The sequence below is a fragment of the Sphingopyxis sp. HIX genome (genome assembly GCF_001468285.1).
Lineage (GTDB): Bacteria > Pseudomonadota > Alphaproteobacteria > Sphingomonadales > Sphingomonadaceae > Sphingopyxis.
This window is the reverse complement of record NZ_LNSB01000035.1, coordinates 1-54,849: the sequence shown is the minus strand read 5'-3', so window position 1 is coordinate 54,849 and position 54,849 is coordinate 1. Positions and strand designations below refer to the sequence as shown.

The 54,849-nt window shown below is 67.2% G+C and carries 51 protein-coding genes, 1 tRNA gene and 1 riboswitch; of the genes, 31 read left to right on the top strand and 21 right to left on the bottom strand.

Annotated features, from left to right (window positions below):
- Positions 1–160: 160 nt before the first annotated feature.
- Complete coding sequence (locus ATE62_RS16290; RefSeq protein ID WP_058809703.1) at positions 161–1,063, top strand: DMT family transporter; 903 nt, start codon at positions 161–163, stop codon at positions 1,061–1,063.
- 160 nt (positions 1,064–1,223) lie between these two features.
- Here ATE62_RS16290 and ATE62_RS16285 read toward each other — a convergent pair whose 3' ends face one another.
- A complete protein-coding gene (locus tag ATE62_RS16285) occupies positions 1,224–2,183 on the bottom strand; it encodes an L-threonylcarbamoyladenylate synthase (RefSeq protein WP_058809704.1) in 960 nt (319 codons plus the stop codon).
- A 54-nt stretch (positions 2,184–2,237) separates the two neighbouring features.
- Between ATE62_RS16285 and ATE62_RS16280 the strand changes: the two genes are divergently transcribed.
- From ATE62_RS16280 to ATE62_RS16270, 3 genes are all read left to right on the top strand, one after another.
- On the top strand, positions 2,238–3,971 hold the full coding sequence (locus ATE62_RS16280) for an acyl-CoA dehydrogenase (RefSeq protein WP_058809705.1): 1,734 nt from the start codon (positions 2,238–2,240) through the stop codon (positions 3,969–3,971).
- Positions 3,972–4,085: 114 nt separating this feature from the next.
- Positions 4,086–6,356 (top strand): EAL domain-containing protein, encoded by a 2,271-nt coding sequence (locus ATE62_RS16275; protein WP_231736294.1) that lies wholly within the window; start codon positions 4,086–4,088, stop codon positions 6,354–6,356.
- 348 nt (positions 6,357–6,704) lie between these two features.
- The gene (locus ATE62_RS16270) at positions 6,705–7,568 is read left to right on the top strand and encodes an FRG domain-containing protein (RefSeq protein WP_058809707.1); all 864 of its coding nucleotides are present in this window, start codon (positions 6,705–6,707) and stop codon (positions 7,566–7,568) included.
- A gap of 49 nt (positions 7,569–7,617) precedes the next feature.
- Here ATE62_RS16270 and ATE62_RS16265 read toward each other — a convergent pair.
- A tRNA-Gln gene (locus tag ATE62_RS16265) sits at positions 7,618–7,692 on the bottom strand.
- A gap of 57 nt (positions 7,693–7,749) precedes the next feature.
- Positions 7,750–8,835, bottom strand: a complete 1,086-nt coding sequence (locus ATE62_RS16260; protein ID WP_058809708.1) for a branched-chain amino acid aminotransferase — start codon at positions 8,833–8,835, stop codon at positions 7,750–7,752.
- A 79-nt stretch (positions 8,836–8,914) separates the two neighbouring features.
- Between ATE62_RS16260 and ATE62_RS16255 the strand changes: the two genes are divergently transcribed.
- Positions 8,915–9,421 (top strand): MarR family winged helix-turn-helix transcriptional regulator, encoded by a 507-nt coding sequence (locus ATE62_RS16255; protein WP_058809709.1) that lies wholly within the window; start codon positions 8,915–8,917, stop codon positions 9,419–9,421.
- On the opposite strand, the gene proC is transcribed toward ATE62_RS16255, so the two are convergent.
- Both proC and ATE62_RS16245 read right to left on the bottom strand, forming a co-directional pair.
- Positions 9,418–10,248 (bottom strand): pyrroline-5-carboxylate reductase, encoded by an 831-nt coding sequence (gene proC, locus ATE62_RS16250; protein WP_058809710.1) that lies wholly within the window; start codon positions 10,246–10,248, stop codon positions 9,418–9,420. The genes ATE62_RS16255 and proC overlap by 4 nt on opposite strands.
- Before the next feature lie 16 nt (positions 10,249–10,264).
- A complete protein-coding gene (locus ATE62_RS16245) occupies positions 10,265–11,944 on the bottom strand; it encodes an alkaline phosphatase family protein (protein WP_443028869.1) in 1,680 nt (559 codons plus the stop codon).
- A 99-nt stretch (positions 11,945–12,043) separates the two neighbouring features.
- Here ATE62_RS16245 and ATE62_RS16240 point away from each other — a divergent pair, with 99 nt between their 5' ends.
- The 5 genes from ATE62_RS16240 to ATE62_RS16220 all read left to right on the top strand — a co-directional run bounded on the left by ATE62_RS16240 (position 12,044) and on the right by ATE62_RS16220 (position 16,466).
- Positions 12,044–14,107 (top strand): protein-disulfide reductase DsbD family protein, encoded by a 2,064-nt coding sequence (locus ATE62_RS16240; RefSeq protein ID WP_058809711.1) that lies wholly within the window; start codon positions 12,044–12,046, stop codon positions 14,105–14,107.
- Positions 14,107–14,847, top strand: a complete 741-nt coding sequence (locus ATE62_RS16235) for a TlyA family RNA methyltransferase (protein ID WP_058809712.1) — start codon at positions 14,107–14,109, stop codon at positions 14,845–14,847. The genes ATE62_RS16240 and ATE62_RS16235 overlap by 1 nt, the downstream gene beginning before the upstream one ends.
- Positions 14,848–14,908: 61 nt before the next feature.
- Positions 14,909–15,460 (top strand): TspO/MBR family protein, encoded by a 552-nt coding sequence (locus tag ATE62_RS16230; RefSeq protein ID WP_058809713.1) that lies wholly within the window; start codon positions 14,909–14,911, stop codon positions 15,458–15,460.
- 43 nt (positions 15,461–15,503) lie between these two features.
- Positions 15,504–15,824 carry an accessory factor UbiK family protein gene (locus ATE62_RS16225; RefSeq protein ID WP_058809714.1) on the top strand — a complete coding sequence of 107 codons (321 nt, stop codon included), beginning with the start codon at positions 15,504–15,506 and terminating at the stop codon, positions 15,822–15,824.
- Positions 15,825–15,959: 135 nt separating this feature from the next.
- On the top strand, positions 15,960–16,466 hold the full coding sequence (locus ATE62_RS16220) for a YbjN domain-containing protein (RefSeq protein ID WP_058809715.1): 507 nt from the start codon (positions 15,960–15,962) through the stop codon (positions 16,464–16,466).
- Positions 16,467–16,470: 4 nt separating this feature from the next.
- Here ATE62_RS16220 and ATE62_RS16215 read toward each other — a convergent pair whose 3' ends face one another.
- The 3 genes from ATE62_RS16215 to lptF form a co-directional block, all read right to left on the bottom strand.
- Positions 16,471–17,418 (bottom strand): hypothetical protein, encoded by a 948-nt coding sequence (locus ATE62_RS16215; protein ID WP_058809716.1) that lies wholly within the window; start codon positions 17,416–17,418, stop codon positions 16,471–16,473.
- 104 nt (positions 17,419–17,522) lie between these two features.
- Positions 17,523–18,620 (bottom strand): LPS export ABC transporter permease LptG, encoded by a 1,098-nt coding sequence (gene lptG, locus ATE62_RS16210; RefSeq protein WP_058809717.1) that lies wholly within the window; start codon positions 18,618–18,620, stop codon positions 17,523–17,525.
- Positions 18,620–19,789: an LPS export ABC transporter permease LptF gene (gene lptF, locus ATE62_RS16205; protein ID WP_058809728.1), complete on the bottom strand. Its 1,170-nt coding sequence runs from the start codon at positions 19,787–19,789 to the stop codon at positions 18,620–18,622. The genes lptG and lptF overlap by 1 nt, the downstream gene beginning before the upstream one ends.
- A gap of 174 nt (positions 19,790–19,963) precedes the next feature.
- Here lptF and ATE62_RS16200 point away from each other — a divergent pair, with 174 nt between their 5' ends.
- From ATE62_RS16200 to ATE62_RS16185, 4 genes are read left to right on the top strand one after another with little or no spacing between them, the layout of a single operon-like run.
- Positions 19,964–20,437, top strand: a complete 474-nt coding sequence (locus tag ATE62_RS16200; protein ID WP_058809718.1) for a DUF2141 domain-containing protein — start codon at positions 19,964–19,966, stop codon at positions 20,435–20,437.
- 6 nt (positions 20,438–20,443) lie between these two features.
- Positions 20,444–21,418 (top strand): diacylglycerol/lipid kinase family protein, encoded by a 975-nt coding sequence (locus ATE62_RS16195; RefSeq protein WP_058809719.1) that lies wholly within the window; start codon positions 20,444–20,446, stop codon positions 21,416–21,418.
- A 10-nt stretch (positions 21,419–21,428) separates the two neighbouring features.
- Positions 21,429–22,292, top strand: coding sequence for a hypothetical protein (locus ATE62_RS16190; RefSeq protein WP_058809720.1), 864 nt, complete (start codon positions 21,429–21,431; stop codon positions 22,290–22,292).
- Positions 22,293–22,298: 6 nt separating this feature from the next.
- Positions 22,299–22,742: a hypothetical protein gene (locus ATE62_RS16185; RefSeq protein ID WP_058809721.1), complete on the top strand. Its 444-nt coding sequence runs from the start codon at positions 22,299–22,301 to the stop codon at positions 22,740–22,742.
- Here ATE62_RS16185 and ATE62_RS16180 read toward each other — a convergent pair.
- From ATE62_RS16180 to ATE62_RS16170, 3 genes are all read right to left on the bottom strand, one after another.
- On the bottom strand, positions 22,739–24,697 hold the full coding sequence (locus ATE62_RS16180; RefSeq protein WP_058809722.1) for an ATP-binding protein: 1,959 nt from the start codon (positions 24,695–24,697) through the stop codon (positions 22,739–22,741). The genes ATE62_RS16185 and ATE62_RS16180 overlap by 4 nt on opposite strands.
- Before the next feature lie 113 nt (positions 24,698–24,810).
- Entirely contained in the window at positions 24,811–26,013 is a 1,203-nt protein-coding gene (gene spt / locus ATE62_RS16175) for a serine palmitoyltransferase (protein ID WP_058809723.1), read from the bottom strand.
- A gap of 7 nt (positions 26,014–26,020) precedes the next feature.
- On the bottom strand, positions 26,021–26,254 hold the full coding sequence (locus tag ATE62_RS16170; RefSeq protein WP_058809724.1) for an acyl carrier protein: 234 nt from the start codon (positions 26,252–26,254) through the stop codon (positions 26,021–26,023).
- A gap of 165 nt (positions 26,255–26,419) precedes the next feature.
- On the opposite strand from ATE62_RS16170, the gene ATE62_RS16165 reads away from it, so the two are divergent.
- The 7 genes from ATE62_RS16165 to ATE62_RS16135 all read left to right on the top strand — a co-directional run bounded on the left by ATE62_RS16165 (position 26,420) and on the right by ATE62_RS16135 (position 34,003).
- Positions 26,420–26,980 carry a Pycsar system effector family protein gene (locus ATE62_RS16165; RefSeq protein ID WP_058809725.1) on the top strand — a complete coding sequence of 187 codons (561 nt, stop codon included), beginning with the start codon at positions 26,420–26,422 and terminating at the stop codon, positions 26,978–26,980.
- A 4-nt stretch (positions 26,981–26,984) separates the two neighbouring features.
- The gene (locus ATE62_RS16160; RefSeq protein ID WP_058809726.1) at positions 26,985–28,283 is read left to right on the top strand and encodes a TIR domain-containing protein; all 1,299 of its coding nucleotides are present in this window, start codon (positions 26,985–26,987) and stop codon (positions 28,281–28,283) included.
- A gap of 133 nt (positions 28,284–28,416) precedes the next feature.
- Positions 28,417–29,814, top strand: coding sequence for an MATE family efflux transporter (locus ATE62_RS16155; RefSeq protein ID WP_156420638.1), 1,398 nt, complete (start codon positions 28,417–28,419; stop codon positions 29,812–29,814).
- A gap of 123 nt (positions 29,815–29,937) precedes the next feature.
- Positions 29,938–30,225, top strand: coding sequence for a co-chaperone GroES (gene groES, locus ATE62_RS16150; RefSeq protein ID WP_037554105.1), 288 nt, complete (start codon positions 29,938–29,940; stop codon positions 30,223–30,225).
- Between the two features lie 63 nt (positions 30,226–30,288).
- Positions 30,289–31,932 carry a chaperonin GroEL gene (gene groL / locus ATE62_RS16145; RefSeq protein ID WP_058809778.1) on the top strand — a complete coding sequence of 548 codons (1,644 nt, stop codon included), beginning with the start codon at positions 30,289–30,291 and terminating at the stop codon, positions 31,930–31,932.
- Positions 31,933–32,039: 107 nt separating this feature from the next.
- Positions 32,040–33,242 (top strand): aspartyl beta-hydroxylase, encoded by a 1,203-nt coding sequence (locus ATE62_RS16140; protein ID WP_156420639.1) that lies wholly within the window; start codon positions 32,040–32,042, stop codon positions 33,240–33,242.
- Complete coding sequence (locus tag ATE62_RS16135) at positions 33,239–34,003, top strand: glutaminyl-peptide cyclotransferase (protein WP_058809780.1); 765 nt, start codon at positions 33,239–33,241, stop codon at positions 34,001–34,003. The genes ATE62_RS16140 and ATE62_RS16135 overlap by 4 nt, the downstream gene beginning before the upstream one ends.
- Before the next feature lie 95 nt (positions 34,004–34,098).
- On the opposite strand, the gene ATE62_RS16130 is transcribed toward ATE62_RS16135, so the two are convergent.
- From ATE62_RS16130 to ATE62_RS16115, 4 genes are all read right to left on the bottom strand, one after another.
- Entirely contained in the window at positions 34,099–34,779 is a 681-nt protein-coding gene (locus ATE62_RS16130) for a DJ-1/PfpI family protein (RefSeq protein WP_058809781.1), read from the bottom strand.
- A 20-nt stretch (positions 34,780–34,799) separates the two neighbouring features.
- A riboswitch (ZMP/ZTP riboswitch) is annotated at positions 34,800–34,891 on the bottom strand.
- 33 nt (positions 34,892–34,924) lie between these two features.
- The gene (locus tag ATE62_RS16125; RefSeq protein WP_058809782.1) at positions 34,925–35,128 is read right to left on the bottom strand and encodes a hypothetical protein; all 204 of its coding nucleotides are present in this window, start codon (positions 35,126–35,128) and stop codon (positions 34,925–34,927) included.
- Between the two features lie 79 nt (positions 35,129–35,207).
- Entirely contained in the window at positions 35,208–35,507 is a 300-nt protein-coding gene (locus ATE62_RS16120) for a hypothetical protein (protein ID WP_058809783.1), read from the bottom strand.
- Positions 35,508–35,692: 185 nt separating this feature from the next.
- Positions 35,693–36,007 carry a hypothetical protein gene (locus ATE62_RS16115; protein WP_058809784.1) on the bottom strand — a complete coding sequence of 105 codons (315 nt, stop codon included), beginning with the start codon at positions 36,005–36,007 and terminating at the stop codon, positions 35,693–35,695.
- Between the two features lie 223 nt (positions 36,008–36,230).
- On the opposite strand from ATE62_RS16115, the gene ATE62_RS16110 reads away from it, so the two are divergent.
- The 5 genes from ATE62_RS16110 (at position 36,231) to ATE62_RS16090 (ending at position 42,902) form a co-directional block, all read left to right on the top strand.
- Positions 36,231–37,217: an ArsR/SmtB family transcription factor gene (locus ATE62_RS16110; RefSeq protein WP_058809785.1), complete on the top strand. Its 987-nt coding sequence runs from the start codon at positions 36,231–36,233 to the stop codon at positions 37,215–37,217.
- Positions 37,214–38,155: a methylenetetrahydrofolate reductase [NAD(P)H] gene (gene metF / locus ATE62_RS16105; RefSeq protein ID WP_058809786.1), complete on the top strand. Its 942-nt coding sequence runs from the start codon at positions 37,214–37,216 to the stop codon at positions 38,153–38,155. Before ATE62_RS16110 ends, metF begins: the two co-directional genes overlap by 4 nt.
- Complete coding sequence (locus tag ATE62_RS16100) at positions 38,152–39,201, top strand: homocysteine S-methyltransferase family protein (RefSeq protein WP_058809787.1); 1,050 nt, start codon at positions 38,152–38,154, stop codon at positions 39,199–39,201. The genes metF and ATE62_RS16100 overlap by 4 nt, the downstream gene beginning before the upstream one ends.
- 99 nt (positions 39,202–39,300) lie before the next feature.
- The gene (gene metH / locus ATE62_RS16095; RefSeq protein ID WP_058809788.1) at positions 39,301–41,922 is read left to right on the top strand and encodes a methionine synthase; all 2,622 of its coding nucleotides are present in this window, start codon (positions 39,301–39,303) and stop codon (positions 41,920–41,922) included.
- Between the two features lie 11 nt (positions 41,923–41,933).
- Positions 41,934–42,902, top strand: a complete 969-nt coding sequence (locus ATE62_RS16090; protein WP_058809789.1) for a phytanoyl-CoA dioxygenase family protein — start codon at positions 41,934–41,936, stop codon at positions 42,900–42,902.
- A 32-nt stretch (positions 42,903–42,934) separates the two neighbouring features.
- Here ATE62_RS16090 and ATE62_RS16085 read toward each other — a convergent pair whose 3' ends face one another.
- The gene (locus tag ATE62_RS16085; protein ID WP_082662856.1) at positions 42,935–44,071 is read right to left on the bottom strand and encodes a fatty acid desaturase family protein; all 1,137 of its coding nucleotides are present in this window, start codon (positions 44,069–44,071) and stop codon (positions 42,935–42,937) included.
- 119 nt (positions 44,072–44,190) lie between these two features.
- On the opposite strand from ATE62_RS16085, the gene ATE62_RS16080 reads away from it, so the two are divergent.
- The 4 genes from ATE62_RS16080 to ATE62_RS16065 all read left to right on the top strand — a co-directional run bounded on the left by ATE62_RS16080 (position 44,191) and on the right by ATE62_RS16065 (position 49,132).
- Positions 44,191–45,360, top strand: coding sequence for a hypothetical protein (locus tag ATE62_RS16080; protein ID WP_058809790.1), 1,170 nt, complete (start codon positions 44,191–44,193; stop codon positions 45,358–45,360).
- A gap of 75 nt (positions 45,361–45,435) precedes the next feature.
- Positions 45,436–46,866, top strand: coding sequence for a DUF1800 domain-containing protein (locus tag ATE62_RS16075; protein ID WP_058809791.1), 1,431 nt, complete (start codon positions 45,436–45,438; stop codon positions 46,864–46,866).
- 3 nt (positions 46,867–46,869) lie between these two features.
- The gene (locus ATE62_RS16070; protein WP_058809792.1) at positions 46,870–47,997 is read left to right on the top strand and encodes a DUF1501 domain-containing protein; all 1,128 of its coding nucleotides are present in this window, start codon (positions 46,870–46,872) and stop codon (positions 47,995–47,997) included.
- Positions 47,998–48,205: 208 nt separating this feature from the next.
- Positions 48,206–49,132, top strand: a complete 927-nt coding sequence (locus tag ATE62_RS16065; protein WP_197411741.1) for a class II glutamine amidotransferase — start codon at positions 48,206–48,208, stop codon at positions 49,130–49,132.
- A gap of 280 nt (positions 49,133–49,412) precedes the next feature.
- Here the strand turns inward: ATE62_RS16065 and ATE62_RS16060 are convergent, their stop codons facing one another.
- The 5 genes from ATE62_RS16060 to ATE62_RS16040 all read right to left on the bottom strand — a co-directional run bounded on the left by ATE62_RS16060 (position 49,413) and on the right by ATE62_RS16040 (position 54,257).
- Positions 49,413–50,144, bottom strand: coding sequence for a peptidase (locus tag ATE62_RS16060; protein ID WP_058809794.1), 732 nt, complete (start codon positions 50,142–50,144; stop codon positions 49,413–49,415).
- A gap of 48 nt (positions 50,145–50,192) precedes the next feature.
- Positions 50,193–50,996 carry a transglutaminase family protein gene (locus ATE62_RS16055; RefSeq protein WP_058809795.1) on the bottom strand — a complete coding sequence of 268 codons (804 nt, stop codon included), beginning with the start codon at positions 50,994–50,996 and terminating at the stop codon, positions 50,193–50,195.
- Positions 50,997–50,998: 2 nt separating this feature from the next.
- Entirely contained in the window at positions 50,999–51,943 is a 945-nt protein-coding gene (locus ATE62_RS16050) for an alpha-E domain-containing protein (protein WP_058809796.1), read from the bottom strand.
- On the bottom strand, positions 51,943–53,340 hold the full coding sequence (locus ATE62_RS16045; RefSeq protein ID WP_058809797.1) for a circularly permuted type 2 ATP-grasp protein: 1,398 nt from the start codon (positions 53,338–53,340) through the stop codon (positions 51,943–51,945). Before ATE62_RS16045 ends, ATE62_RS16050 begins: the two co-directional genes overlap by 1 nt.
- A gap of 173 nt (positions 53,341–53,513) precedes the next feature.
- Positions 53,514–54,257 (bottom strand): sulfite exporter TauE/SafE family protein, encoded by a 744-nt coding sequence (locus ATE62_RS16040; protein ID WP_231736293.1) that lies wholly within the window; start codon positions 54,255–54,257, stop codon positions 53,514–53,516.
- Positions 54,258–54,327: 70 nt separating this feature from the next.
- On the opposite strand from ATE62_RS16040, the gene ATE62_RS16035 reads away from it, so the two are divergent.
- Positions 54,328–54,771 carry a hypothetical protein gene (locus ATE62_RS16035; protein WP_058809799.1) on the top strand — a complete coding sequence of 148 codons (444 nt, stop codon included), beginning with the start codon at positions 54,328–54,330 and terminating at the stop codon, positions 54,769–54,771.
- The last annotated feature ends 78 nt before the right edge of the window (positions 54,772–54,849 follow it).

Here is a 54,849-nt window from a genome sequence, read left to right as displayed (position 1 = left end):
ACCCCTCCACCATGCTTCGCATGGTCCCCCTCCCCATCGCTTCGCGACAGGGAGGATTAGGAAAGTCCGCTCCCCACCCCAAACCCGCCACTCCAACTCCCACCGCGGCCCCCAAAACCAAAACGCGATCCTCGCATCATTCTCCGCTACAGCCCTCGCCATGCGCCCCGATTCGCCCTCGCCGCTTGCCCCCTTCCTGATCGCCTGCGCGGGCATCGCGACCTTTTCGGCGATGGACGTGCTGATGAAGGGGCTGTCGATCGAGCTCGGCGCGTATAACGCGGTGCTCTGGCGCACCGGCTGCGGCACGCTCGTCAGCGGCGCGATCTATTTCTCGCTGCGCCCCCTCTGGCCCGACCGCGCGACGATGATCATCCACGCCTGGCGCTCCTTGTTCGTCGCGGCGATGGCGCTTTGCTTCTTCTGGGCGCTCGCGCGGCTGCCGATCGCCGAGGCGATCGCGCTCGCCTTCGTCGCGCCGCTGATGGCACTCTACATGGCGGCGATCTTCCTGGGCGAGAAGATCGGCCCGCGCTCGGTCGCCGCCTCGCTGCTCGGGCTCGGCGGGGTGCTCGTCATCGTCGCGGGCAAGATCGGCGGCAGCGACTATGATCCCGAGGCCCTTTGGGCGGTCGGCGCGGTGTTCCTCTCGGCGGTCTTTTACGCGTACAACCTGATCCTCGCGCGGCGCCAGGCGAAGATGGCCGAGCCGCTGGAGATCGCCTTTTTCCAGAATTTCTTCGTCGCCGCGATCCTCGCGCTCGGCGCGCCCTGGTTCGCGGTGGTGCCGAGCTTCGACCACGCCCCGCACATCCTCGGTGCCGCGATCCTCGCGACGACCTCGCTGCTGCTGCTGAGCTGGGCCTATGCCCGCGCCGAGACGCAGATCCTCGCGACCACCGAATATACCGGCTTCCTCTGGGCGATGCTCTTCGGCTGGTATTTCTTTAACGAGCCGGTGACGCTGCCCACGATTGCCGGCGCGGTGCTGATCGTCGCGGCTTGCCTGATCGTGGCGCGCAAGGTGCCGCACGACGATCCAGTCGAGCCGGCGGCGGCTTAGGAAATATTTCGCGCAAAGACGCAAAGACGCGAAGAAGAAGGCTCTGGGCCGATAGGCCCCACCCTATTCACGCGTTGCGGATGACGCTCCGTCGAAGTCGAAGGCCGCTTCGCGGCAAACGCAACATCTTCGCGTCTTTGCGTCTTTGCGCGAAACAAATTCATACCGCGGCACGCATCAGCCGATCGTTGATCGCAGCGCCCAGCCCAGCCTGCGGAATAGCCGCCACCGCGATCCTCGTCTTCGCGCTCGCCGCCCCCGCGTGCAGCGCATCGAACAGTCGCGCCGCCGCCTCGGTCAAATCGCCCGCCGCGCTCAGCTGGTAGTCGCCCAAAACCCGGCCGAAGCCGATTCCATATTCGTCCGGTCCGAAGCCCGTCGCCCCCAGTCGCACCGGCTTCCCCGGCGCATAATGGCTCGCGAGCATCCCCGGCGCGACGATCTCAGAACCCTCGACCCCGGTCACCGCCAGCCCCGAAGCCTCGGCCAACATGTCGGCCGTCACCGGCCCCGGCCGCAATATCTCGACCGCGCCGCCCTTCACCCGCACGATAGTGGATTCCACCCCCGCGCTCGTCGGCCCGTCGTCGATCACCAGCGCGATCCGCCCGTCGAGCGTCGCCAGCACATGCTCCGCCCGCGTCGGGCTTACCCCGCCGCTCGCATTGGCGCTCGGCGCTGCGAGCGGGGCGCCGCTCGCAGCGAGCAAGGCCTGCATCGCGCGGTGCCCCGGCACGCGCAGCGCGACCGTGTCGAGCCCCGCGGTCGCGATACTCGCCACCGGGCAATCGGCCGTCCGCGGCACCACCAGGGTCAGCGGCCCCGGCCAGAAACGCGCCGCCAACGCCCGCTCGACCGCGCCGAAAACCCCGAGCTTTTCCGCCGCTTCCAGTCCCGGCACATGCACGATCAAGGGATTGAAATCGGGCCGGCCCTTCGCCGCGTAGATGCGCGCCACCGCCGCGGCGTTGCGCGCATCCGCCGCGAGCCCGTAGACCGTCTCGGTCGGCACCGCGACCGGCCACCCCTCCCCGACGAGCCCCCCGGCGCGCACGATTGCCTCCGCCGAGAAAGCGCGGGTATCGGTCGCGAAAAGCGGTGTTGTTTGACCCTCGGCCATGCCGCGCTATAGCGCCGCCACCTGTGGAATCATCCCTAAAAGGGGAGCCGTGCCTTGACCTATACGCCGCCGACCACCGAACAGCTCTTCGTCCTCGACCATATCGCGCGCATCGACGCGATGGCGCAGCACGAGCGCTTCGCCGACGCGACCCCCGACATGGTCGAGGCGATCGTCACCGGCATCGGCGAATTCGCAGCGGAGGTTTACGCGCCGCTCAACCGCGTCGGCGACGTCAACAACCCCAAATGGGCCGACGGCAAGGTCACCATGCCCCCGGGCTTCAGGGAAGCCTATCAGGCGTTCGTCGATGCCGGCTGGGGCAGCATCGACGGTCCCACCGAATATGGCGGCCAGGGCCTGCCCTTCACCCTCGCGACGGTGATCATCGAGGCGCTCGGCACCGCCGACATGGGCTTCACCCTGTGCAACATCCTGACCCCCGGCGCGATCCACGCGCTGATGGCCTATGGCACCGAGGAGCAGCGCCAGACCTGGCTGCCCAAGCTCATCTCGGGCGCCTGGAACGGCACGATGAACCTGACCGAGCCCGCCGCGGGCAGCGACGTCGGCGCGCTCCGCTCGACCGCGGAGAAGGTGACCGAGGGCGACAACGCCGGTCTCTACAAGATCAGGGGCCAGAAGATCTTCATCACCTTCGGCGAGCATGATCTCACCGACAATATCGTCCACCTCGTCCTTGCGCGCACCGCCGGCGCGCCCGAGGGGACGCGCGGCATCTCGCTCTTCCTCGTCCCCAAATATCGCCTCGACGAGGGCGGCAACCCGACGATCAGCAACGGCGTCCACTGCGCCTCGATCGAGCACAAGCTCGGCATCCACGGCTCGCCCACCGCAGTGATGGTCTATGGGGAAAACGAAGACTGCCTCGGCGAGATCGTCGGCGCCGAAATGGGCGGCATGCGCGCGATGTTCGTGATGATGAACAACGCGCGCCTCATGGTCGGCTGCCAGGGCGTCCAGATCGCCGAGCGCGCGACGCAGCAGGCACAGAGCTTCGCCGCCGAGCGCATCCAGTCGTCGCTCGCGGGCTCGCCCGACCGCACCCCGGTGACGATCGACCGGCACCCCGACGTGCGCCGCATGCTGTGGCGGATGCGCGCCCAGACCGAGGCCGCGCGCGCGCTGATCTATTACGCCTCGGCACAGACCGATTTCGGCAAGCTTGGCGACGAAGCCGCGGCGATGCGCGCCGAAATCCTGATCCCGCTCGCCAAGGCGCATGCGACCGACATCGGCTGCGAGGTCGCCAGCCTCGGCATCCAGGTGCATGGCGGCATGGGCTTCATCGAGGAAACCGGCGCCGCGCAGCATTATCGCGACGCGCGCATCGCCCCGATCTACGAGGGAACCAACGGCATCCAGGCGGCCGATCTGGTGGGGCGCAAGCTCGGCATGGCGGGCGGCGACCTCGTCCGCGCGCTGATCGACGATATCGCGCACGGCGCGGCGGACTTTCCCGAACTGCAGCAACTCGTCGACGCGTGCCGCGCGGTCACCGACTGGCTGGTCTCCGCAAACACCGGCGACCGCCTCGCGGGCAGCTATCCCTATCTCACCATGCTTTCGACCGCGACCTGCGGCTGGCTGATGGCGCTCCAGCACAAGGCCGCTCGCACGGCAATCGACGAAGGCCAGGGCGATGCCGCCTTCCTCGAAGCCAAGATCGCCTCGACGCGCTTCTATCTGCAACAGATCGTCCCCGCCGCCACCGGCCTCGCGCCCTCGGCGCTGGCGGGCGACGCGGCGCTTCCGGCCTTCGCCTGAGGGCCCGGAAAACCGCAAGCTTTTCTTCATGATTAACGCGATGATAACCATCGCAGACCAGGTACGCACGGTAACCGCTGGAGACGTGCGCGCGTGCCATTGATAGTCAACAGGATGATCGTCAGCTGGCGCACGCTCGGGCTTGCGCTGCTGCTCAGCATCATCGTCGGCATCTCGGGCGCGGGCGAAGTGCCCGATCGGATGATCGCGATGGCGACCAGCCGGCTCGGCGACCGGCCGGTTTCGGGCGATATCGTCATCGTCGCGCTCGACGACCGCACGCTCGGCCAGACGCCGGGCGGCGAATTTTCGATGACCCAATATGGCGAGGTCGTCAGCGCGATCGACAAGGCCGGGGCGAAGCGCGTCTTCCTCGATTTCTATTTCGACCGCCGCGAATCCGACCCCGATTTCTCGAAACTGACCGAAGCGGTGCGCAAGATGGGCAATCGCGCGGTGCTCGCGGTCGCGACCAAGTCGATGCCCGGCACCGACCGCAGCCGCTCGATCTTCCCCAATCCCGCCTTCGGCGAACAGGCGCAGCTCGCCAGCATCGCCTGGGATTACGAGTTCTGGCAGGTCTGGAACGTCCCGATCACCTACCTCGCGGACGGCCGCAAGCTGCCGAGCTTCGCGTCGCTGCTCGCCGACAAGCGCGCGGCCGAACCCCGCAGCTTCCGCCTCGATTTCTCTTACGACACCGCCAGCATCCCGCAATATGGCGCCGCCGACCTGCTCGCGGGGCGCGTCGGTAAGGCGCAATTGAAGGGCAAGGACGTCATCTTCGCCCCCACCGCCTCCACCTTCCAGGACGCGCATTATCTCCCCGGCCACGACCTCGTGCCCGGGGCCTATATCCATCTGATTGGCGGCGAGACGCTGAAGCGGGGCAACCCGGTCGACATCGGCTGGATGCCCGCGCTCGCGCTGATGGCGCTCACCCTCTTCACCGCGCTGCTGCCGCGCTTCCAGCGGTGGTACGTCCCCACCGCGCTCGCTGCGGTCGGGGTCGCGGTCGTCGGCAAGGTGCTGCTCGCCACCATGCTGGTCACCAGCTCGATCGGCGCCGCGCTCTTCTTTGTCGCCGCGGTGAGTGCGAATGTCTCGCGCAAACGCCGCCGCGCCTCGGCGCAGCGCGAAAACCCCGTCTCGGGCCTGCCCAATTTCGAGGCCTTGCGCGCGCAGGCTGCCTTCGGCAGCGCGACGGTCATCGCCGCGAAGCTCGTCAATTTCGAGGACCTCGCCGCCTTCCTCCCCGGCCAGGGCAGCCAGCAGCTCGTCGACCAGGTCGCGCGCCGCCTGACGCTCGCCTGCCACGGGACGCAGCTCCACCACGATCTCGACGGCACCTTCGCCTGGCTCGTCCCCTATTATCAGCACAGCCAGATCGAGGGGCATCTCGCCGGCCTCGCCGCGCTGTTCAACGCGCCGCTGACGATCGGCGAACTGCGCGTCGACGTCGCGATCGCCTTCGGGGTCAACGACGAGTTCGAGGGGTCGAACGCTCAGCGCCTCGCCGCCGCGCTCGTCGCCGCCGAACGCGCGATCCGCACCCGGGCCCTCTGGACCAAATATTCGCCGCGCCAGAAGGAAGACGCCGGCTGGCAACTCTCTTTCCATTCGCAGCTCGAGGACGCGCTCACCGGCGGCGACATCTGGGTCGCGTTCCAGCCGCAATACGACATCCGCACCCGCGCGCTCGTCGGGGTCGAGGCGCTCGCGCGCTGGACGCACCCGACGCGCGGCCCGATCCCGCCCGATGAGTTCATCGTCCAGGCCGAGAAGAGCCAGGACATCTATCGCCTCACCTTGTTTGTCATGGACCAGGCGATCCGTTCGGCGGCGCAGCTCCAGGAACGCGGGCTCAAGATCCACATGTCGGTGAACCTCTCGGCGACCCTGCTCGACCACGCCGACCTCGTCGGCACGATCCGCGTGATGCTGACCGCACACCATCTGCCGCCCGAGATGCTGACGATCGAAATCACCGAAACGGCGCAGATCGAAAACAGCCGCCAGGCGCGCCAGACCCTCGCGCAACTTCGCCGCGCGGGTATCCGCCTGTCGATCGACGATTATGGCACCGGCCAGTCGAACCTCGAATATCTGACCGAGATCGAGGCCGACGAAATCAAGATCGACAAGCGATTCGTGATGACCATGCGCGATTCGCAGCGCAACTTCGAAGTGGTTAAGTCCACCATCGATCTGGCGCACCGTCTGGGCGCCGTCGCGGTCGCCGAAGGCATCGAGGATGCCCCCACAATGGCGCTTCTCGAAGAACTCGGCTGCGATGTCGGCCAAGGCTATCATCTTGGCAAGCCGCAACTATTTTCCGAACTCGCCGCCTCGATCAGCGCCGCACCCCACAGCCGCACCGCCTAATCGTTACCAAAATGGTACCAAAGTTAGTTAAGACTCGATTTACCACGCCTGTTAGGGTATATGCTCCATTAACTGCTCTGCATGGGCAGTCATGCAGTTGCATCTAGGAGACGTCCGATGGGTTGGTTTTGGCGTTGGATGGGCGGCGGCGGCACCGGTAGCGGTGGCGGTCAGGCCTGATCCGAAAACAAATAGAGAAAGGGCCTCGGCATAGCCGGGGCCTTTTTTCATTTGGAGGTTCTCAAATTAGGAGAACCGCTTCGGGAATGGACTGTATGATGCATCGCGTCGCGCTATAGTTTCGATGGACGGCGCGCGGCGGACGCCCTCCGATCCGGGGGGCAAGGCATGGAAATAATCGGCGGTCAGAAGATATGGACCTTTGCCGGAGACCAGCCGGCCGCGGTCAATATGACGTGCGGCGCGATCCGCAACGGCGCGGCGCACCGCGTCTATAGCTTCATGGATCTGGCAAAGAAGGTCGCCGAACTCCAGTTTCGCAACCGCGATTTCGTCCTGATGTTCCGCGGCCAGGGCGGCGACTATCGCAACAAGGCCAAGGCCAGCTCGATCAAATCGACGCTGATGCGCGCATCCAGTTCGACGCGGGTCCCGAGGGAAGCCCAGATACGGGCGCGCTTCGATCACCTCGCCAGGGCCGAACGAATTCTGGTCGAAGAATATCGCAGCCGCAAGCTGCTGGGACGCGAGCGGCTGGAGCGGCAGCAGATTCTTCGCTGGGCGATCCTGCAGCATTACGAAATCTGCCCCACCCCGCTGCTCGACGTCACCCAGTCCCTGCGCATCGCCGCGTCTTTCGCGTCGCTCGCAAATCCCGCCGAGGCCTTTCTCTTCGTGCTGGGCATCCCCCACATCAGCGGCGCGATCACCGCCAGCGCCGAGGCGGGCCTGCAGGTGGTGCGGCTCGCCAGCGTCTGCCCACCCTCGGCGGTCCGTCCGCATATCCAGGAAGGCTATCTTCTCGGCGAATATCCCGACTTCTCCAGCGCCGAGCAAAAGCTCCACTATTCACATTTCGAGATGGATTTCGCGCGCCGCCTGATCGCGAAATTCTCCTTTGCGCCCGCCACATTCTGGGAAAAGAGCGGCAATTTCCCGCAAGTGCCCGAAAAGGCGCTCTACCCCCGCGACGCGCATGATCCGATGTGCGAACTGGCGGATACGCTCAAGCAGGCTGTCGGCGACGAATAGCAGACGAGGCGCATTGGGCCTTTTTCAAGAATGCGCTGAGACGACCGGCTGGCTGGGGCGGCAGGATTCGAACCTGCGCATGGCGGTACCAAAAACCGCTGCCTTACCGCTTGGCTACGCCCCAACGGCCGGTGCGAGCGCGTCTATAGCGCGCGCCCGATGAATGGCAAGTTGTGCGCTCTCAGAGCCGCGTGACCCAGCCGTGCGGGTCGGCGGCGCGGCCGCGCTGGATGTCGACCAGCTTGTCCTTGAGCATCGCGGTCACCTGTCCGGGCCCGCCGGCACCGATGGTGAAGCCGCTCTCCCCGCGCGTCACCTTGCCGACCGGAGTCACCACCGCCGCGGTGCCGCAGGCGAAGCTTTCGGTGAGCTTGCCGCTCTCCGCATCGGCCTGCCACTGGTCGATCGCATAGGGCTCCTCGCGCACCGTCAGTCCCGCATCGCGAGCGAGCGTGATGATCGCGTCGCGCGTGATGCCGGGCAGGATCGTGCCGGTCAGCGGCGGCGTCACGATGCTGCCGTCCTCGAACACGAAAAACATGTTCATGCCGCCCAGTTCCTCGATCCAGCGATGCTCGGCGGCGTCGAGGAAGACGACTTGGTCGTGCCCTTTGGCGATCGCCTCGCGCTGCGCGACGAGGCTCGAGGCATAGTTGCCGCCGCATTTGGCGGCGCCCGTGCCGCCGGGCGCGGCGCGGGTATAATCCTCCGACACCCAGAGCGAGATCGCCGGGGCGCCCGACTTGAAATAATTGCCGACGGGCGAGGTGATGACGAGGAAATGATATTCGGCGGCCGGCTTGACGCCCAAAAACACTTCGCTCGCGAACATGAAGGGGCGGAGGTACAGCGCGCCGCCGTCGACCGGCGGGAACCAGTGCGCGTCGGCGGCGACCGCTTCCTTCACCGCCGCGACGAACAGCTCCTCGGGCAGTTCGGCCATCGCCATGCGGCGCGCACTGGCGTTGAAGCGCGCGGCGTTCGCCTCGACGCGGAACAGCGCCATCGACCCATCGTCGAGGCGGTAGGCCTTCAGTCCTTCGAAGATTTCCTGCGCATAATGGAGGACTGCGGTCGCGGGATCGAGCGTCAGCGGCCCGCGCGGCATCACCTGCGCATCGTGCCAGCCCTTCTCTTCCGAATAGCGGATCGAGACCATGTGGTCGGTGAAGACGCGCCCGAAAACAGGATCCGCAATCGCCGCCGCGCGTACCTCGTCCGCGACCTTGCTGGGGTGCGGCAGGTGGGTAAAGGCGGGTGCGGACATGCGGTAGGCCTACTCGGTCTGGGGGTGAATCACGCGCGCCTCTTGCCAAAGCCGGGCGCCGGGCGCAACGGTAGTGACTATGCCGAACGATAATTTTCTTTCACAGGTGCCCGGCGCTTCTGCTCTTTTCTTGCGCGAGGCCGAGGTGCGCCGCGGCATCGAATATCTGTTTTTCGCGCATGGATCCTTGTGGCGCGCGGTCGATGCGCGGCTCGCCGAACAGGGGCTCGGTCGCGCGCATTACCGCGCGCTCTACTTCATCGCGCGCCAGCCCGGGCTCACTATCTCGGACCTGCTCGCGCTGCTCGGCATCACCAAGCAATCGCTCGGGCGGGTGATCAAGGACCTCGAGGCGCGCACGATGCTCGCGACGCGGCCGGGCAACCGCGACCGGCGGCAGAAGGAATTGCGGCTGACCGAGGAGGGGGGCGCCGTCGAGGCGGCGGTCTTCGCGCTGATGCGCGACGCGATGAGCCGCGCCTATACGCAGGCAGGCCAAGCCGCGGTGACCGGATTCTGGCAGGTCAGCGAGGCTCTGCTGCCGCCGCGCGAACGCGGACGCGTGGCCAAGCTCGGCGAGAGCTAGCCCTCGCCGCGCGCGATATCGGCGAGCTCGCGCCCGCGGTCGCGCGCGGCGCGCAGCACATTGGTCATCAGCGCGACGAGCTGCCCGCCTTCGTCGAGGATATCGAGCCCGGCCTGCGTCGTACCGCCCTTGCTCGCGACCTGCGCCACCAGCACGCCCGGCTTTTCGCCGCTGTCGGCGAGCAGCGCGGTCGACCCGCCGAAGGTCGCGGTCGCGAGCTTCAGCGCATCCTCGCTCGACAGGCCGAGCCGTTCACCGGCCGCGGCATAGGCCTCGATCAGGCGAAAGACGAACGCCGGGCCGCTGCCGGTGAAGGCGGTGACTAGGTCCATCGTCGAATCATCCTCGAGCGGCACGACCTGCCCCAGCGGCGTCAGCAAGCCATCGATCGCCTTCGCATCGGCACGGCCGAGGCTGGCGAAGGCCGACACCCCGGCGCCGATCCGCGCCGCGAGGTTGGGTAGGATGCGCACCTGCGCACGCGCATTGGGGAAGCGCGCGACGAGGTCGGTCAGCGACACGCCCGCGAGGATCGACAGAAGATGGACGTCGTGGGCGACCTGGAGCCCCAGCTCGCCCGCGACCTCGCCGAGCTGCTGCGGCTTCATGCCCAGCATGATCCAGTCGGCGCTGCCGCCCGCGGCCTGCCATTCGGCGAGCGCGGCATATTGCGCGATGCCTTCGCGCGGCGCCGCGAACGGATCGACGATAGCGACCTGCGCCGGGTCGAGCCCCGCCGCCAGCCAGCGATCGAGCATCGCCCCCGCCATGTTTCCGCACCCCACCAGCAGCAGCCGGCCGGAAAAGTTCCGCAAAGTCTTCGCCATCGTTCCTACTTCGTCCTTATCGGCAGCTGCTCTCGGGACCCGAAAGCAGGTCCAGGCAGCGGCCGTCGATCGCGGTCGCATCGACCGGCAGGCCGATGAGCGACGCCAGTGTCGGCAATATGTCGACCGTCATCACGGCATTGGGCTGTTCGAACCCCGCGAGCCCCTTGCGCCAGAAGAGCATCGGTACGCGCCGGTCGTAATCCCACACCGACCCGTGCGTCGCAACATAGCCGAGACCCGATTCGGGAATCGGGGTCACGCGCGGCTTGAGCACCACGACAAAATCGCCCGAGCGCTGCGGGTTGTATGAGGCGCGCAGCTTGTCCATCAGCGTCCACACGTCGGGCGAGCGCTTCGACACGGGATGCGCCGCCAGTTCCTCGGCGGTCACCACCGCCTCGACCTGCGGATGCGCGCGCCAGCGGGCGAGCAGCTCGGCCGATGCGGCCTTGCGCTGCGCCGGGGTCAGCGCCTTCGACAGATACATGTCGCCGAACGGCCCGTCGCTATAGAGCAAAGGCTGCGGCAGACCGAGCTTTTCGGCGACCGCCTGACCCAGCTTGTCGGCGTCGAGCGCGGGGTCGACGCGCTCGGCAGCGGGCCAGCCATTCTGGCGGTTGCGCTCGGGCAGGTCGTGGCCGCCATGGTCGGCGGTCAGCGCGACCGCATAATCGATCCCCGCCTTGTCGAGCCGTGCGAAGAAATCGCCGAGCTCGCGGTCGAGCCCCGCCATCTGGAGGCACATTTCGCTGCCCTCGGTGCCATAGGTGTGGCCGACATAGTCGGTCGCCGACAGCCCGACGATGAGCAGGTCGGTGGTGCTGCCCTCGCCCATCTTTCGAACCTGGCGCAGCGCCGCGGCGGTCGCGAGCACCGCGCCATCGGCTTCGGGGGAGGCCATGAAGCCCCGGAAATTACCGGCATCGCGGCCGAGACGCCCGGTGCCCACGGTGCCTCCCTTGTCGATCGGGATCGCGATATCCTTCGCGGCGCAATCGGTCGGCAAGGTCAGCGGCGGGCGCGGCTGCCCCAGCGCAGCGGCGATCGCGGCGCCCGCCTGCGCCGCGACCGGCGACAGCGCCGCGCCGCGGTACGAAGTGAGCCCGGTCGGGACGAGCCACATCAGCTCGTCCGCCCGATGCCCGCCCATCATAATCGCCGCGCGGTCCTTGCCCGCGACCGAGACGACCTGCGCCTTCGGGTCGCGCGCCTTCATCAGGTCGCCGAGCGTCGGGACCAGCAGATGCTTCACCGACGCGGCATATTTGCCGCTGCCCGAGCTGGTGCCGGCGACGCTCTCGTCCTCGGCACAATAGAGGCGCTTGTCGTCGCGCGCGGTCGACAGGTCGAAATAGTTATTCGCGATGATGCCGGTGCGCGCGGGGTGGCTGCCGGTCAGGATCGTCGAATGGCCGGGACAGGTCTCGGTCGCGCCGTGCGCCTGATAGCCCGAGGGAAAGACCACGCCCGAAGCGAGCCGCGCGAGCCCGCCGGTGAAGCTGCCGCGATATTCGGCGAAGATGTCGGCCGAAAACTGGTCGACCGCGACCATGACGATCAGCTTGGGCGGCGGAGTCTGCGCCGTGACCTTCGGCGCGGGCGCCGGCGCGGCTGCAGGCTGCGCCAGCCCGGCGCCGGTGGCGGTCAGCGATAGGGTGGCGGCGAGGGCAAGGGTCAGGCGTTTGATCGTCACGGGCGTCGTCTCCGATACGGGCGCGTCAGCGCGGGCTGTCCTCTCGACGAAAGCCGCCTATATGGCAAGCCTTGAACGATGGATGGACATGGCTCGGGCATGGATCGCGGTAGGGACGCTTTTGTGACAGGCATTTGGCGCGGACTGCTGACTTTGCTGGCGCTGGCGGCACTGTCGCTCGCCCCCGCGCGCGCGCAGCCGGTGAACATCGCGCCGCAGCTGGTCGCCGAATCATCGGCCCCCGCGCCCGGCGAAACCACGACGCTCGCGCTCGCCATGACGCCCGCCAAGGGCTGGCACGGCTATTGGATCAACGGCGGCGACGCCGGTTTCGGCATGACGGTCGAATGGAACGCGCCCGAGGGCGTCACCGTCGCGCCCTTCCGCTATCCGGTGCCCGAGGCGCTGACGCTCTTCGGCATGATGAACCATGTCTATGAGCATCCCTATGCGCTGCTCGCCGATGTCCGCGTCGACAAGAATGTCGCGCCGGGGACCGACCTCACCTTGTCGGGAGTAGCTAAGTGGCTCGCCTGCACCGACAAGATCTGCGTCCCCGAAAAGGCGGTGATCTCGGTCAAGCTGGTCGCAGGCGACGGAAAGGTCACTTCCTCAACGCGCTCGAAATTCGACGGCTGGCGCGCGCGCCTGCCGCAGCCGCTCGACCGCGCGGGCGCGTGGCAGCGGCGCGGCGAGACGATCCGCTTCGAAATCCCGCTCCCCCGCGGCGTCGCAATCGAGGCGCCGCACCTGTTCGTCGAAACCCCCGAGCTGATCGACTATGCCGCGCCGCAGGCGATCAGCCGCAACGGCGACTGGGTCGTCGTCGAGACGCGCGCGAACGGCGAGGCCGTGGGACCGGCCGCAGCTTTGCTCAAACTGGCCGACGGCCGCGGGCTGGCGGTCAAGTTCGAGCCCGGCGCGGTGCGCGCCGCGGGCGAACCGCTGACCGCGCCCGCGAAGGGTATCGACCTCGCGCTCTTCTGGACCGCGCTCGGCGGCGCGATCCTCGGCGGGCTGATCCTCAACCTGATGCCCTGCGTCTTCCCGATCCTGAGCCTCAAGGCGCTCAGCCTCGCGCGCTCGGGCGGAAACGCCCGCGAAGCGAAAGTCGAAGCGCTGGCCTATACCGCGGGCGCGGTGCTGGTCAGCCTCGCGCTCGGCGGAGCGCTGCTGGCGCTGCGCGCTGCGGGCGAGCAGGTCGGCTGGGCCTTCCAGCTGCAGCATCCGCTGAGCGTCCTCATCCTGCTGCTGCTCGCGACCGCGATCACCCTAAACCTGCTCGGCACTTACGAGCTGCCGTCCTTCGGCGGCGGTCAGAAGCTCGCGGGCCAAGGCGGCGCAGCGGGCGGTTTCTGGACCGGCGCGCTCGCAGCCTTCGTCGCGACGCCGTGCAGCGGGCCGCTGCTCGGCGCCGCGCTCGGCGCGACCTTGGTGCTCCCCGCATGGGCCGCGCTGCCGATCTTCGGCGGGCTGGGTCTCGGCCTCGCCCTGCCCTTCCTCGCCGTCGGTTTCATCCCCGCGCTCCGCAACCGCCTGCCCAGGCCCGGGCCGTGGATGGCGACCTTTCGCAAATGGATGGCGCTTCCGATGGGGCTGACCGCACTGGCGCTCCTATGGCTGCTCGTTCGCCAAAGCGGCATCGGCTGGGACAGCCTCGGCACGTTGATTATGATCAGCATCCTGTTCGTCCTCGGCTATGCCCATTGGATGAAAGGCCCCGACCGCGGCCATGCCGGCAAGCTGCTGCTGCTCTTCCCGCTGATCTTCATCGGCGGCCTCGCCTATCACCTCGCTTCCGCGCCGACGGCGACGATAGCCGAAGCCCGCGGCGACGCTTTCTCCCCCGAAGCCCTCGCCAACGCCCGCGCCACCGGCAAACCCGTCTTCGTCTATTTCACCGCCGACTGGTGCCTGTCGTGTAAGGCCAACGAGGCGGGCGCGATCAACCGCGACGCCGTACAACAGGCCTTCGAGAAAAAGGGCGTCGTCACCCTCGTCGGCGACTGGACGGGCGGCGACCCGGTCATCACCCGCACGCTCGCCGAGCATGGCCGCAACAGCGTACCGCTCTACCTCTGGTACGCCCCGGGCGCCGCCAAGCCCGAAATCCTGCCGCAGATCCTGACCCCCGGCATGCTCACCGATCTGGCCGCGCGCTGATGGCGAAGCTCCGCGCCGACCAGCTCCTCGTCGACCGGGGCCTCGCCGAGAGCCGCACGCGCGCGCAGGCGCTGATCCTCGCGGGGCTCGCCTTCGCCGGCGACCGCAAGATCGACAAGGCGGGGCAGCAGCTTCCCGAGGACGCCGAGATCAGCGTCAAGGGCCGCGATCATCCGTGGGTCTCGCGCGGCGGGATCAAGCTCGACCATGCGCTGACGCACCTCGGCTGGGACGTGGCGGGCGCGGTCGCGATCGACGTCGGATCCTCGACCGGCGGCTTCACCGACGTGCTGCTCAGCCGCGGCGCGGCGCGCGTCTATGCCGTCGATTCGGGGACCAATCAGCTCGCGTGGAAGCTGCGCCAGGACGACCGCGTGATCGTCCACGAACAGACGAGTGCGCGCATCCTGACGCCCGCGCATATCCCCGAACCGGTCGACCTGATCGTCTGCGACGCAAGCTTCATCACGCTGTCCAAAGTGCTCCCGGTCCCGATGTCCTTCGCGAAGCCCGGCGCGCGGATGGTCGCGCTGATCAAGCCGCAGTTCGAGGCCGAACGCGGCGAGGTCGGCAAGAAGGGCGTCGTCCGCGATCCCGCGGTGCACGCCCGCGTCTGCGCCGAAGTCCGCGCCTGGCTCGAAGGCGAAGGCTGGGCGGCCTTCGACCTCGTCGAAAGCCCGATCACCGGGCCCGAGGGCAATGTCGAATTCCTGATCGCGGCGACCAAAGCAGCCGCTTGACGCTGCGCCGCACAATCGCGACACGAATGCAACGGATTCGCAGGTGGGGAATATTGCGGACATGACCGAAATCGCTACGCCGGGCCAGCTACGCATGTCCTATCTCCGCTGGGCGCTCGTGACCGTCCCCGCGATCGTGCTGCTCGGCAGCCTCTCGGGCCTGCTCTCGAACAGCGGCTACGGCAATCGCTGGTTCGCCTCGCTCGATCTGCCCGCGATCACCCCGCCCGGCTGGGTCTTCGGCACGGTATGGCCGATCCTCTACGTCCTGCTCGGCCTGTCGCTCGCGATGGTGCTGCATGCGCGCGGCGCGAAGGGGCGCGGCATGGCGCTCGTGCTCTTCTTCATCCAGCTCGCCGCCAATTTCGCCTGGTCGCCGCTCTTCTTCGGCGCGCACGAGGTCACGACCGCCTTCTACCTGATCGTCTTCATCCTGCTGATGACGATCGCCACCGCCTTCGCCTTCGCGCCGATCCGCAAGGCCGCGGCCTGGCTGCTCGTGCCCTATATGATCTGGCTCAGCTTCGCCGCGATTCTCAATTTCCAGATCGACCAGCGCAATCCCGACGCCGAAACCCTTGCCCCCGCCGCCGCGAGCACCCAGATAGGGTGACGGCAAGGGTTTCGGGGCTCGCCCCACAAAGGAAGTGACGAACATGCAGAGCGAAAACCGCTTTTTCGACGATCTGGCCAAGATGATCAACGGCGTAGCGGGCACCGTCGCCGGCGCCGGCCGCGAGGCCGAGGCTGCGATGCGCGAGCGCGCGAAGGAATTCGTCGGCCGCATGGATTTCGTCAGCCGCGAGGAATTCGAGGCCGTCAAACAAATGGCCGCCACCGCGCGCGCCGAGGCCGAAGCGCTCAAGGCGCGGCTCGACAAGCTCGAAGGTGCCACGGCGCCGAAGGCCGCGGCGGTCAAGACCCCCGCAGGCAAGCCCGCCGCGAAACCCGCGTCGCTGCGCAAGCCCAAGGCTTGATACCATGTCGTCGCCCCCGCGAAGGCGGGGGCCGCTGGCAACCTCGCGCTCTGCCGATGGCGCCCCCGGCCTTCGCGGGGGCGACGTTCCATGGCCGACTCGCAACTTTGCGAAATAGCCGCTAAAGGCGCGCGCATGAGCGACGATATCTACGACGACGAAGACGGCCAGGACGCCGCGCCGATGGAAATGCTGGCATCCTATTTCGCCGCGCACGACTGGCCGCACGAGATGGTCGGCGAGGACGAGATCGTCGCGACCGCGCAGGGCAGCTGGACGACCTATGAGCTGCGCGCGGTGTGGCGCGCCGACGATGGCGTCATCCAGCTGCTCGCCTTTCCCGACATCCGCGTCGTCGAGGACAAGCGCGCCGTCGCGCACGAGGCGCTGGCGCTGATCAACGAGCAGCTCTGGCTCGGCCATTTCGAGCTGTGGTCGAACAGCGGCACGATCCTGTTCCGTCACGGCATGCTGCTGGGCAGCGACGCGGCGCTGCCGCTCGACCTCACCGAGACGCTGATCGAGAGCGCGATCGACGAATGCGAGCGCTTCTACCCCGTGTTCCAGTTCGTGCTGTGGGGCGGCAAATCGCCCGCCGAGGCGCTCGCGGCGTCGCTGATCGAAACCCGCGGCGAGGCCTGAGGCCTCAGCGCTTCTCGAAGCGCTGCAATCCCGCGCCCAGTTCGTTGGCGCCGATCGCCAGCGCTTCGCCGCTCCAGTCGGCGACGAACACCGACTTGCGGTCGAGCCCCGCGGGCAGGCTCGCGCGATTGCCCTGGATCACCAGCCCGCGCGACGGATTCTTGCGCTCCTCGGCGGCCACCGCGATCAGCGCCGAATAATTTTCCTTGTCGCGCCCCTGCACGAACATATTGCCCGCGATCTGCCCGACCGAGCCCGAGGGCAGGTCGATCATATAGTTGGTGCCCGTGCCCTGCGTGTCGTCGAAGCTGTTGTCGCGCACATCGACCACGATCCCGCGCGATTTGAAATAATGGCCGCCGCTGCCCTTTTCGAAGCGCGTGCGGGTGACGATCACGCGGCCGTAGATTCCGGTGTAGACGCTGTGCGCGCAGCTGAGGCCGCGGTCGCAGCGGCCGAGGCGCGAGAAGGTCGAGCGGTCGATGGTCAGCGTCGCCTCGGGATCGTCGGCGGTGAGGATGCCCTCCTCGCTGTTCCGGAACATCGCGTTCACGACCTCGAGGTCGCTGGTTTCGAGCCGGATGCCCGCGCCATTGCCGTCGGGCACGCGCATATTCTGGAACACGATACCGTCGACCTTGGCGCCCGCGCCGCGCAGCACCAGCGCCGCCTTGCCCTCGCAGGTCACGCCGTCGAAGATCGCCTGCCCCGGCGCCGCCGCGACGAAGGCGATGCGCCCCGCCGTCTGCACCGCGCAGTCGCGGTGATAGCCCGGCGCGATGGTGATCGTCCCCTGCTCCTCGCCGATCGCATCGACCGCATCCTGCAGGCGCGAGAAGCCGCGGCCGTCGATGCTGTAGGGCGCGCCGCCGGTCTGCGCGGGCGCGGGGGCGGCAATGACCGCGGCGGCGATGAGCAGCGCGGCGACGAGGCTGGGGCGGATACGGACCATGGCGCGCTTATACGCCGGTGCGGCGCGCCAGTCGTTTGCAAGGCTGGTTAATTTGCGGCGCGTCCCGAAAGCAGACGCGCGCGGCGGCGGAGGTTAACGCGCGCCTATTCCTCGGTGCGTATGAGGATCATCTCGCCGATCAGCGCGAAGAGGATGAACGGCCCCCACGCCGCGAGGAAGGGCGAGTAGGCGCCGAGATCGCCCATCGCGAGCGCAAAATTGTCGGCGACGAAATAGGCGAAGCCCAGCGCCATGCCGAGGATCGCGCGCACGAAGAGCTTGCCCGAACGCGCCAGCCCGAACGCGGCCACCGCACCGAGCAATGGCATCAATATCGCCGACAGCGGCCCCGAAATCTTGTGCCAGAGCACGCCCTTCAGCGCGCTCACCGGGCGGCCCGCAGCTTCGAGGTCGTCGATCGCGCTCTTCAATTGGAGGAAGGGCAGCTGGTCGCCCTTGACCTGCGCCAAGGTGAACTGGTCGGGGCGTACCCCCTTCGCGGCGACGATCGTGCCGAGCGGCTGGATGCTGCCCGAGCGGCGGATGAAGCGCCGCGCGTTGGTGAGTTCCCAGCCGCCGTCGACCGCGCGCGCGCTGTCGGCCGACAGGATCGACGACAGCACCCCGCCGCGGCGCTCGTAGATCTTGACCCCGGTCAGCCGCACCACCGGCCCGCCGGTCTCGACCGTCGCCGCGTTGATCAGGTCGTCGCCCGCGCGCACCCAGATGTTGCTGCGCACGCCATTATCGGGCGGCACCTGCGCATATTGCACCTTCTGCCACGCCGCGAGCGAGGCGGTGGCGCGCGCGACGATGCGTTCGTTGAAGGCGAAGCTGATCCCCGCTACCAGGAAGGCCGCGAGGAACAGCGGAGCCAGCACCTGGTGCGCCGACATGCCCGCGCCCTTCATCGCGATGACCTCGCTGTTCTGGTTCAAGGTCGCGAGCGTCAGGATCGTACCGAGCAGCACCGAAAAGGGAAGGAAGGTCTCGATGATCTGCGGGATGCGGAGGCCCACATAACGCCAGACCTCGCTGTCGCCATTGCCCGCGACCGCAAGGATCTTGCCGCTCTCGCCGAGTAGGTCGAGCGTCTGTAGGATCAGCACCAGCGCGAACAGGATCGCGAAGGTGCGCACCAGGAACAGCCGCCCGACGTAGAGGGCCATCGTGCGCGAGGGGAAAAAAGCGAGCGCGTGCATCATTCGGCCGCCTGCAGCGCCGCCGCCGGCTTGCGCTGGAACATCTTCGCGAGCCCGCGGATCTTCTGCCCGGCCTTGGCCGCGACGCGCTCGAGCGCGCCGATCGGCTGGCCGCCGGGCACATGCGCGGTCTGGTAATACATCCACACCGCGAGCGCGGCGAACAGCAGGAAGGGCACCCACAGCGCGATCAGCGGATCGACGGTGCCGCGCGCGCCCATATCCTCGGCATATTCGTTGATCTTGTGCTGCGTCACCAGCAGCACAATCGACAGGAAGATGCCGAGCGAAGAGGTCGATCTTTTGGGCGGGATGGCAAGCGCGATCGCGATCAGCGGGATCAGGAACATCGACGCGACTTCGACGATCCGGAAGTGGAAATTCGCGCGCGATTCGAGGCGGGTCTTCAGCGGTTCGCTGCGGTCCTTGCCCGCGACGAACAGCTCGGGAATCGTCTTTTCGCGGTCGGCACCGCCGCGGGTACGGAAGGCGTCGATCTTCGGCAGCGGGATCGGCAGGTCGTGATTGTCGAAGGTCAGGACGCGCGGCACCGCGAATTTGGGCGATTCGTGGATCAGCACGCCCTTGGTCAGCCGCAGGATGATCGTGTCGGGGTCGTCGGTGGCGAGGAACTGGCCGCCCGCCGCGGTCGCCGACACGCTCTGCCCGTCCTTCTGCTCGCCGCGCACGAAGATTCCGCGCAGCGTGCGCCCTTCGTTCGAACTCTCCTCGATGCGCAGCGTCATCCGCTCGCCGAGATTGGTGAACTCGCCGACCTTGATCGATGCGCCGAGCGCGCCCGAGCGCAGCTCGAACTGCAACCCTTCATAGGCGTAGCGCGCATAGGGCTGGATGAAACCGACGATCGCGAGGTTGAGCGCCGCGAGCGCGAGCGCATAGGCATAGGGCACGCGCATCAGCCGCCCGAAGCTCATGCCGACGCCCTTCAAGACGTCGAGTTCGCTCGACGTCGCGAGGCGGCGGAAAGCCAGCAAAATGCCCAGCATCAGGCCTATCGGGATGCCGAGCGAGAGATATTCGGGGATCAGGTTCGCGAGCATGCGCCACACGACGCTGACCGGCCCGCCCTCGTTCGCGACAAAATCGAACAATCGCAGCATCTTCTCGAGCACGAGCAGCATCGCCGACAAAACCAGCGTGCCGAGCATGGGGAAGAAGATGAGCCGCGATATGTAGCGGTCGATGGCGGGCAATCTATTCAAGCTTTCGTCGCCCTATTACCATGATTTGGCCGCAAATGATTCCGATATGCCGATGCAAGGGCGACAGGGACCCATGCCGGCCTGGCTGGCATGGCTATAGCCACTGGGAGCTAATGCGTCATGTCGAAATTTGTGTCGACGTCACTCTGCATCATTCTGCTGGCGGCCTCGGTGCCGACCCAGGCGGAAGGACAGGTTCTGTCGAACGATCTGTCGAAATGCCGGAGCGGTCCGTCCACGCTGGTCCAGATCAGCGGCCTCAAGGCCGGGTCGGGCAAGGTGCGTGTCCAAGCCTATCGCGCCACATCGGCGGAATGGCTGGCCAAGGGTCGCTGGATCAATCGCATCGAGGTGCCCGCGCGCGCCGGTTCGATGACCGTATGCGTGCCGCTGCCCGAAGCCGGCAGCTACGGCATCGCGGTGCGTCACGACGTCAACGGCAACGGCAAGACCGACCTGTCGTCGGACGGCGGCGGGATGTCGAACAACCCGAGCATCAACATCTTCAACCTCGGCAAGCCGAGCTACAAGAAGACGGCCTTCGCGGTCGGCAACGCGCCGAAGACGATCTCGATCACCATGAAATATATGTAAGGATATATGGCCAGCGTTGCGCTCCTTTCCAATCCGCGCTCGACGGGCAACCGTGCCCTGTTGCCGCGCGTCCGGGAATATTGCGCGGCGCATCCCGATATCTTTCATTACGAGGTCGAGGACGTCGCCCAGATCGGCGAGGCGATCCGCACCATCGCGATGGTGTCCCCGCGCATCGTCGTGATCAACGGCGGCGACGGCACCGTCCAGGCGGCGCTGACCGAGCTCTATTCGGGCGGCCATTTCGACGGCACCCCGCCGCCGGTTGCGGTGCTGCCGAATGGCAAGACCAATTTGATCGCGCTCGATCTCGGCGCCGAGGGCGATCCCTTGAAGGCGCTCGAGCGCGTGATCGAACTGGTCGAGAGCGGCCGGATCGAGGATCATGTGATCGAGCGCCAGCTGATCTCGCTCGACAGCGGCGGCGAGACGCGCCCGGTGCTCGGCATGTTCCTCGGCGGCGCCTATCTCGCCGACGTGATGCTCTATTGCCGCAACCGCATCTATCCGCTCGGCCTGCCCAATGGCGTGTCGCATTTCCTCGCGGCGATGCTCGGGCTGTTTGCGATGGTCCTCGGCCTCGGCGGCGGGCGCCTGCCGCCCAAACCCGAGGCGATGACCGTGTCGCTGATCCGCCAGGGCGAGTTCAAGGGCAAATTCTCGCTCCTGATCGTCACCACGCTCGAGAAATTGCTGCTCAGCATCCGCACCAGCGAGACGCACGGCACCAACGGCCATATGAAATTGCTCGCGACCGACACCAGCGTCGGCGCGCTGTTCCGCATGCTCGGCGGCGCGTGGCGCGGTACGCTCGGCCAGCGCCCACTCGATGGCGTGCATTTCGAGCAGGGCGACGAAATCCGCATCGAGGGCAGGCGCTCGAACGTCATCCTCGACGGCGAGATTTTCGAGTCGATCGGGGGCAAGCCGATCGTGCTGACCTCGACCCAGCCGGTGCCCTTCCTGCGCCTTGCCGCCTGAAGGCACCACCATGTCCGACAGCCTGACCGATCTGGTCCGCGCCGAACTTTCCAGCCCCGTCGATCCGCGCGTCAAGGCGATGGCGGCGGCGATTGCCGGGCAATTTCCCGGCTCGGCGCGCGCGGTGCTCTTCTACGGCAGCTGCCTTCGCGAAAGCGAACTCGACGGGCTGATGCTCGATTTCTACCTGATCGTCTCGGACTATGGCGACGCCTATGACCGGCGCTGGATGGCGGCGGCGAACCGGCTGATCCCGCCCAATGTCTTCCCCTTCCAGCACGAGGGGCTGATCGCCAAATATGCGGTGCTGAGCGAAGCCGATTTCGACCGGCTGAACGGCCCCGAGACGCGCAACGTGTCGGTCTGGGCACGCTTCGCCCAGCCCTCGCGGCTGGTGTGGGCGGTCGACGACACCGCCGCCGGCCGCGCCGTCGCCGCGGTCGCGCGCGCCGCGCCGACCTTGCTCGCGGCGGCGGGCCGCATCGAGGGCGAGGACGTCCTCGACTGGTGGCGCCGCGCCTTTTCGCTGACCTATTCGGCCGAGCTCCGCGCCGAGCGCAGCAGCCGCGCGCAGTCGGTGGTCGACGCCGATCCCGACCGCTATCTTCGCTTCGGCGCGCCCGCGATCGCCGCCATCGCCGCCCATGCACGCAGCGGCGGCTGGCCGCGCCGGCGGCTGGAGGGCAAGGCGCTCAGCATCGTCCGCCTCGCCAAGGCCAGCCTGACCTATGCCGGGGGGATCGATTATCTGGCGTGGAAGATCAACCGCCACGCGGGCACGAAGATCGAGATCAAGCCCTGGCAGCGGAAATGGCCGCTGGTCGCGGCGCTGACGCTCGTGCCGCGGCTGATGCGGAGCGGGGCCATCAAGTAGCACCCCATGCTCGATTTCCTTTGGCATTTGCGCGGCACGGTGGTCCTGGACATGGCGATGCCTGACGAAGAGGTTTTTGATCGCCTGCACGCAATGCTGGTCGGGCAGGAGAAGCCCGTCACGCCGGACGATGGCCGACAGATCGGCTTCGACGCGCCTCTCTGGAGAAATTTATACGGATCCAATTGGCGCGCGATGGTAATTTACGATCGCGGCGATTTTTGGCTCGACCGGCAGAACGGGCGGCGCGTGCTGCGATATGATCTGCGCAGCCTGCACACATTCATATTCTGCCTCGGCGCTGCCGGATTGTTCTTTTCCGCGGGGTCGTCGGGTAGCTTGGAGCAGGGGGTCAAGCTCGCCGGATTGGCATTGGGGTGGCTCTACGGGATGAACCTGCTTCTTGCCTCCCTCCGTGTACCGCGGCTGATCCGGCGAATGCTGCGCTAGCCGAACGCCGCGATCTTCTCCGCCGTCCGCGGCTCGGTGCTGCGCCGTATCGCCTGCTCGAGCTGCGTCAGCGTGAAGGGCTTCCGCAGCACGTCATGGTCGCCGAAGCTCGCGATTTCGCTCGCGTCTCCCGCAAAGCCGGTCACGAACAGCACCGCGATGTCGGGCCAGCGCGCCTTCAGCCCCGCGACCATCTCGGGCCCGGTCAGCTCGGGCATCAGCACGTCGGAGAGGATGAGGTCGAATTCCTGCGTCTCGACCAGCGCCGCCGCGGCGCGCGGGTCGCTGCACGCGATGGTGCGGTGGCCGAGTTCCTCGACCGCATCGACCGTCGCCGCGAGCACGCGCAGATCGTCTTCGACGACCAGGATATGCAGCGCTTCGCTCGCCGCCTCGGGCTCGGCGACGGGGACGACGGGTTCGGGCTCCGCCGCTTCGACCGGGCGCGCGACGGGCAGCAGCATCGCGACGCGCGTGCCCTCGCCCTCGGTCGAGCTGATCTGTACCTCGCCCCCCGACTGGCGGCAGAAGGCGAAGACCTGGCTCATGCCGAGGCCGGTGCCCTGCCCCGCGGGCTTGGTGGTGTAGAAGGGGTCGAAGACGCGCTCGAGCACCTCGGGCGCCATGCCGCAGCCGGTGTCGATCACCTGCACCGCCAGCGCGCCCGCCGCCGCCTGCTCGTCGGGGAGCGTGCGGATCGTCAGCGCGCCATGGCCCTCCATCGCGTCGCGCGCGTTGACCGCGAGGTTGAGCAGCGCATTTTCGAACTGCTGGCGGTCGAGCCAGGCGGCAAGCCCCGCGGCGCGGAGGTCGAGCGTCAGCGCGATACGGTCGCCGATCGTGCGTTCGATCAGCTCGGCGAAGGACGCGATGCTCTCGTCGACGACGATCATCTCGGGCCGGGCGGGTTCGGAGCGCGCGAAGGCAAGCAGCCGCCGCGTCAGGTCGGCGGCGCGATTGGCGCCGTCCATCGCATTGTTCAAATGCCGCTGCGCCTTTTCCGGCGCATCGACCACCAGCCGCTGCGCGAGCTCGAGCCCGCCGACGACGACCGCGAGCATATTGTTGAAGTCGTGCGCGATGCCGCCGGTCAGCTGGCCGACCGCCTCCATCTTCTGCGCCTGGCGCAATTGCGCCTCGGCGGCGGCGCGGTCGGCCATCTCGCCGCGCAGCGCGACGTTGGCGCGCGCCAGTTCGGTGGTGCGCTCGGCGACCGCGGCTTCGAGCAGCGACGCGCGGTCGCTTTCGGCGAGCTGCTCGCGGCGCGCGAGGCGGCGCTCGCCCTCGGCGCGGACGAGCGAGAAGGTCGCGATGATCGCGATCAGCGCGGCGACGGCGCCGAGCAGCGAGAAGAGCAATATCGCCTGGTTGAGGCTGTCGCGGTCCGACGCCGCGAGGCGGTTGCGCTCGGTCAGGATCGCGCGCTCGTTGCGGATGAGATCGCTCAGGATGCGGTCGATGCGGATCAGCGCTTCGTCGTGCCCCGCGGCATTATATTTGGAGATCGCCGCGACGGTCTGGTTGTAATTGGCGCTGAGCGCGGCGTCGCCGAGCTGCTCGCCGCGGCGGTTGAACTCGGTGGTCAGCTTCGCGACCAGTTCGGCCTGCGCCGGATTGTCGCGCACGTTGCGCGTCAGCAAGGTCAGATATTGGCGCGCGACGCCCCATTGCTGCTGGAAGACGCGGCCGTCCTCCTTCTGCAGGCCGACCGCGAAGCGCCCCAGCGCCGCCTCGGCGCGCGCGAGCGAGGCGTCGAGGCTGCGCGTCTGCGAGATCACCTCCAGGCTGTGCGCCTGCCAGCCGAGCGAGCGGTCGTAATTGTCGTTGGCGCGCATCAGCAGCAGCACCAGCGCCGCGACGACCCCGGTCAGGATCGCGCCGACGCCGATCGTCAGCCAGAAGCGCAGCCGCTCCCGCCGATTGTCGTTTTCGCTGTCATAATCCGCCTCGAACACTTGGCCTTTGTACCGGAGTCGCGCCGCGCGGGAAAGCGGCGAACGAGTCGCACCGCCTCCGCCGAATCGACTCGCCCCGAAAAGGAGTCCGTCCGTCGGCGGCTACGCTCGCTTCAGCCGATAATGCCGACGCGCTTGCCGGCGCGCTCGAAGCGGCCGAGGATCTCGCCGACCTGCTCGCTCGAATGCTCGGCGCAGAGAGAACAGCGCAGCAAGGTCATGCCCGCGGGGGTCGCCGGCGGGCGCGCGAGATTGACGTAGAGGCCCTCTTCCAAAAGCGCTTCCCACATCATCGCGCCGCGTTCGAGGTCGGGCATGATCACCGCGATGATCGCCGACTGCGGCTCGTCGGTGCCGAGCGTGAAGCCCAGGTCGCGCAAGCCCTTGTGCAGGTCCTTCGAATTTTCCCACAGATGTGCGCGCTTGTTCGACCCGTGCATCAGCTTGCGGATGCTCGTCGCGGCGGTCGCGACGACGCTCGGCGGCAGCGAGGCAGTGAAGACGTACGGGCGGCAGACGAGCCGCATGATCTCGAACTTCGGATGGTTCGAGACGCAGAAGCCGCCAACGGTGCCGACGCTCTTCGAAAACGTGCCGATGATGAAGTCGACGTCGTCGATCACGCCCTGCGCCTCGGCGACGCCGCGGCCGTGCTCGCCGATGAAGCCCATCGAATGCGCCTCGTCGACCAGCACCATCGCGCCGGCTTCCTTCGAGACGCGGATCATCTCCTTCAGCGGCGCGATGTCGCCGAGCATCGAATAGACGCCCTCGAGAACGACGAGCTTGCCCGCCTCGGGCGGCAGGCGCTTCAGGCGCTTTTCGAGCGCTTCGACGTCATTGTGGCGGAAGGCGACGATTTCGGCGTCGCCCATCTTGCACCCGTCATAGATCGACGCATGGCTGTCGATGTCGAGGATGACATAGTCGCCCTTGCCCGCGATCGTCGAAATGATGCCGAGGTTCGCCTGGTACCCGGTCGAGAACACCATGGCATGGTCCATGGCGTAAAATTCCTTGAGCGCGTCCTCGCACTCCTTGTGCCCCTGATAGGTGCCGTTGAGCACGCGGCTGCCGGTGGTGCCGCTGCCGAACTTGTCGAGCGCGTCCTTGCCCGCGGCGATGACATCCTCGTCGAAGGTCATGCCCATATAATTATAGGTGCCGAGCAGGATCGTCTCGCGCCCGTTGCAGATCGCGACGGTGGGGGAGACGACGCGCTCCATCACCAGGCTGAACGGATCGGTCACCCCGGTCGCGAGCAGCGCCTCGCGCTGCTGGATCAGCGGGTCGAACTTGCTGAAAAGATCGGTCATTCGTGGATCAGCCCTGCAGCTTTTCGACCGCGGCGATCAGCTGGCCGACGGTCTCGATCTCGGCCTGCATATTCATGCTGATGATGATGTCGAAGGTGTCCTCGACCTCGGCGACGAAATCCATCACCGTCAGGCTGTCCCATTCGAGGTCGCCGGCAAAGGTCGTCGCGTCGGTCAGTTCGACGCCCTTCTTGTTGAACGGCGCGATCAGGCCGTGAATCTGGTCCTTGAGGCTGCTCATTGGCTGCGTCCCGTAAAGAAAGAATGTTGCGCGCGGGCATGCCGCGCTCGTTCCCGATTGGCAAGCGAATGCGGCGGGATTCGGGCAGCATCTTGCCGCCCGCGGGACTTCATGTCATTCGGGTGACAGGGTCGCCCGGCGCCGCTTCGGCAGGGAGGGGATTGTATGGACAGCGAAAAACCGGCGGTGCCGCCGATCAGCTTTCCGCCCAATGCGGTGCATCTGGTGCGCACGAACCAGCAATTGACGATGAACCTGTCGCAGATGGCCGACCAGAAGGCGTCGATCCTGATGGGTGCGACCTTCGTCGTCTTCACCCTCGCGATCGGGCAGGCGCGCGCCGGGGCCGGCGCACTCGCGATCCCGCTCGCGATCCTCGCGACCTTTTCCTTCCTCTCGGCGCTGCTCGCGATCTCGGCGGTGCTGCCGCGCGTCGGCAAGGCGCCGCCGATCGTCTACAAGGACGGCAAGGACCACAGCAACATCCTCTTCTTCGGCCGCTTCGCGCAGATGGAGGAGGATGAGTTTATCGACGCGGTCAAGGCGCGGCTGCGCACCGAGGAAGATCTGTACGAGACGATGCTGCGCGATACCTATCAGAACGGCATCGTGCTGGCGCGGCGCAAATATCGCTATCTCGCTTATGCCTACCGGCTGTTCGTCGTCGGGCTGACGCTGACCTTCGTCGCCTTTGCCGTCGAAATGATACTGCTCTGGGCACAATGACCCCGTGACCGACGTCTTCATCAGCTACAAGCGCGAGGAGCGCCCGCGCTGCGTCGCCATCTACAACGCGCTCGTCGACCTTAAGCTGTCGGTGTGGTTCGACGGCCGCATCGAGCCCGGAACCTCCTTCGACCGCGAAATCGAGCGCGAGGTGGAAGGCGCCAAGGCGATCCTCGTGCTCTGGTCGGAACTGGCACGCAACAGCGACTGGATCCGCAACGAGGCGCGCACCGGCAAGCAGGGCGAAAGGCTGGTCGCGGCGCGGCTCGACGACTGCCTGCCGCCGCTCGAGTTCCGCTCTGTCCAGACGGTCGACCTGTTCGACGCCGGCAATTTCCAGTCGGGCGAGGGGTGGTGCCAGATCGTAAGTCGCATCGGCCGGTTGGCCGGGCGTCCGGGGCTCGGCGACTATGTGCGGTGCGAGCAGGCCGCCGAGCCCGGGTTATGGCACGACTGGCTTGCCGCACATGGTCTCGATCCGCTCGCCATCAGGGCGCGCGAGCGACTGGCGGCGCTGGAGGAACAGGGGGCGCAGGCCGGGCCGACTCCATCGCCTGCCCAGCCGGCACCACGCGCAGACGCCGCGGCAGTCCGGCCGACGCGCCAGCCGGTGAAGCAGGGCTTGCCGCCGGACCCCGGCAACGAGGCCGCAAACAAAACCATAAGCGATCGACTGCCTGCGATGTTGCGATCGCCTCTTGGGCTGGTGGCGGTCGCTTTGTCGACGTTGGCCTTGCTGACATGGGTAAATTTAGTGATCGACCCCCGCACGACCTCGTCGGCGGAGACCAAGAGTACCGATCCGGCAACGACCTGGAAACCGCCGGCCGAGATGGATGCCGCCGAAAAGGCGGCCGCAGCCGCGGCTGCCGTTGATACGACCGGCGTTTTGCCGCCGGCGGCGAAAGATACCAACAACGCCGCTACCCCCGCAAACAAGGTCGCCATTGCCGACGTGTCGCGGCTCGACTGCAACCCCGGCCCCTATATCGTCTATTTCAACTGGGATCAGACCTCCCTCCCACCCGAAGCGGCCGGCACCCTCAACCTCGCGGCCTCACGATGGGAGCGATGCGGCGGCCCGGTGCAAATCGACGGGCATACCGACAGTTCGGGCAGCGCCAGCTACAATGTCGGCATGAGTGAACGCATGGCGGCAAGCGTTCGCCAATATCTCGCGGGACGCGGCATTCCCGACGGCGTCATGACGACGCAGGCCTTTGGCGAATCGCGGCTTAAGGTGGCGACGCCCGACGGCGTACGCGAGTCGCAGAACCGCCGCGTCGAAGTCACCTTCCGCTAAAGTATCCGGCAGCACCGACGCCGGTCGCGTTCGCCCCCTTCCTGTTGCCATTATGCCACCCCCGCCCACGAAACGCCCCCTGACTCAATCCCCCGATTGAAACCCCGGCAAGCCCCGCCTATCCGGGCCGGCTGTGTTGCAGAAGACCACCCCCCTGACCGCGGATGTGCCGCAGGGTCTTGGCGCCGAGTTTCGCGCGACGCTGGCGCTCGCCTGGCCGCTGGCGGCGGCGAACCTGCTCCAGATGCTCGTCCATGCCATCGACGTCATCTTCGTCGCGCGGCTCGGCGACGCCGCACTCGCCGCTTCGTCGCTCGGCGTCTCGATCTTCGGACTGCTGCTGTGGACCGGCACCGGCCTCGTCGGCGCAGTCGCGCCGCTGGTCGCCGCCGAGCTTGGCCGCCGCAAGCATGCGGTGCGCGAGGTGCGGCGCTCGGTGCGCATGGCGCTGTGGCTGAGCGCGCTCGTCTCGCTGGTCTTCATGGGCGTCTGCGCGCTCGGCGGGCCGATCATGCTCGCGACCGGCCAGCCGCCCGAAACCTCGGCGCGCGCCGCCGATTTCCTGCTCATCCTGCTGTGGGGCATGTTCCCGATGATCGCGGCGGCGGTGCTGCGCATCTTCGTCTCGGCGCTCGGCCGGCCCAAGATCGCGACCGCGATCACCTTCTTCGCGCTCGGGGTCAACGCGCTCGGCAATTGGGCGCTGGTGTTCGGCAACCTCGGCGTGCCCGCACTCGGCCTCGAGGGGTCGGCGCTGTCGAGCGTGATGACCAGCACGCTGATGCTGCTCGCCTATGTCGTCATCATCCAGACCGACCGGCGGCTGCGACGCTACCATCTGTTCGGCAAATGGTGGCGCGCCGAATGGACGCGCTTTTTCGAGATGCTGCGCATCGGCACCCCGATCGCGCTGACCATCCTGGCCGAGGCGGGACTGTTCACCGGCGCCGCCTTCCTGATGGGGCGCATCGGCGAGGCCGAGCTTGCCGGGCACACCATCGCGCTGCAGGTCGCGGCGCTGGCCTTCCAGATCCCGTTCGGGGTCGCGCAGGCGGCGACGATCCGCGTCGGGCTCGCCTATGGCGCACGCGACCATCGCGGCATCGCCCACGCCGGGACGGCGGCGATGGTGCTCGGCATCGGCTTCATGGCCTTCACCGCGCTCACCATCTGGCTGTTCCCCGCACTCGTCCTGTCGATCTATGTCGACGTCGACGCCGCGAAGAATGCCGCACTCGTCGGCTTCGCGATGCAGTTCCTCGTCGTCGCCGCTGCCTTCCAGCTGTTCGACGGCGCGCAGGCGGTCGCGGCGGGCGCGCTGCGCGGGCTGCAGGACACGCGCACCCCGATGATCATCGCGATCTGCGGTTACTGGATCGGCGGCTACGGCACCGCGATCTACCTCGGCTTCTGGACCCCCTGGGCCGGCGTCGGGGTGTGGATCGGCCTCGCGGTGGGGCTTGTTCTGGTGGCGGGTCTTCTTATGTTGCGCTGGCGGATGCGCGGCCGTCTCGGGCTGTTACCGGCCTGACGCAAAAAACTTGCAGGGGCGTGCTTGACGGCCTCTGGACTCCCACCCATATGGCCGCCTGTTAGCACTCTCGCTCTGCGAGTGCTAAGAACGACATCATTTGCATCTCTGGAGGGATATTCCATGCAATTTCGTCCGCTGCACGACCGCGTGCTCGTCCGCCGTATCGAAGCCGAAGAAAAGACGGCCGGCGGCATCATCATCCCCGACACCGCCAAGGAAAAGCCGCAGGAAGGCGAAGTCGTCTCGGTCGGTTCGGGCACCCGCGCCGACGACGGCAAGGTCACCCCGCTCGACGTCAAGGCCGGCGACCGCATCCTGTTCGGCAAATGGTCGGGCACCGAAGTCAAGGTCGACGGCGAAGAGCTGCTGATCATGAAGGAATCGGACATCCTCGGCGTTATCGCCTGAGCGATTTCATCGAATCACGAGTGAAGTTGCGCAGTTTTCTGCGCCTTTGAAAGGAACAAGCCCATGGCTGCTAAAGACGTCAAATTCTCGCGCGACGCGCGCGAACGCATCCTCCGCGGTGTCGACACCCTCGCCGACGCGGTGAAGGTCACCCTCGGCCCCAAGGGCCGCAACGTCGTCATCGACAAGAGCTTCGGCGCCCCCCGCATCACCAAGGACGGCGTCACCGTCGCCAAGGAAATCGAACTCAAGGACAAGTTCGAGAACATGGGTGCGCAGATGCTGCGCGAAGTCGCATCGAAGGCGAACGACAAGGCCGGCGACGGCACCACCACCGCGACCGTGCTCGCCCAGGCGATCGTGCGCGAGGGCATGAAGTCGGTTGCCGCCGGCATGAACCCGATGGACCTGAAGCGCGGCATCGACCTCGCGGTCACCAAGGTCGTCGAGACGCTGAAGGCGCAGTCGAAGCCCGTTTCGGGCACCTCGGAAATCGCGCAGGTCGGCATCATCTCGGCCAATGGCGACACCGAAGTCGGTGAGAAGATCGCCGAAGCGATGGAAAAGGTCGGCAAGGAAGGCGTGATCACCGTCGAGGAAGCCAAGGGCCTCGATTTCGAACTCGACGTCGTCGAAGGCATGCAGTTCGACCGCGGCTACCTGTCGCCCTATTTCATCACCAACCCCGAAAAGATGCTCGTCGAGCTCAACGACCCCTATATCCTGATCTTCGAGAAGAAGCTGTCGAACCTCCAGTCGATGCTGCCGATCCTCGAAGCCGTGGTGCAGTCGGGCCGTCCGCTGCTGATCATCGCCGAGGACATCGAAGGCGAAGCGCTCGCGACCCTCGTCGTCAACCGCCTGCGCGGCGGCCTGAAGGTCGCGGCCGTCAAGGCGCCGGGCTTCGGCGATCGCCGCAAGGCGATGCTGCAGGACATCGCGATCCTGACCGCCGGCGAGATGATCAGCGAAGACCTGGGCATCAAGCTGGAGAGCGTCACGCTCGCCATGCTCGGCCAGGCCAAGCGCGTCACCATCGACAAGGACAACACCACCATCGTCGACGGTGCGGGTGAAGCCGATGCGATCAAGGGCCGCGTCGAACAGATCCGTGCGCAGATCGAGACCACGACCTCGGACTACGACCGTGAAAAGCTGCAGGAACGCCTCGCGAAGCTCGCCGGCGGTGTCGCTGTGATCAAGGTCGGCGGCGCGTCGGAAGTCGAAGTGAAGGAACGCAAGGACCGCGTCGACGACGCGCTGCACGCGACCCGCGCTGCGGTCGAGGAAGGCATCGTCCCCGGCGGCGGTACCGCTTTGCTCTATGCGACCAAGGCGCTCGACGGCCTGACCGGCGCGAACGAAGACCAGACCCGCGGTGTCGACATCATCCGTCGCGCGCTGCAGGCTCCGGTCCGCCAGATCGCCGAGAATGCCGGCTTCGACGGCGGCGTTGTCGCGGGCAAGCTGTTCGACCAGAACGACACGAACTTCGGTTTCAACGCGTCGACCGACGTCTATGAAAACCTGGTGGCCGCCGGCGTGATCGACCCGACCAAGGTCGTGCGCACCGCGCTGCAGGATTCGGCCTCGGTCGCCGGCCTGCTGATCACCACCGAAGCGGCGGTCAGCGAGCTGCCCGACGACAAGCCCGCCATGCCCATGGGCGGCGGCGGCATGGGCGGCATGGGCGGCATGGACTTCTAAGTCCACAGCCCGCTTGCCGAACGGCCAAGTCACAGAAGGGGCCGGGAGAGCGATCTCCCGGCCCTTTTTTGTTTCCCCGCGGGCCAAGGGCGGGCATGAAGCGGCCGATGACGCCCGCTTCGCCGATCGACCGCCTCCGCGCCGCGCTGCTCGCCGACGAGGCGGCGCAGCTTCGCCTCGCCCCGATCGTCGAGGTAGAAACCTTCCTCGATGCGGTCACCGCCTATGCCGATGGCTTGGGCCTTCCGATCACGCGCCAGACCTTCGCCGCCGGGCTGGCGCGCGCCGCGACGCCGCAGATGGAGCAGGACCTGCCCGCGCTGCGCCTCGCCGATGCGCCGCCGCGCCACTGGCTCCCCGTCGAGCTCAAGGGCTATGGGGGCGCGGTCGTGGTCGAATGGCTGCACTTCGCAGCGCTGCCGCTGACCGATCCCTTTTTCGAGGAAACATGGCGCAAGGTGCGCGTGCTGCCGTTCAACCGGCTGATGCGCTGCGCGACGCCCTCGGCCGCGCTCGAGGCCTTCGCCGACGCGCCGCCGCCCGACGGCCTCGTCTACCATATGTCGCGCTGCGGCTCGACGCTCGTCGGGCAAATGCTGGGCGCGGTGCCCGAGCATGTCGTCGTCTCCGAACCGCCGGTGCTCGACACGATGATCCAGCTCGCCGGGCGCGGGCAGGTGGCGCCCGCGATGATCCGCGCGCTGGCGGGCGCGCTGATCCGCGACCGTGGCGAGGGCGTGCGCCACCGCTTCCTCAAGCTCGACGCCTGGCACAGCTTCGTGCTGCCGCGGCTCCGCGGGCTGTGGCCCGACGTGCCTTGGGTCTTCCTCTACCGCGACCCGATCGAGGTGCTGGTGTCGCAGCAGCGCCGCGCGGGCATGCACGTCCGCCCCGGGGTGCTGCCGCTCGAAACCTATGGGGTCGATCCCGCCGAGGGCGCGGCAGCGGAAGACTATGCCGCCTGGATCCTCGACCGCATCTGCCGCGCCGCCGCCGACGCCGTCGACGCGCAGTGCCTGCTCCTCAATTACCGCGAATTGCCGGGCGCGCTGACCGACGCGATCCTGCCGCACTTCGGGGTTGCGCCCGATCCAGATGCACTCGAGCAGATCGTCGCGGCGGGCGGACGCTATTCGAAGGCGCCGGGGCAGACCTTCACCGGCGACAGCGAAGCGAAGCAGCGCGAGGCCTCCGACGCGCTGCGCGATGCCGCCGCGCCTTTGCTCGCAACCTACGCGCAGCTCGAAGCGATGCGGAGCGCGCGTCCGGCCATGCCGCATTCATCGGCGAGCGGGCAGGGCGCGCTATGAGCTTCGCGCTTGCCTTTACCCTCGCGCTCGCCGCGCCCGCCGCCGAACCCGCGCCGGCCCCCGTCCCGCGATGCGGCTATCGCATCGTCCAGACCTATCCGCACGACACGGACAGCTTCACGCAGGGGCTCTTCTGGCACGGCGGGCATCTCTACGAGACCACGGGCCAGTACGGCCGCTCGCGCGTCGCGCGGCTCGATCTCGCGACGGGCAAGGCGCTCGCCGAGACGAAACTGCCCGCCGACCAGTTCGGCGAGGGCAGCACGCGCTGGAAGGACCAGATCATCGGGGTCACCTGGCAGGGCGGCATCGGCCATCGCTGGCGGATCAAGGACCTGAAGCCGGTCGGCGATTTCCGCTACGCCGGCGAAGGCTGGGGCGTCACGATGGTCGGCGACAGCCTGGTGCTCAGCGACGGCACGCCCGAACTCCGCTTCTTCGACCCCGCGACGATGACCGAGCAAAAGAAGGTGACGGTGCGGCTGGCGAACACCCCGCTGCCGATGCTCAACGAGCTCGAGACGGTCGACGGCGAAATCTGGGCCAATGTCTGGATGACCGATGCGATCGTGCGCATCGACCCCGAAAGCGGCGCGGTCAAATATATCGTCGACCTCGATGGCCTCCGCGATCAGGCGGGCGGCAACGACCGCGACGCGGTGCTCAACGGCATCGCCTGGGACGCCAAGGGCAAACGCCTGTTCGTCACGGGCAAATATTGGTCGAAGCTGTTCGAGATCGCGCTGACCGACTGCCGCTAGAGTGATTTCGAGTGAAATGGAACATTTCACGACTCGGCAATCACGGAAAAACAAGAATCTAGAGTGCCGGTTTTAATTCTATCAAAACTGGTACTCTAGCGCGCGGTCAGCGCCGCCTCCATCCGCGCCGCCGCCGCGTTATAGACACGCGCCTTCAGCCCTTCGGTCACCGCGGCGGGGGCCCGGTCGGGATGGCCGCCAACGAAAGGCGGCGCGGGATCATATTCGATCGCGAGTTGGATCGCCTGCGCCACGGCATCGCCGCGGATGCGCGCGATCAGCGTCAGCGCGAAGTCGAGCCCCGAGGTCACTCCCCCGCTGGTCACGACATTGCCGTCCTCGACGATGCGCGCCTGCTCATAAGTCGCGCCGACCAGCGGCAGCAGGTGCGTATAGCCCCAATGCGTCGTCGCGCGCTTGCCCACCAGCAGTCCGGCGCGGCCGAGCAGGAAGGCGCCGGTGCACACGCTCGTCACCCATGTCGCACCCGCCGCCTGCCGCGCGATGAAATCGATCGTCGCCTCGTCGGCCAGCGCCTTGGTCACCCCATGCCCGCCGGGGATACAAAGGATATCGGCCTGTGGGCAGGAGGCGAAATCATGCGTCGGCAGAATCGAAAAGCCGCTGTCGGTAGCGATCGGGTCGAGCGACCTTGCGGCGCCGGCGAGCGCCGCACCCGGCATGCGGCACAGTGCCTGCGCAGGCGCGGTAAAGTCGAGCTGGGTGATGCCCGGGAACAGCAGGAAGACGATCTGGGTGGTGGCGGCGTCGGTCATGGCGCACTCCTGTCGGCAGGAAGGGACGCCCAGGCGCGCGGCTCGTTCGCCGGTCGGCGAAGTCCCGCTCCCTGATGGGTTTCCATCGTCAGCGCCAGTCGCGGAACGATGCCGGTCTACGCCTTCGCCGGGCGCAGGGGAAGCGCTATTCGCCCGCGCTTTCCTTCGCCGCCGCCTCGGCCTCGGCGGGCGGCACGGCGTCGCGGCTTTCGAGCATCTCGGCGGCATCGTCGAGCGCCTTCGCCTCGGCGACGGTCACTCCACCGGGGCCGGGTTCGTTATCGGTGCGGCTGCAGGCTGCCAGCGCCAGCGCGGCAACGGCCGGTAGCAGCAACAGGGTCCGGTTCATGCACGATCTCCCGACGAAAAAGGGCCCCATTCGCACGGAATGGAGCCCCTTGATCTACACGCTAAAGCGCGCCGACGACTTACTTCTTCTCGTCGTTGGCGGCGGCCTTGGCGGTTTCTTCCTTGACCTTGTCGCCCGCAGCAGCGGCGGCGTCGCCGGCAGCGTTCACGGTGCCTTCGACGGCGTTGCCGGCATCCTTGGCGGCCTCGGCGGTCGCGTCGGCGGCTTCGGCGGTCGCCTCGGCAGCGGCGTCGCCCGCGGCGGCGGCGTCGTCAGCGGCCGATTCGGCGGTCGCCGAAGCAGCGTCCTGGGTCTTTTCCGAGCAGGCGGTCAGGCTGAAAGCAGCGGCAGCGACCGAAGCGATGATGAGTTTGCGCATGGATAATCCTTTCGAATGCCAAGGTGACCGGCATCCGGTCCCTGTCGCAAAGGACTAATGCCCGACGGCGCCCTTGGCAACCGTCAACGGCTCGGCGCCGCACGCATCTGTTCCACAACGAAAAAGGGGCCGCCGGATGGAACCGGCGACCCCCTTTTTCCTCCGGCCGGAAGCCGGGAAGAAGCTTACTTCTTGGCTTCTTCGACGGCGGTCTTGGCTTCGCCGGCGGCAGCCTTGGCAGCGTCGGCAGCTTCGGTCGCCTTGTCGGTCGCGGCAGCGGTGTCGCCAGCGGCAGCAGCGTCGGCGGCGCCGGCAGCGGCGTCGGTCGCGGTGGCGGCAGCGTCGGCGGCGCCGGCAGCGGCGTCCATCGCGCCGTCGGCAGCGGCTTCGGGCTCAGCGGTCGCTTCGGTGGTCGCGGCTTCGTCGGCCTTCTTTTCGCCGCAAGCGGCGAGGCCCAGCGAGGCGGCGAGGACGAGCGACAGAGTGATGGTCTTTTTCATGTGGGAATACCCCTCTCGATTGAACTGATCGGTAGCATTCCGGATAATCCGGCGAATTGCCAACCGCCCTTACCGCTACCGTTTCGCAAAAAGCCGCGCAACGGGGTTTTTGCGCGTCCGGCCGCAATTGCGACGAGGCGCTCGTTCATCTGGGCGAAAGGTGTCGAAAAAGCGGCGCGCGGTCCGGTTGACTGGATATAAAGAAATCTTTATATGTCCCATCATGACCGAGTTGCTCGACATTTTCCGTGCGCTGGCCGACCCGACCCGCCTGCGAGTCGTCGCCCTGCTGCGCGAGATGGAGCTGGCGATCGGCGAACTCGCGGTCGTGCTCGAACAAAGCCAGCCGCGCGTGTCGCGCCACGTCCGCATCCTCGCCGACGCCGGGATCATCGAACGGCGGCGGGAGGGCAGCTGGGTGTTCCTGCGCATCGCCGAAGGCGGTCCCGTCGGCCAGATCCTGGCGCGGGCCGAAGAATGGCCCTTCTCGCCGCGCGAAGCCTTGATCGTCGGCTACGATGCGCAGCGGCTCGCCGCCATCCGCGCCGATCGCGCCGCCGTCGCCGAGCGCTATTTCGCCGACCACGCCGCCGAATGGGACGCGATCCGATCGCGCCACGTCGCCGAGAGCGAGGTCGAGGCGGCGATGCTCGCGCTGATGCACAATCGCCGGCTCGGCCATCTGCTTGACATCGGCACGGGCACGGGCCGCATGGCGGAGATTTTTGCGCCGACCGTGCGCCGCATCACCGCGCTCGACCGCAGCCCCGAAATGCTGCGTATCGCGCGCGCCAAGCTTGCCGACCAGCCGGTGCCGATCGACCTGGTGCAGGGCGATTTCCTGAACCTGCCGCTCGCCGATGCGACGATCGACAGCATCGTGATCCATCAGGCGCTGCACTTCGCGCACGAACCCGACCGGGTTATCGCCGAGGCGAGCCGCGTGCTGCGCGGCGGCGGGCACCTCTTGATCGTCGATTTTGCGCCGCACGAGGATGAGGAAATGCGCACCGTTGCGGCGCACGCGCGCCTCGGTTTCTCGGACGCGCAGATCCGCGGCTGGTTCGCCTCGGCGGGCATGGTGCTCGAAACGGCGCAGACGCTCGAAGGCGGCGACCTCGCGGTCAAGCTCTGGCTCGGCCGCCGCCGCAGCGACGAAGATCAATCCCCCATCCGTGAGGACGGGCAACGCAAAAGGCTTGCGGCATGACGACTCCCCTTCCCTCGCAATCGGAGGCGCGCCGCGCCGCCGCATCGCCGCTGTTCGCGGGGCTCGCCGGCGACATCGGCATCAGCTTCGAATTTTTTCCGCCCAAGACCGAAAAGATGGGCGAGACCTTGTGGGAATCGATCCGTACGCTCGAACCGCTCGGCCCCAACTTCGTCTCCGTGACCTATGGCGCCGGCGGCTCGACGCGCGAACGCACCCACGCGACCGTCGCGCGCATCGTCCAGGAAACGAGCATCCCCGCCGCGGCGCATCTGACCTGCGTCGATGCGAGCCGCGACGAGATCGCCGAGGTCGCGCAGGCCTATTGGGATGCGGGGGTGCGCCACATCGTCGCGCTGCGCGGGGATCCGCCGGTGCAGGGCGAGACATTCCAGGCGCGGCCCGATGGCTATAGCTGCGCCGCCGAACTGGTGTCGGGGCTGCTCGAGATCGCGCCCTTCGAAATCTCGGTCGCCGCCAATCCCGAAACGCATCCCGAGGCGCTGAGCGCCGCGGCCGACATCGACAATCTCAAGCGCAAGCTCGACGCCGGGGCGACGCGCGCGGTGTCGCAATTCTTCTTCGAACCCGACACCTTCTTCCGCTTCCGCGATGCCGCGGCGGCGGCGGGGATCAGCGCACCCATTTTGCCTGGCATCATGCCGGTCAGCAATTTCGGCGCGATCACCCGCATGTCGGCGATGTGCGGCACCGACGTTCCGCGCTGGCTCGCGCAACTCTTCGACGGGCTCGACGACCTGCCCGCCGCGCGACAGCTCGTCGCCGCGACCACCGCCGCCGAACTCTGCCGCCGGCTGTACGCGGGCGGGGTACGCGACTTCCATTTCTACACGCTCAACCGCGCCGAACTCAGCTATGCGATCTGCCATATGCTGGGCGTCCGCCCGGCGGCGCCCGCGACGGAGAAAGCCGCATGACGACTGCCCGTGAAGCCCTGCTCGCCGCCGCGAAGGAGCGCATCCTGATCACCGACGGCGCGTTCGGGACCGAGATCCAGAACTGGAAATTGTCCGAGGCCGATTATGCCGGCACGCTGGGGCTGTCGCACGACCAGAAGGGCAATAACGACATCTTGGCGCTGACCGCTCCGCACGTGCCCGAAAGCATCCATCGCGCCTATTTCGAGGCGGGGGCGGACATCGCCGAGACCAACACCTTCAGCGCGAACCGGATCAGCCAGGCCGATTATGGCGCCGAACATCTGGTGCGCGACATCAATGTCGAAAGCGCGAAGCTGGCGCGGCGCATCGCCGACGAGTTCCAGGCGCAGGATGGCCGCCCGCGCTTCGTCGCCGGCGCGATCGGCCCGACCAACAAGACACTTTCGCTGTCGCCCGACGTCAACGACCCCGGCTTTCGCGAGATCGACTTCGACTATCTGAAAGAGATCTATCGCGAGCAGATCGACGCGCTGGTCGAGGGCGGGGTGGACTTCATCCTGATCGAGACGATCTTCGACACGCTCAATGCCAAGGCGGGGATCATGGCCGCGATCGAGGCGGGCGACGCGCTCGGCCGCGACCTGCCGATCATGCTGTCGATGACGCTGACCGACCTGTCGGGCCGGAACCTGTCGGGGCATACGGTCGAGGCCTTCTGGCACGCGGTGCGTCACGCGCGGCCGCTGACGATCGGGCTCAACTGCTCCTTCGGCGCGACGCAGCTCCGCCCGCACGTCAAGACGCTCAGCGAGATCGCCGACACGCTGATCATGGTCTATCCCAATGCGGGGCTGCCCAACGAGCTCGGCGAATATGACGAGTTGCCCGACACCACCGCGGGGCTGGTCGGCGAATGGGCCGAGCACGCGCAGGTCAACATCCTCGGCGGCTGCTGCGGCTCGACCCCCGCGCATATCGCGGCGATCGCCAAGGCGGTCGAAGGCCTGCCCGCGCGCGCGCTGCCCGAGGTGCCGGTACGGACAAGGCTGGCGGGGCTGGAGCCCTTCACGATGGCGGCGTAACGCCCCGATATCCGTTCGTGTCGAGCGAAGTCGAGACACGTTCAGGGGCCGGCGTCGCGTAGACGTTTCTCGACTTCGCTCGAAACGAACGGAATTATAGTGTCATCTCCCGCCGCCTCCTCCACCTTCGTCAACATCGGCGAGCGCACCAACGTCACCGGCTCGGCGGCGTTCAAGAAGCTGATCCTTGCCGACGACTATACCGCGGCGGTCGAGGTCGCGCGCCAGCAGGTCGAGAACGGCGCGCAGATCATCGACGTCAACATGGACGAAGGGCTGCTCGACGCCGAATATGCGATGACGACCTTCCTGAAGCTGATCGCCGCCGAGCCCGATATCGCGCGCATCCCGGTGATGATCGACAGCTCGAAATGGAGCGTGATCGAGGCGGGCCTCAAATGCGTGCCCGGCAAGCCGATCGTCAATTCGATCAGCATGAAGGAAGGCGAGGAGCAGTTCCTGAGCCATGCCAAGAAATGCATGGACTATGGCGCCGCGGTCGTCGTCATGGCGTTCGACGAGGTCGGCCAGGCCGACACCGAGGCGCGCAAGGTCGAGATTTGCGAGCGCGCGTACAAGCTGCTGATGACCATCGGCTTTCCGCCCGAGGACATCATCTTCGATCCGAATGTGTTCGCGGTCGCCACGGGCCTCGAAGAGCATGACAATTATGCGGTCGACTTCATCGAGGCGGTGAAGGAAATCCGCCGCCGCTGCCCGCATGTCCATTTTTCGGGCGGCCTCTCGAACCTCTCCTTCGGCTTCCGCGGCAACGAGGTCGTGCGCCGCGCGATGCACAGCGTCTTCCTCTATTACGCGATCCCCGCGGGGCTCGACATGGCGATCGTCAACGCGGGGCAACTCGACGTCTACGACACGATCGACCCCGAGCTGCGGCAGGCGGTCGAGGATGTCGTGCTCAACCGCAAGGTCGAGGGCGAGGCCGAATCGCCGACCGAACGCCTGATCGCCCTCGCAGAGCGCTATAAGGGCATCGGCGGCGCGCAGGAAAAGGCGGCCGAGGAATGGCGTGGCTGGGAGGTGCGCAAGCGCCTCGAACATGCGCTGGTCAAGGGCATCGACGCGCATATCGTCGACGACACCGAAGAAATGCGCCTCGCCCTGCCGCGCCCGATCGAGGTCATCGAAGGCCCGCTGATGGACGGCATGAACGTCGTCGGCGACCTGTTCGGGTCGGGCAAGATGTTCCTGCCGCAGGTGGTGAAATCGGCGCGCGTGATGAAGAAGGCGGTGGCGCACCTGCTGCCCTTCATCGAGGCCGCGAAGGAGCCGGGCGCGAAGGGTAAGGGCAAGGTCGTGATGGCGACCGTCAAGGGCGACGTCCACGACATCGGCAAGAATATCGTCGGCGTGGTTTTGCAGTGCAACGGCTTCGAGATCGTCGACCTCGGCGTGATGGTGCCGTGGTCGAAGATCCTCGAGGCGGCGAACGAGAATGACGCCGACATCATCGGCCTTTCGGGCCTGATCACCCCCTCGCTCGACGAGATGGTGACGGTGGCCGAAGAAATGCAGCGCGCGGGCATGACCATGCCGCTGCTGATCGGCGGCGCGACGACGTCGAAGGTGCATACCGCGCTGCGTATCGATCCTGCCTATCAGGGGCCGGTGCTGCATGTGCTCGACGCGAGCCGCGCGGTAGGGGTCGCGACCGCGTTGGTCAGCGACACCGGGCGCGACGCCTATGTCCAAGGTTACAAGGACGATTACGCCCATGTCCGCGACGTGCGCGCGGGCAAGGGGCAGAGCGTGCTCCACACGCTCGAAGAGGCGCGCGCGAACTATTACGACGCCTATCTCAGCGACAAGCCCGCGCCGCCGCTCCAGCCGGGGCTCCATCGTTTCGACGACTGGAGCCTCGAGGATCTGCGCGAGTGCATCGACTGGACGCCCTTCTTCCGCGCCTGGGAACTCCACGGCACCTACCCCTCGATCCTCGAGGATGAGGTGGTCGGCGAGACCGCGGTGGCATTGAAGGCCGACGCCGATGCGATGCTCGACAAGCTCATCGCCGAGAAATGGCTGACCGCGCGCGGCGTCTGCGCCTTCTGGCCCTGCGCGCGCGACGGCGACAGCGTGACGATCCACCTCGCCGAGGAGGAGCGCCATGTGACGCTCCCCTTCCTGCGCCAGCAGATCAAGAAGAGCCGCGATCGCGCCAATATGTGCCTTGCCGACTTCATCGATCCGGCGGGCGACTGGATGGGCGGTTTCGCGGTCGGCATCCACGGCATCGAACCGTTTTCGGAACGCTTCCGCGCCGACAAGGACGATTATTCGGACATTTTGCTGAAGGCGCTCGCCGACCGTTTTGCCGAGGCCTTTGCCGAGCGGCTGCACCAGCATGTCCGCACCACGCTCTGGGGTTATGCCCCCGGCGAGCAGCTGACCAACGAGGCGTTGATCAAGGAGGAATATCGCGGCATCCGTCCGGCGCCGGGCTATCCCGCCTGCCCCGACCACAGCCTGAAGCCGATCCTCTTCGACTTGCTGCAGGCGGGCGACAATGCGGGGCTCGTGCTTACCGAAAGCTTTGCGATGCTGCCCACCGCCGCGGTCAGCGGCTTCTATTTCGGGCACCCGGAGAGCCAGTATTTCGGCGTCGCGCGGATCGGTAGCGACCAGCTTGAGGACTATGCACAAAGGCGCGGGGTCGATATCGAGACGGCGACGCGCTGGCTGCGCCCCAACCTCGACTGACGAAGGCCCTCATGTCCGAACCGCTCGAAATCGCCTGTCTCGAGGAATTCTGGGCGTCGCATACGGGCAACGGCCCGCCGCTCGACGAGATGGTCGGTAAATTGCTGCTCGACACGCTGGGTCTCGGCAACCAGCAGGTGTTCGAGCAGCTCTATCTGGTAAAGCCCGATTTTGCGGGCTTCGTGCAGTGGATTCTCGACACTGCGGGCCCGCCCGACCCGCGCCTCGTCGATCGTTATCACGCCTGGCTCTATGACATGGAGCCGGGCGGGGATGCGCAAGCGCAGCTCGACGCAATCGCCGCGATGGACGATGTGCTGGGCGCCGACGCGCTCGCCCATTGGGACGAGCATGGCTATGTCATCCTGCCCGATGCGATCTCGGCGGACGAAATCGAGGCGGTGAAAGCGCTACTGTGGCAGGTGACCGAGGCCTCCCCTGACGAGCCCGAAAGCTGGTTCACCGCCAAGACCAACGGCATCATGGTCCCGCATTTCCAGAGCCCCGCGCTCGAAGCCGCACGCCGCAGCCCGCGCGTGCATAAAGCGTTCGCGCAACTATGGGGCAGCGAGAATCTGTGGGTGACGATCGACCGGATCGGCTTCAACCCGCCCGTGCGCCCCGACCGGCCCTTCGCCGGCTCGGACATCCACTGGGACGCCAGCCTCGTCCAGCCGATTCCGTTCGCGACGCAGGCGGTGCTCTATCTGTCGGATACCGCGGAGGATCAGGGCGCCTTCCGCTGCGTCCCCGGCTTCCACAAGCGCGTCGACGACTGGCTCGCCGGGCTGAACGGCGCCAACCCGCGCGAGGCCGATCTGTCGGCCGAGGTGAAGCATGTCGCGGGCAAGGCGGGCGACCTGATCATCTGGCGGCAGGATCTGCCCCACGCGGCGAGCCCCAACCGGTCGGACAAGCCGCGGCTCGCGCAATATCTGACTTATTATTCGCCCGATATGGTCATCCGTCCCTGGCGGTGATTGGCGGGTTTCGGGCGGGAGCGGTCATTTGATCAGACCGCGGCCCCGCCGCGCGCCGAGCCCTGGACCAGCCGCACGACCAGCCCCGGCAGCCCGTCGTAATTCGCGCCATGATATTGCGAATCGACCGGCAGCGCGCCCTTCAGGCGGCGATGCGCCTCGGCGAGCGCGTGATAGGGCACGCCCGGCAGCAGGTGATGCAACGCATGATAGCGCAGGCCCACCGGCGCCCACAGCTCGGGCAGCAGCCCCGGCGGCGGCACATTGACGCTGTCGAGGAACTGCGCGGTGACGGTCAGCTCGCCGCCGTCATTTTCCCACAGATGCGCGACGAGCGTGCGAATCTGGTTGAACACCAGGCTGGCCGAAGCGATCGCGCCGAAGATCAGCAGCGCGCGCAGCGGCACCCAGCCGAAGACGCCCGCGGCGATCAGCAGGGTCGACCAGGCCCAGGCGCCGCCCTCCTGCCACGCCCATATGCGGCGGAACTCGCCCTCGGGCGGGCGACGGCGGAACAGCGGGTTGATGATCAGCCCCGAATAGCGCTCCATGACCAGCTTGCGCAGCGGCGGAATGAGGAAGGACAAGGGCGTCAGCACCGCAAAGCGGAACAGCAGCGCCACCGGCGCGATCGCCGCGACGACCACGAACAGCGGCACCGTCCACGGCTTCATCAGCGCGAGCGGCAGATATTCGGGGTCCTCGACCGTGCCATATTTGGTGCGGTTGTGGTGCAGGCTGTGGATGCCTTCGTAGAGGAAGGACGGGATCAGCATCGGCACGCCGATCAAGGCGTTCCACGCGAGGCGGAAGCCCGGCAGCGCATTTTTGCGGATATGCGTGAGCTCGTGGATGAAGCTGCCCGCGCGGTAGAGCGCGAGCACCGCGACCAGCGCCGCGGCGAGCATCCACGGCACCGTCGGCGCGAGGATCGCCCCCGCGACGCCGGCATAGCCGAGCAGCGCCGAACCCAGGAAATCGGTCCAGTAGACGCGCGCGCTGGGATTGACGAGGTCGCGCGTCAGCTCCGACGCCGCGCGCAGCATCGCCTTGTCGTCCGCAATGGCCGATTTCCGACTCTTGTCGGCATCCGCCGACGGGGGCGTCTTGGCCGCGCCGGACACGAAGGGGGTCGCGATCCGATCGGCGGGGGGATTGATCGTCGTCATAAGCACTTACAAACCAGAATTTCGTGGCAGCAAAATGGCCGAATGCGGGTCGCCAGCGCCACAGCTATGCCCTAATGCCTCGCCATTCCATATAAGAAACCGAAACCAGGAAACCACCCATGGCCGCACATCAACAGGGCCCCGTCACTATCCACCCCGTCAAGACCAAGGCCGACAAGCGCGAATTCGTCGAGCTTGCCTATCGCCTCAACCGCGGCGATCCGGCGTGGGTGCCGCCGCTCCGGAACGAAGTCTACGACCTGCTGACCCCGGGCAAGAATCCCTGGTACGAACATGGCAAGGCCCAGCTCTTCACCGCGCGCCGCGACGGCCGGACGGTCGGGCGCATCTCGGCGCATATCGACACGCTCGCGCTCGAGCAGCCCGCCGCGCAGGGCATGGGCTCCGGCACGGGCAATTGGGGCATGCTCGAGGCCGAGGATGGCGAGGTCACGCGCGCCTTGCTCGTCACCGCCGAGGACTGGCTGCGCGGCCAGGGCATGACGCGCGCGCTCGGCCCGCTGTCGATTTCGATCTGGGACGAACCCGGCCTCTTGATCGAGGGCTTCGACGATGTCCCGACGATCATGATGGGGCACAACAGCCCGCTCTATCGCGGCTGGATCGAGGCGACGGGCTACAACCCGGTCAAGAAACTCCTCAACTACGGCGTACGCGTCGACGATGGTTTCCCGCCGCTGGTCAACCGCATCGTCGCGGCGGGCGAGAAGAATGAGCGCATCCGCATCCGCAAGGTGAACAAGAAGAATTTCGACGCCGAGGCGCGGCTGATCATGGGGCTGCTCAACGACGCCTGGTCGGACAATTGGGGCTTCGTCCCGCTGACCGACAGCGAGATCGCCTTCATCGGCAAGAAATTGAAGGACATCGTCTTCGAGGATCTGATCCGCGTCGCCGAGCTCGACGGCGAGCCCGTCGCCTTCATGATCGTGCTGCCCAATATCAACGAGCAGCTGATCGACATGGACGGCTCGCTCTGGCCGTTCAACTGGGCGCGGCTGCTCTGGTGGCTGCGGAAGCCCAAGAGCGTGACGCTGCGCGTGCCGCTGATGGGGGTCGCCAAGAAGCTGCAGAACAGCCGCATGGCGAGCACGCTTGCCTTCATGATGATCGAGTTCATCCGCCGCGACGCGGTGCGCGATTACGGCACCAAGTTCGGCGACATCGGCTGGGTGCTCGACGACAATCAGGGCATGAACGCCGTCGCCGCGGCGATCGAGGCCAAGGTCAACCGCGTCTACCAGATCTACGACAAGCCGCTGGCCTGAGACGAGCCGTTCGCGCTGGGACGGTTTTGCGACAAAAGGCAGTGATGATGCGTTTCCGTCAGGAAAGGCAAAGTCATGGCGATCCAATATCTTGCCGCCAACCGTTTCGGGCTCGGGCGCCGCTGGGACGATCCGGCGATCGATGATCCCAAGGCGTGGCTGATGCGCCAGCTCGCCGAGTTCGACCCGGCGCCGGCGGCGATCGCGGCGCTCGAAGGCCGCGCGGCGATCGCCGGCGCCTATATCGACTATCGCGAGGACCGGCAGGCGATGCGCCGCGAGGCCGCAGAACCGGCGATGAGCGAGGAGGAGAAGGGCATGGACCCCGAGCTCCGCCGCCTGTCGCGCTCGGCGATTCGCCGCCATTATGTCGACGGGGCCGCGGCGCGTCTGACGACCGCCGTCGCCTCGCCCACCCCCTTTGCCGAACGGCTTACCCATTTCTGGGCCAATCATTTTGCGGTGTCGGCCGACAAACTCCCCGTGATCGGCTTCACCGGCAATTACGAGTTCGAGGCGATCCGCCCGAACATCATGGGCACATTCGCCGACCTGCTGATCGCCGCGGTGCGCCACCCCGCGATGCTGCTCTACCTCGACCAGGCGCAGAGCTTCGGCCCCGACAGCCCGGTCGCGGCGCGCGTCCGGCGGCGGCAGAACCGCCCCGGCCCCGGGCTCAACGAGAATCTCGCGCGCGAGATATTGGAGCTGCACACGCTCGGCGTACGCACCGGTTACACCCAGGCCGACGTCACCGCCTTCGCCAAGGCGCTCACCGGCCTCACCGTCGCGGGGCTCGGGCGCGGCGCGGGGCAGCGGCTGATGCCCGCGGGGGCAGCGCCGGGCGAGACGGTGTTCATCGCGCAGCTCCACCAGCCGGGCGAGCAGGTGATCCTCGGCAAGCGCTACGCCGACACCGGCGCGAAGCAGTCCGAGGCGGTGCTCCGCGACCTCGCGGTCCACCCTGCCACCGCGAAGCATGTCGCGACCAAGCTCGCGCGCCATTTCACCGCCGACGATCCGCCGCCCGCGCTGGTCGAGCGGCTCTCGGCGGATTTCCTCAAGACCGGCGGCGACCTCCCTTCGCTCTACCGCACGCTCGTCGCTTCGACCGAACCGTGGCAGGCAGGGCCGGCGATGTTCAAGTCGCCGTGGGACTGGACGGTGTCGCTGATGCGCGGGCTGAGGCTTCCCGCGCTCGGCGAGCGGCAGAATATCCCCGCACTCTTCACCCAGCTCGGCCAACCGGTGTGGCGCCCGGGATCGCCCGCGGGGTACGACGACAAGGTCGCGACCTGGGCGGGATCGGCGGCGCTGATGCAGCGTGTCGAGCTCGCGAGCCGCATCGCGGGGCGGATCGGCGACCGCACCGACGCGCGCCGCCTCGCGCCGCTGCTCCTCGCCGATGCGCTAGATCCCGGCACGAGCGAGGCAATCGCGCGCGCCGACAGTCCGGGCCAGGGTCTGGCGATGCTGTTCGCCAGCCCGGCTTTCCTGCGGAGATAGACGATGATCCTCACCCGCCGCACCGCCCTCGCCGCCGGCCTTGGCACCCTCGCCGCCGGGGCCTTGCCGCACCTGGCCTATGCCGCCGCGCCGACGAACCGCCGCCTGCTCTTCGTGATCCAGCGCGGTGCTGCCGACGGGCTCGCGATCGCCGTGCCGATCGGCGACCCCGCCTTCGCCGCCGCGCGCCGCGCGCTCGCCGACGAGGCAGCGACGGGGGCGAAGCTCGACGCGATGTTCACGCTCCACCCGGCACTGGAGGGCGCCGCGGGGCTGTTCGCGGCGCGCGAGGCGCATGTCGCGCATGCGGTCGCGACGGCGTACCGCGACCGCTCGCATTTCGACGGGCAGAATATGCTCGAGGGCGGCGGCACGCGCCCTTATGGCCGCGACGACGGCTGGCTCAACCGGCTGCTCACCCTGCTCCCCGCGTCCGAGCGCGACGCGCTGGCGATCGCCCCCGCGGTGCCGCTCGCGCTGCGCGGTACGCTCCCCGTCGGCACCTATGCGCCGAGCCGGCTGCCGCAGGCCGACGCCGACCTGATCGCGCGATTGTCGTCGCTCTATGCCAAGGACGAACTGCTCCATCCTTTGTGGGACAGCGCGATCAAGACGCAGGAGCTGGCGGGCGATATCGGCGGCAACAACGGCCGTAACGGCGCCGAGCTCGGCGCGCTCGCCGCCTCGCTTATGGCGCCGGCCGACGGTGCGCGCGTGATGATGGTCGAGACCGGCGGCTGGGACACGCACAGCGGCCAGCGCGGCCGCCTCGCGGCGCAATTGCGCGGGCTCGACCAGCTCGTCGGCGCGGTCAAGGCGGGGCTCGGCGCCGAGTGGGCGAGCACGCTGGTCATCGTCGCGACCGAGTTCGGGCGCACCGTCGCGGTCAACGGCACCGGCGGCACCGACCATGGCACGGGCTCGGCGGCCTTGCTGTTCGGCGGCGCGCTCGCCGCGGGGGGCACGGTCTCGGCCGACTGGCCGGGGCTGGGCAGCGGCGCGCTGCTCGACGGCCGCGACCTCAAACCGACGCGCAGCCTGGAGGCGGTGATCGCCGATGCGGTGGCGCATCACTATGGCCTCGACCCGGCGCGCGCGAAGAAGGCGCTCTATCCGGAGGTTCTGGCTTAGGAACTCCCCTCCCGCAGGCGGGAGGGGTTGGGGGTGGGCGCGAGCGCAGCGAGCATCGCCACGTCGCAATGCCCACCCCGCTGCGACTAACGAGCAAGCTCGTAAGTCTCGCTGCCCCTCCCGCTTGCGGGAGGGGGATTTGCTTATCTCTCGCCACGCCCCCTCCCCTCGTGTAGCCTTGCGGCGTGGGCCAAGACGGGGGCAGCCTATGTGCCGGGCGATGATGTATCTGGGCGAGCGCGTCACGCTCGACGACCTCTTGTTCAAGCCCGATAGCAGCTTGGTCAACCAGGCCTATATGCCCAAGATGCTGCACATGCTGAACCTCGCGGGGTTCGGGATGATGGCGTGGGATTCGGCCTCCCATGTGCCGAACGAGCCGCACCGCTACCGCTCGCCGTCGCTCCCGATCTTCGACGGCAATCTGAAATCGCTCGCGACCAAGACGCGCGCCGAATGCGTGATCGCGCACGTCCGCGGCGTCGCTTATTCGACGACGGTGAAGGTCAGCGAGCAGAACACCCACCCCTTCCATTTCCCCGGCGCCGCGGTCGCGATGGCGCATAACGGCGACATCTATCGCATCGGCGAGATGAAGGGCACGCTGATGCCCAACATCGCCCCCGAGCTGCTCGCGCAGATCGCGGGATCGACCGACAGCGAATGGGTCTATGCGCTGCTGCTGTCGCAGCTCCCCGACTGGCGCGCCGAGCCCGCGGGCGAGGCGCTGATCGCCGCGGTGCAGGCGAGCGTCGACATCCTCGAACGCGCGCGGCGGCACCACGGCATCGCCATCTCGTCGAGCTGCAACCTGTTCCTCACCACCGGCCGCCAGATCCTGGGCCTTCGCCATTGCTTCGACTTCGGCCATTACCGCACCGGATCGCCCGACCAGGTGCACGAGGCGAACATGAACTTCCTGTCGATGTGGTTCACCACCGGCCGCGATTACGGCCTCCACGACGGCGAGTGGCAGATGGTCGGCGGCGAGGAGGAACCCCGCGCGATCATCGTCGCGTCCGAGCCGCTATCGTCGAACAGCGCGACATGGATGCCGGTGCCCGAATATGCGATGGTGCATGCCGAGATGACGGGCGACCGGCCTAAGTTCCGGGTGGTGCCGCTGGCGCGGTAGGGGGCTCGCCGTCGAACGCCCGTTTTGGCGTGGGGAGCTGCCATTGCCCTGTCCAAAGTTCAGGAAAGTTCAGCCCTGTGCGCTCCCTCAACAGAACCTCGGCAACCGCTTCTATCGACCGAGGGAAAGAGCCCGAATCGACGCTTGCATAGCCGGATAATGTAGGAAAGCCTTTTTTGAAGACGGCTGCTTTTTTGGAGTGGGTCGCGCTTGCTGGCCCCCGGCTTTCGCCGGGGAACGGCAACTAACGCCCGAAACCGGACAACCAGCCCGCTTCGCCCTAAAAATGAAAGTCCGGCAATTCCGCCAACGCAATGCCCAACGCCTCGGCCCAGCCGTCGGCGACGCTCTGGAAATAGGGGTCGCCGCGTTCGAAGCGGCGTTCGCGGACCGTGCTGTAATCGTCGCGCTCGTGGATCTTGAGGTCGATCGGCAGGTCGACCCCGGCGTTGGCGCGGATCGTCGAATCGAACGAGACGCAGAGCAGTTTCACCGCATCCTCGAACGACATGGCGGGGTCGTAGGAGCGCACGATGATCGGGCGGCCGTATTTGGTCTCGCCGATCTGGAAGAAGGGATTATCCTCGCCCGCCTCGATGAAATTGCCCTCGGGATAGATGAGGAACAGCCGCGGTTCGGCGCCCTTGATCTGGCCGCCCACGATCAGCGAGGCGCGGAAGGGCGAGGCCGCGGCGGGGCCCTCGGCGCTGTGGCGCATCACGATCTGGCGCAGCGTTTCGCCGACGATCGTCGCGATTTGGAACATCGACGGTGCGGCGAGGATCGAGGGATGGCGATCCTCGGGCGCCTTGGTGCGTTCGTCGAGCAGGCTGACCACGGCCTGCGTCGTCGCGAGATTGCCCGCCGACATCAAAGTGATCACGCGCTCGCCGGGGACGTGCCAGCTGCGCATCTTGCGCACCTGCGCGATGTCGTCGACCCCCGCATTGGTGCGGGTGTCCGACATGAACACCAGTCCCTTGTTCAAACGCATGCCGACGCAATAGGTCATCGTCTTCTTTCGGCCCCCCAGCCCTGCCCGTGCGGTCCCGCTTAGCGCTTATTGCTGGACCTGCAACTCGACAACCAGATTTTCTTGCGCCGCACCATAGCGCATGCCGCGCACCGGCGCCGCGTCGTGATAGTCGAGCCCCGTCGCGACGCGGATATAGCGCTGGTCGGGCGAATAGCCGTTCGACACGTCGAAACCGACCCAGCCGATCGCGTCGAAATGCGCCTCGGCCCAGCCGTGCGTTGCATCCTGCTGCGTCCGGTCGTTCATCTTGAGATAGCCCGACACATAGCGCGCCGGATGCCCGAGGTGGCGCATCGCCGAGATGAAGATATGCGCATGGTCCTGGCACACGCCGCCGGTGCCGCCCAGCGCCTGTTCGGCGGTGGTCTCGGCGCCGGTCACCCCGATGTTGTACGGCAGTTTGCGGAGGATCAGCGCCGACAGTGCATGCGCGCGCTCGATGTCCGAGCCGAAATCGCGGCCGAGCTCGCCGATCAAGGTGCGCACATGGCGTCCGGCGCGAGTCAGCGGGGTCGGGCGGAGGAAGGTCCACAGCGGCATCGCGCCGCGGTGCACCCCGATCACCCCGTCCCAGCTGATCAGCTCGACCTCGCCGCTGCAATGGATCACCAGTTCGCGCGCGCCGGGATCGACCGCGATCAGGTCGACGCCATTGCCATGATGGTCGGTGTAATGGAGCTGGTTGGTCCCGCCCGTTATCTCGACAGTCCAGCCGTGGATCAGCTGCTGCCCCGGCCGCTCCTTGGGCGTCAGCTTGACCTGCTGCAGCGCATAGGCGACGGGAGCGTCGTATTGATAGCGGGTGGTATGGTCGACACGGAGGCGCATGGTCACTCTACAAACCGATAGTCGCGCTCGACCTGCTGCGCGAGCGCGGCGTTGGCGCGGAGGAAGTCGGTGATATATTCGTGCAGACCGCCGTCGAAGATCGACTGGATCGGGCGCGACAGCCGGTCGCGGCAGATCGCCTCCGCCATCCGCCCCGCCTCGGTCTCCTCGCCGTATCCGCGCTGCAGCCAGCCCAGATTGTCGTTCATCTTGTCGCAGCAAAAGGCCAGGCTGCGCGGCATCTGTTTATAGAGGATCAGGAATTCGGCGATCTTCAAGGCGCTGATCTCGGTCCCGTAGAGCCAGCGATAGGCACGATGCGCCGACACCGAGCGCAGGATCGTCTCCCACTGCACATTGTCGATCGAGCTGCCGATATGCGCGACCGAGGGCAGGAGCAGGAAATATTTGACGTCGAGGATGCGCGCGGTGTTGTCGGCGCGCTCGAGGAAGGTGCCGAGCCGCGCGAAATTATAGCCGTCGTTGCGCAGCATCGTGCCGGTGAAGGCGCCGCGTACCTGCGCGCTCTGCTGGCGGATCGCGGCGAGCACGTCGGGCAGGTCGTCCTCGCGCACCTGCCGCTTGAGCAGTCCGCTCAGCGTCATCCAGCTGGTGTTGACCGCCTCCCACACCTCGCGGGTGAGATAGGTGCGCGCGGTGCGCGCATTGTCGCGCGCCTGCTTGACCACCGACAGGATCGCCGAGGGATTGGCGGGATCGCGGAGCAGGAAATCGACGACGCGCGGCGAGGTATAATCCTCGCCATGCGCCTGGGCGAAGCGCCAGTCCGAACCCGCGGTGACCAGCACCGAGCGCCATTCGGCACGCGCGGTGTTCGAGCGGGTCAGCGCGATGCGGAACCCGGCCTCGATCAGCCGCGCGTTGTTTTCGCTACGCTCGAGGTAGCGCGCCATCCAGTAGAGCGAGCCTGCGGTCTTGCCGAGCATCAATCCTCCAGCACCCAGGTGTCCTTGGTGCCGCCTCCCTGGCTCGAATTGACCACCAGCGATCCCTTGGTCATCGCGACGCGCGTCAGCCCGCCGGGGGTGATGATGATCCCCGCGGGCGACATCAGCACGAAAGGACGAAGGTCGACGTGCCGCGGCGCGAGCCCGCTGCGCGTGAAGATCGGCACGGTCGAAAGCGACAGCGTCGGTTGCGCGATATAACCGCGCGGATTGGCCTCGAGCTTGGCGCGGAACGCCGCGATCTCCTTCTTGCTCGCCGCGGGGCCGACGAGCATGCCGTAACCCCCCGACCCGTGCACCTCCTTCACCACCAGTTCGGGCAGGCGGTCGAGCACCTCCTTCAGATGCTCGGGATCGCTGCAGCGCCACGTCGGCACATTGGGCAGCAGCGCCTTTTCGCCGGTGTAGAATTCGATGATGTCGGGCATGTAGCTGTACAGCGCCTTGTCGTCGGCGATGCCGGTGCCCGGCGCATTGGCGATGGTGATGCCGCCGGCGCGATAGACGTCCCAGATGCCCGGCACCCCCAGCACCGAATCGGGCCGGAAATTGAGCGGATCGAGGAAATCGTCGTCGACGCGGCGATAGAGGACGTCGATCGGCTTGTAGCCCTGCGTCGTGCGCATCGCGACGCGGCCGTTCACGACGCGGAGGTCATGCCCCTCGACCAGCTCGGCGCCCATCTGGTCGGCGAGGAAGCTGTGTTCGAAATAAGCGCTGTTGTGGATGCCCGGGGTCAGCACCGCGACCGTCGGCGTGCCGCCGCACGCGGGCGGCGCGCAGGCGCTGAGCGAGCGCAGGAGGTTGATCGGATAGTCGCCGACCTCGCGCACCGGCACCTTCGCGAACAGCTCGGGGAACATCTGGAGCATCGTCTCGCGATTCTCGAGCATGTAGGACACGCCCGACGGGGTGCGGGCATTATCCTCGAGCACATAGAATTCGTTCGCGCCGGTGCGCACGATGTCAATGCCGCTGATATGCGTATAGACGCCGCCGGGCGGGTCCATGCCCATCATCATCGGCAGGAACGCCTCATTGCGCGAGATCAGCTCGACGGGCACGCGCCCCGCGCGCAATATTTCCTGGCGGTGGTAGATGTCGTGGAGGAAGGCGTTCAAGGCGCGCACGCGCTGCTCGATGCCGCGCGACAGCCGCCGCCACTCGCTCGCCGAGATGATGCGCGGCACGACGTCGAAGGGGATCAGCCGTTCGTCGGCCTCGTCCTGGCCATAGACCGCGAAGGTGATGCCGGTGGTGCGAAAGAAAGCCTCCGCCTGCTGCGCCTTGCGATGGATGCGCGCGGGCTCCTCGGCGGCGAACCATTCGCAAAATTCGCGATAGGGCGCCCGCGTCTCGCCCCCCTGGCCCTGCATCTCGTCGAAGAATTGAATGGAGCCGGCCCTTTCCACGCAACATGCCTTACACCGCCGCGGAGGTCGCGGCGCCCACAGGTTCCAGCTGCTGCGCGCCTGCCGGCTACGCGGCCGTCAGACTTGTGGGGCGATGCTAGCACTCCGGCGCGGGAAGGCAAGACGGGTAAAAGGCGTCAGAAACCAAAGAGCAGGCGCACCGCGACAAAGCCCACGAGCAGCGCGGTCAACCGGCGGATCAGCACTGCGGGCCCGGTCTTCACCGCGATCTGCGTGCCGATCGCGCCGCCGATGAGCACCGCGACCAGCAAGGGCCAGTGGTCGACCACGGCATGCGCCATCTCGAACCCCTTGCCCTTGATCAGCTGGCCCGTGAGCCCGAACAGGCTGTTGACGAGGATGAACAGGCTGGCGGTCGCCGCCACGGCGCGCGCCTCGGCCCAGCGGATGAGGTGGAGGATCGGCGCGAGGAAGATGCCGCCGCCGATGCCGACCACGCCGGCGAGATAGCCGAGCCCCGCGGCGATCGGCAGCAGCAGCTTGGGCGACAGCTCGACCGGCTTCGCGGTCTGCGGCTGCACCAGCAGCGCGATCGCGGAAGCGAGCAGCGACACGCCGAGCAGCATGACGAGCACGCCCTGCTTGACCGGGGTCAGCCCACCCAGAAAGGCGAGCGGCGCCGCGACCGCGATCAGCGGCAGCGCCTTGGCCCAGGGCATCTCCCCCGCGCGCGCGAAGCGGATCGTGCCGCCGGTGACGACGATGATATTGCACGCGAGGCTGATCGCCGGGACCAGCCCGACCGCAACCCCGCCGAGGATCAGCAGCGCGGTATAGGTCGACCCGCCGCCGAAGCCGACCGCGGCATAGAGCAAGGCGGTGAACCCGAATGCGATCGCCAGTCCGGTCATGCTTCCCATTTTGCGATCTCCCCTTGCTCCGCCCGTGCGGCCATATACAGGAGGATATAGCTTTGCCAGTTCGAAGGACATGCCCGCCATGATCGCCCGCCTCGCCGCCGCCGCCGCCCTGCTGCTGACCGCCGCGCTGCCCGCTTCGGCCGCCGAGCCCGCCACCTGCGCCGCTCCGGCGGACCTGTCGGCGACGCCCTATGCGGCCTGGACCGGGGCAGACGGCGATTCCGCCGCGCTGGTCGCGGGCACGCCGGTGACGCTGGCGATGACCGGCGGCGCCGCCTCGCGCAGCGTCCGCATCGCAGAGGCGGGCAAATATGGCGTCGCCGCCGATAGCAAGGTGTGGATCGACCTCATGGCGGACGGCGAGCCGCTGACCTCGGTCGGCCATGGGCATGGGCCGGACTGTTCGGGGATCCGCAAGGTGGTGTGGTTCGACCTCGCGGCGGGGGAGTATGAGCTGGCGCTGACCAAGGCGGTGGCGGAGAAGGTGCGGCTGCTGGTGGTGAAGGCGCCGTAACGGACAAGACGTCTGCATTGGGGTGGGGAGCGGACTTTCCTAATCCTCCCTGTCGCGAAGCGATGGGGAGGATTAGGA

Excerpts from the sequence above, each read along its gene's own strand:
- ATE62_RS16260 (WP_058809708.1), bottom strand. The coding sequence starts at position 8,835 with ATGTCCGCACCCGCCTTTACCCACCTGCCGCACCCCAGCAAGGTCGCG.
- ATE62_RS16055 (WP_058809795.1), bottom strand. The coding sequence starts at position 50,996 with ATGCGCCTCCGTGTCGACCATACCACCCGCTATCAATACGACGCTCCC.
- ATE62_RS16070 (WP_058809792.1), top strand. The coding sequence starts at position 46,870 with ATGATCCTCACCCGCCGCACCGCCCTCGCCGCCGGCCTTGGCACCCTC.
- ATE62_RS16195 (WP_058809719.1), top strand. The coding sequence starts at position 20,444 with ATGGCCAGCGTTGCGCTCCTTTCCAATCCGCGCTCGACGGGCAACCGT.
- proC (WP_058809710.1), bottom strand. The coding sequence starts at position 10,248 with ATGGCGAAGACTTTGCGGAACTTTTCCGGCCGGCTGCTGCTGGTGGGG.
- groL (WP_058809778.1), top strand. The coding sequence starts at position 30,289 with ATGGCTGCTAAAGACGTCAAATTCTCGCGCGACGCGCGCGAACGCATC.
- ATE62_RS16110 (WP_058809785.1), top strand. The coding sequence starts at position 36,231 with ATGACCGAGTTGCTCGACATTTTCCGTGCGCTGGCCGACCCGACCCGC.
- ATE62_RS16235 (WP_058809712.1), top strand. The coding sequence starts at position 14,107 with ATGGCGAAGCTCCGCGCCGACCAGCTCCTCGTCGACCGGGGCCTCGCC.
- ATE62_RS16035 (WP_058809799.1), top strand. The coding sequence starts at position 54,328 with ATGCCCGCCATGATCGCCCGCCTCGCCGCCGCCGCCGCCCTGCTGCTG.
- ATE62_RS16165 (WP_058809725.1), top strand. The coding sequence starts at position 26,420 with ATGGACAGCGAAAAACCGGCGGTGCCGCCGATCAGCTTTCCGCCCAAT.
- ATE62_RS16085 (WP_082662856.1), bottom strand. The coding sequence starts at position 44,071 with ATGACGACGATCAATCCCCCCGCCGATCGGATCGCGACCCCCTTCGTG.
- ATE62_RS16240 (WP_058809711.1), top strand. The coding sequence starts at position 12,044 with ATGGATCGCGGTAGGGACGCTTTTGTGACAGGCATTTGGCGCGGACTG.
- ATE62_RS16275 (WP_231736294.1), top strand. The coding sequence starts at position 4,086 with ATGATCGTCAGCTGGCGCACGCTCGGGCTTGCGCTGCTGCTCAGCATC.
- ATE62_RS16045 (WP_058809797.1), bottom strand. The coding sequence starts at position 53,340 with ATGCAGGGCCAGGGGGGCGAGACGCGGGCGCCCTATCGCGAATTTTGC.
- ATE62_RS16215 (WP_058809716.1), bottom strand. The coding sequence starts at position 17,418 with ATGGTCCGTATCCGCCCCAGCCTCGTCGCCGCGCTGCTCATCGCCGCC.
- ATE62_RS16075 (WP_058809791.1), top strand. The coding sequence starts at position 45,436 with ATGGCGATCCAATATCTTGCCGCCAACCGTTTCGGGCTCGGGCGCCGC.
- ATE62_RS16135 (WP_058809780.1), top strand. The coding sequence starts at position 33,239 with ATGAGCTTCGCGCTTGCCTTTACCCTCGCGCTCGCCGCGCCCGCCGCC.
- ATE62_RS16130 (WP_058809781.1), bottom strand. The coding sequence starts at position 34,779 with ATGACCGACGCCGCCACCACCCAGATCGTCTTCCTGCTGTTCCCGGGC.
- ATE62_RS16120 (WP_058809783.1), bottom strand. The coding sequence starts at position 35,507 with ATGCGCAAACTCATCATCGCTTCGGTCGCTGCCGCTGCTTTCAGCCTG.
- ATE62_RS16190 (WP_058809720.1), top strand. The coding sequence starts at position 21,429 with ATGTCCGACAGCCTGACCGATCTGGTCCGCGCCGAACTTTCCAGCCCC.
- ATE62_RS16270 (WP_058809707.1), top strand. The coding sequence starts at position 6,705 with ATGGAAATAATCGGCGGTCAGAAGATATGGACCTTTGCCGGAGACCAG.
- lptF (WP_058809728.1), bottom strand. The coding sequence starts at position 19,789 with ATGCTCGGCACGCTGGTTTTGTCGGCGATGCTGCTCGTGCTCGAGAAG.
- ATE62_RS16225 (WP_058809714.1), top strand. The coding sequence starts at position 15,504 with ATGCAGAGCGAAAACCGCTTTTTCGACGATCTGGCCAAGATGATCAAC.
- ATE62_RS16060 (WP_058809794.1), bottom strand. The coding sequence starts at position 50,144 with ATGACCTATTGCGTCGGCATGCGTTTGAACAAGGGACTGGTGTTCATG.
- groES (WP_037554105.1), top strand. The coding sequence starts at position 29,938 with ATGCAATTTCGTCCGCTGCACGACCGCGTGCTCGTCCGCCGTATCGAA.
- ATE62_RS16080 (WP_058809790.1), top strand. The coding sequence starts at position 44,191 with ATGGCCGCACATCAACAGGGCCCCGTCACTATCCACCCCGTCAAGACC.
- ATE62_RS16100 (WP_058809787.1), top strand. The coding sequence starts at position 38,152 with ATGACGACTGCCCGTGAAGCCCTGCTCGCCGCCGCGAAGGAGCGCATC.
- ATE62_RS16285 (WP_058809704.1), bottom strand. The coding sequence starts at position 2,183 with ATGGCCGAGGGTCAAACAACACCGCTTTTCGCGACCGATACCCGCGCT.
- metF (WP_058809786.1), top strand. The coding sequence starts at position 37,214 with ATGACGACTCCCCTTCCCTCGCAATCGGAGGCGCGCCGCGCCGCCGCA.
- ATE62_RS16050 (WP_058809796.1), bottom strand. The coding sequence starts at position 51,943 with ATGCTCGGCAAGACCGCAGGCTCGCTCTACTGGATGGCGCGCTACCTC.
- ATE62_RS16200 (WP_058809718.1), top strand. The coding sequence starts at position 19,964 with ATGTCGAAATTTGTGTCGACGTCACTCTGCATCATTCTGCTGGCGGCC.
- ATE62_RS16065 (WP_197411741.1), top strand. The coding sequence starts at position 48,206 with ATGTGCCGGGCGATGATGTATCTGGGCGAGCGCGTCACGCTCGACGAC.
- spt (WP_058809723.1), bottom strand. The coding sequence starts at position 26,013 with ATGACCGATCTTTTCAGCAAGTTCGACCCGCTGATCCAGCAGCGCGAG.
- ATE62_RS16140 (WP_156420639.1), top strand. The coding sequence starts at position 32,040 with ATGACGCCCGCTTCGCCGATCGACCGCCTCCGCGCCGCGCTGCTCGCC.
- ATE62_RS16290 (WP_058809703.1), top strand. The coding sequence starts at position 161 with ATGCGCCCCGATTCGCCCTCGCCGCTTGCCCCCTTCCTGATCGCCTGC.
- ATE62_RS16255 (WP_058809709.1), top strand. The coding sequence starts at position 8,915 with ATGCCGAACGATAATTTTCTTTCACAGGTGCCCGGCGCTTCTGCTCTT.
- ATE62_RS16230 (WP_058809713.1), top strand. The coding sequence starts at position 14,909 with ATGACCGAAATCGCTACGCCGGGCCAGCTACGCATGTCCTATCTCCGC.
- ATE62_RS16170 (WP_058809724.1), bottom strand. The coding sequence starts at position 26,254 with ATGAGCAGCCTCAAGGACCAGATTCACGGCCTGATCGCGCCGTTCAAC.
- ATE62_RS16040 (WP_231736293.1), bottom strand. The coding sequence starts at position 54,257 with ATGGGAAGCATGACCGGACTGGCGATCGCATTCGGGTTCACCGCCTTG.
- ATE62_RS16125 (WP_058809782.1), bottom strand. The coding sequence starts at position 35,128 with ATGAACCGGACCCTGTTGCTGCTACCGGCCGTTGCCGCGCTGGCGCTG.
- lptG (WP_058809717.1), bottom strand. The coding sequence starts at position 18,620 with ATGCACGCGCTCGCTTTTTTCCCCTCGCGCACGATGGCCCTCTACGTC.
- ATE62_RS16220 (WP_058809715.1), top strand. The coding sequence starts at position 15,960 with ATGAGCGACGATATCTACGACGACGAAGACGGCCAGGACGCCGCGCCG.
- ATE62_RS16115 (WP_058809784.1), bottom strand. The coding sequence starts at position 36,007 with ATGAAAAAGACCATCACTCTGTCGCTCGTCCTCGCCGCCTCGCTGGGC.
- ATE62_RS16185 (WP_058809721.1), top strand. The coding sequence starts at position 22,299 with ATGCTCGATTTCCTTTGGCATTTGCGCGGCACGGTGGTCCTGGACATG.
- ATE62_RS16090 (WP_058809789.1), top strand. The coding sequence starts at position 41,934 with ATGTCCGAACCGCTCGAAATCGCCTGTCTCGAGGAATTCTGGGCGTCG.